Source organism: Pseudomonas sp. NIBRBAC000502773, assembly GCF_006517195.1.
GTDB lineage: Bacteria > Pseudomonadota > Gammaproteobacteria > Pseudomonadales > Pseudomonadaceae > Aquipseudomonas > Aquipseudomonas marginalis.
In genome coordinates this window covers 2,727,809-2,783,582 of sequence record NZ_CP041189.1, presented here as the reverse complement: position 1 = coordinate 2,783,582, position 55,774 = coordinate 2,727,809, and the positions used below count along the sequence as shown (strand labels likewise).

Below are 55,774 nucleotides of genomic sequence, written 5' to 3'. Positions count from 1 at the left end.
GTCACGACCGCGACCTGCTCGGCCTGGCGCGGCAACTCGCCGGCAACGACGGCGCGGTGCTGGCGGTGGTGTTTGGCGAACACAAGGAAAGCGCGTTTGCCACGGCCGGTGTCGATCGCCTGCTGGTGCTCGACGGCCACGAATTCGATGGTTATTCACCGGAGCAACGCGTGCAGGGTTTGCGCGCTGTGGATGACCAGTTCAACCCGCGCCATTGGTTGTTGCCCGACAGCCGCAGTGGTGGTGGCGAGTTGGGTCGGCGCTTTGCCGCCAGCCTCAAGGAGCGCCCGGCCACTCGCGTCTGGCAGATCAAGGGCGACGAGTGCATCGGCCGCGCCGGTGCGGGCCGGGAAGACTTGGCGCGGCCGCTGCCACGCCTGATTCTGGCCGCCGCCGAATGCGCCGATCCGGTCAGCGATACACGCCATGAAGTGCTGCCTGTGGAGTTATCCACAAGCCTGGCGCGCAGCCTGCCGCGTATCGAGGATCTCGGCGCGGTGGCGGTGGACCCGGCGGCGATTCCCATGGCCGAGGCCGAGTTTATTTTCTCCGGCGGCAACGGCGTGAAGGACTGGGCGCTGTTCCACCAGACCGCCGCGGCATTGGGGGCCACCGAAGGCGCCTCGCGGGTGGCGGTGGACGATGGATTCATGGCCCGTGATCGCCAGGTCGGCGCCAGCGGTACCTGGGTGACGGCGCGGGTGTATGTGGCCGTGGGGATTTCCGGGGCGATCCAGCACCTGCAAGGCATTGGCGCCTGCGACAAGGTGGTGGCGATCAACCTCGACCCGGGCTGCGACATGATCAAGCGTGCCGACCTGTCGGTGATCGGCGAAAGCGCCGCGATTCTGCAAGCCTTGATCGCTGCGGTCGAGGCCTACCGCAACGGCGCCAAGCGCGATGCGGCTTGAGGACATGACCATGACCACGAATGTAATCAGCCTGGTGTCCATCGGCACCCACCCCACCTCCGGCCGGCCACGCCGCGCCGAACAGGATGCGCGCGCGGTCGAACTGGGTCTGCAGATGGCTGGGGATAAGTTGCAGGTGCTGCACGCCGGCAACATCGCCGAACCGACCCTGCGCAGCTACCTGGGCATGGGCCTGCCACAGTTGCACGTGCTGGAACAACCGGAGGGCAGCGATGCGTTGCCGGTGCTCAGCGAGTACTTGCGCGACGCCGGTGCCCAGGTGGTGCTTGCCGGCAGCCAGGCCGAAACCGGTGAAGGCTCGGGCATGTTGCCGTTCCTGTTGGCCGAGCAATTGGGCTGGCCGCTGATTGTCGGGCTGGCCGAGGTGGAGTCTATCGACGGCGGCGTAGCCCATGTGCTGCAAGCCTTGCCACGCGGCCAACGGCGGCGCTTGAAGGTGCGCCTGCCATTCCTGGCCACGGTGGATAACGCCGCGCCGAAGCCCCGGCAGAGTGCCTACGGCCCGGCACAGCGCGGTGAATTGGCGGCCCACGAAGTGGAAGTCGAGCAGGACGCGTTATTCACAGGCGCCGTGCTGCAACCGGCCAAGCCCCGGCCCAAGCGCCTCAAGGTGATCAAGGCCAAGAGCGGCGCCGACCGCATGAAAGCCGCCACCGCCAAGGCCAGTGGTGGCGGTGGGCAGGTGCTCAAAGGTGTGAGCGCCGAGGAAGGTGCCCAGGCAATCCTCAAGTTGCTCATAGAAGAAGGCGTCGTGCGCTAACCCTCCCACATTGGATCTTCATTGGGGCGCAGGTTCGGGCGCAGGCTTGGGCACCAGGTCCGGCAGCGGTGGCGGCAGAGGTTGCCAGGTGGCATCCGGCTGTTGCATCGGCGGTGGTAGCGCCGGCGTGGGGTCGCCGCCAATCGGCTTGAGGATCATTTTATCGGTGGTGTCGCGCAGGATCATGCCCTGGGTCGAACTGCGCGCCTCGGTGCCGCTGTGGAAGGTACTGATCTGGGCAATCGGCAGGTCCAGGTTGCGCTCGATCCTCGGGGTCAGCAGCAGGATGATCTCGGTTTTCTGCTGGGTATTCTGGTTGGTGCCGAACAGCTTCTTGCCGATCCACGGGATCTGGCTCAACCACGGCAAACCCGAGCCCTCGTCGACGTCCGCCGTGCGGATCAGCCCCGAGACGATCTGGGTTTCATTGTTGCGCGCGGTCAGCAGGGTCTTGGTGGCCCGTGAGCCGAGTTCGAAGGTGGCCGGTACGTTTTCCGAGCCGGGAATACGCTTGGTGATATGGCTCATTTCCACGTTCAGCTCCAGGTTCACCTCATCGCTCAGGCTGATATTCGGCTTGACCGTGATCTGCAACCCCACGTCCTGGTAGGACACCGACGAGGTGGTGATCTGGTTGGCGGTGGTGGTGGTCACCACGGGGATCTTGTCGCCGATGTTCACCTGGGCTTCTTCGCGGTTGCGCACCCGCACCCTGGGGTTGGCCAGGGTCACGGTGTTGCCGCTGCGTTGCAGCATATTGATGCGCGCCGAGGTACTGCCCGAATCGAGCAGGATGTTGTCGCCATTGATCCCACGCAATGCGCTGAGCGGGATGCCTGCCAGCCCGGCAGGCACGCTGGCCAGGTTGCCCACGGACAGGCCGATGCTCTCCGGGTACTGGATGCCCAGGTTCAACTCGTCGGTCAGGCTGACCTCCAGCACCTGGATGTCGATGGTCACTTCCGATTGTGCGATATCAATGGCTTCCACCAGTTTTTCCACGGCGCTCAGGGTGTCCAGTCCATCGCGCACGATCACCGCGTTCAGGCGTTCGTCCACCAGCACCTCCTTGGGCTTGAGCACCTGTTTGATCTCGGCGGCGATGACCTTGGGGTCGCCATGGCTGAGGTAGAAGGTGCGCACGGCCAATTCGCGGTATTCCCGTTCCTTGTCCGGGCGGCGGGGGTAAACCAGGATGGTGTTGGCGTTGAGGACCTTCTTGTCCAGCCCCTGGGTGGTCAGCAGCAGGTTCAGCGCGTCTTCGGCGGTGGTTCGGCTCGCGGTCATGCTCGCCGAGGCACTGGGATTGACGTCCTTGTCGATGACGAAGTTGACCCCCGACAGGCGCGCAATGGTCTCGAAAATCGTGGTCAGGCTTTGGGCGCTGAACTCCAGGCTCAGGGGTTTGCGCATGGCCTCGGAGAGGTCGGCACTGAGGTAATCGGCGCTCACCAGTTCACGGGTCAGGGCATTGCGAAAGTCCAGGGCCTCTCGGTAGTTGGGCTTTTGCGCGATGATCCGGCGCACCAGGTTGAGGGCTTCCACCGGGTTGGAACGCTTCATTTCGTAGGCCTGGGCCAGTTGCGGGCGCAGTTGTTTCATCGCCTGGATGCTCTGGATTTCCTGGCGTGCGCCGAGGTTGCTGGGGTCGTATTTGAGGATGGTTTCCAGGGCGCGGATGGCAGCGGCATCGTCGCCACGCATGAGCGCGGTGCTGGCTTCGCGGCTGTATTGGGCCACCAGCAGTTCCAGCTTGCTGAAGTTGGCGGTGCGCAGTTGCACATCGTCGGGGGCCTGTCTGGCTTCGGCTTGCAGCACTTCGACCGAACGGATGATGTCGCCCTTCTGGCGCAACTCGTCGCTCTCCTTGATCGCCCGCTGGGTCTGACAGGCGCTGAGCAGGGCCACGGCGAGGCTCAAGGGTATCCACGTGCGTATGGCCATGATCGTGTCCTGCGCCGGTCAGTGAGTGTCCAGCCGCAAGGTGCTGACATGCTTGAGGGGCATGTAGGTCAGCACCACGGCGGTGTCGGTGAGTTTGTCCAGCCGGTAGTGCGCGTCGAGCATCCTGCCGGGCACGATGCGCCCGGGTACCGAGCAACGGTTGCACAGGGTGTACTGGCTGCCATTGCCGCTGAGCACGACGATTTTCGCTTGGTTCTCGTAGCGCCATTGCGCGCTCACGGTGAAAGGCAGGGGCGGTGGCTTGGGCGCTGAGGTGTCGACCGGTATGGGCGGCGGTGCAGGTGTCCAGGTCTGGGCGGGGAACAGGTCGATGGCTTCGGCCACCGCCGGTGCAGGTGCGGCAACCGGTGCCGAGGGCACCTGTACAGGGCGGGCGATCACTGGCACCGGCGAGGGTGCGGGGTTGTCCGCAGTGTCCTGCCAGAACAGCCAGCCGCAGCCGATCAAGGTCAGCAGCAACAGCACGCGCAGATACAGCGGCAGCGTCATTCCACCACCCCCAGCACACTCACCTTGAGGCTGATGTTCAACATGCCGCTGGTGATTTCCTTGCGCTCCAGGGCCAGGCGTTCGATGCGTACGGCCGGCTCATTGGCGACGTCGACCAGGGCATCGCGCAGCAAGGCATAGGGGCCGACGAGGGGAATGTCCACGTCCAGCCGTTGCAGCCCGGTGTCGCCGGGCGCGGAGTAGGCCAGGGTGGTCTGTTCGATGATAAAGCCGCGCCGGGTGAGGACGTCCAGCAGCTTTTCCAGGCGTGGGGCGAAGTCCTGTGCACTGGGCAGGCGTTCGACCACGGCCGGTTCGGTCACCTGCACATCCTGGGGCTGCTCGGCGATACCGGCCTCCAGTTCCTGGCGCCGCAGGCTGTCGGCAATGCCTGCCGGATGAATCACTGTGACTTCGATCAGCAACGTTGCCGCCATCAGCCCTAATGCCAGCAGCCCCCAAAAGCCCAGGCGCTGTTGCCATTGCATCAAGTGCCAGCGCACACGCGGGAGGTGGCGGGTCAGGGTGTCCATGGGCGACTACCCTGCACCAACCGCAAGTTTGACCTGCACCGGGTGTTGCGGGTCATTGGCCTTGCGTGCGCTTTGTTGCAGGTTCGCGTGCACCCCTGGCTGGGCCTTGAGCCGTTCGACAAAGCGAAAGGCATCCCTCAGCACCTTGGCTTCCAACTCCAAGTGAATCAGTCGGGCCTGGGTGTCGACCTCCACGCGCGTCAGCGCGACTTCCGCGGACCAGGCCCGGGCCACGGCGTCCATCAGCGCGAAGGGCGTGTCCTGCTGTCGGGAAAAGGCGGCCAGTTGTTGTTTCTGCTGGGGTGACAAGCGAATGGCGGCCTGGATCAATTGCTCCTGGCGGCGTGTCAATTCGATAAAGCGCTGCTCCAGTGCGTCGGTCTGTTGTTGCTGATGCTCCATGCGCTGCCAGTGTTGCCAGGTGATGAAGGCAAGCCCGGCGGCGACCAGCCACAACACACTCACCAGCGGCCGATAGACGGCGTTGGGGTGCAGGAAGTCGACGCCCGGCGCCTGCCGCTGTCGCCAGGCACCGGCGAGCTGTGATTTCAGCTGAGCGATCATGCCAGCGGCTCTCCGAGCCAGGGATGCAGTGGCCCCAGCCAATGTTCAGTAGGGTGATTGGCGACGACCCATGTGGCCGCCGCGTGCCGTTGCGCCAGCAGGTCGGCGGTGAACAGGTTGTCGCTCAAGTGGCTGCCGGGTGGGGTTTGCAGCACGCAGACTTGTTGAGCCACACCCCGTTGCCGGTAAAGGCAACTTAGACCTCGCGCCTCAGGTACCGCCAGCACGCAATCGTCAGGTAATTGCTGCCAGTACCGTTGGGCCACGGCCGTCAACAATGGCGTGCATGTCACCCGCGGCAGGTGCTGTTGCTTGAACAACTTCCGCAGGTCTTGCAGCAAATTCCGTGGCGTCGCGACCGCCAGGCGTTCATCTCCAAAGGTGCTGTTGGCGACTTGCACTTGCCACTGTCCGGGGTCGATGCCGGCCTGTTGGTTGAAGGTCACTTCGGCCAAGCCTTGCCAGTCGGCCTGGCTGTGCAAACCGGTTTGCCACGCCAGCATCAGGTAGTGCACATGGGGGAAGCCCAGCAGCACCGTGGCCCGGTCCAGAAACCCGACGCGGCCGCGCGGCGCCTGTTCCAGCAGTTCGGCACAGGCGGCCAATGGTTCGCCAGTCTGTTGCGCACGCCATACTGCTGCACCGCGCCAGCGCGGTCGTGCGGCCCATTCGGCGCCGTCGCTGTGCAGCCACACCACATGCTCAATAAAGGGAAATGACACGGTGGATCTCCTTGAGCGTAGTGTCGCCCTGGGCGGCGTGGGCCAGGGCGATGTCGCGGATAAACACGTGGCCGGCTTCACGGGCCAGTTCGCGCAGGGTGGAGGCCGAACTGCGGTTGAGCAGGCCCTCCTTGATGCTGTCGGTCAGTGTCAGCACTTCGGCCAGGGCGAGTCGGCCGCGATAGCCGGTGTGACGGCAGGCCTCGCAGCCTTTGCCCACGCGGTAGTGACCCTGTTGGAGTTGAGCCTCGGTGAGTTGGGCGAGGTGGGTGATGTCGGGGTCGGGATCGGCATCCGTACCGCAATCCGGGCAGATACGCCGCACCAGGCGCTGGGCGACCACGCCGTTAAGGGCTTCGACAAAGCTGGCCGGGTCCACGTCCATGTAGGTAAAGCGCTCCAGCACACTGAACGCGCTGTTGGCGTGTACCGACGACAGCACCAGGTGCCCGGTCAACGCCGCTTGCACCGCAATGCCCGCCGTTTCACCGTCGCGTATTTCCCCCACCAGGATGGTGTCCGGGTCGTGGCGCAGGATCGAGCGCAGGCCACGGGCGAAGGTCAGGCCCTTCTTGTCGTTCACCGGGATTTGCAGGACCCCGGGCAGTTCGTATTCCACCGGGTCTTCGATGGTGATGATCTTTTTCTCGCCGGTATTGGTCTCCGACAGGGCGGCATACAGCGTGGTGGATTTGCCGCTGCCGGTGGGGCCGGTCACCAGCAACATGCCATAGGGTTCGCCGGCCAATACACGGATGCGCGCGATGGTCTCGGCGTTCAACCCCAGGGTTTCCAGGCTAAGGGACTCGCCGCGCTGGGACTTGTCGAGAATCCGCAGCACCGCATCTTCACCGTGGATGCTGGGCATGATCGACACGCGAAAGTCCACTTCGCGACCCTGGATTTTCATCTTGAAACGCCCGTCCTGGGGTACCCGCCGCTCGCCGATATCCAGCTCCGACAACACCTTGATCCGCGACAGTGCCTGCTCGGCCATGTCCATGCCGCTGGCCTGGCCCATCTGCTGCAACACGCCGTCGATGCGGTACTTGATCACCAGGCCCTGGGGGGTGGTTTCCACATGGACATCGCTGGCACGGCTTTGCAGGGCATCGAACAGCATGGAGTTGACCAGGCGCACCACCGGGTTGTCGTCGCGGGCGATGCTGCTCAGGGAAATTTCCTGGGCGGCCTGGCCGACGCGGGCATTCTCGTCGTCCTCACCGAACGGTTGCATCACCCGTTGGCTGGCTTCGGCCAGGCTCAACTGGGCCTTGACCGCGCCGGGCAGGCTCATGGCCAGGGGCAGTTGACGCAAGGTTTTCGAGGATTGCAGCCAGTGCCGGCTGGCCAGGGTGAAAGGGTCTCCCAGTACCAGGCACGGCTGGCCGTGGTTATCCACCGGCAGCACGTTATGGATCAGCGCCTGGGGCAGTGCCAGCAGGTCGAAGCGCCAGTGTTCACTGAGGTTTTCCGGGGCGATGGCAAGCAGGCCCAGGGGCTGGGCGATCGTGCTTAATTGGTCGGGCGCCTTCTCCAGCACCTCCAGCAGGTAATTGGACAAGCTCAGCCCGCGTTGCTCTGCAAGGGCCTGCCATTGCCGTGTCTGTTCGCTCATCGCACTACCCCTGGATGGCGCCTGCCAGTTCGAAAATCGGCATGTACAACATGAATACGATCAGGCCGATCAGCCCGCCCACTACCAGCATCAACAAGGGCTCGAAGACCTTGCTGAACAGCTCGATGGCACGCTCCAGCGCTTCATCGTGGAACTGCGCGATGCGCTCGCACATCGCCGCCAGCTCGCCGCTTTGTTCACCCACGCGTAGCAGGCGTTCGGCGACGGCGGTGGTCAATCGATGGCGGGCGAGGGCAGTGGACAGTGGCTGGCCGGCCTGGATGTCGGTCATGGCCTGGCGCAGGTCCGCCTGGCTTTCCACGGGCAGCAACGCACCGGACAGCTCCACCGCAGTGACCACCGGCATGCCGCCCATCAGCAACATGCCGGCGGTGCGATAAAAGCGCGCGAGGATAAACAGCGTGCGCTGGGCGCCCAGGCTGGGGATCTTCCAGAACAGCTGGGCGACGCGGCGCTTGAACCCGGCGCTGCGCAACAACAGCACCAGCGCGGCAATCGCCAGCACCAGGCCAAGCAGCAACTCCATTCCACGCGCGTCCACCAGTGCCCCCCACCACACCATAAAGCGTGCGGTGGCCGGCAGGTCGGCCACGGCGTCGAACACCGAGGCAAAGCGCGGGATCACGAAGAACAGCAGGAACAGCAGGATCAATGCGCCCACGCTGAGTACCACCAAGGGGTACATCAGGGCGCCGCTGACACGCTTCTTCACGGTTGCCAGGTGGGCTTCAAAATGATGGTAGCGGCGCAGGGCCACGGCCAATTGGCCGCTGTGTTCCGAGGACGCCACCGTGGCAATCAACAGCGGCGGGAAGGTCTGCGGTTTGAGCTGCATTGCCCGGGACAGCGAGTTGCCCTCATACATCGAGGCGAGCAGCTCGCTCATGACCTGCCGGTTGATGCCGGCGGGCGCCTTGTCGCGCAGGGTCTCCACGGCTTCCACCAGCACCAGGCCGGCATCGAGCAGGACTACCAGCTCCTGGATAAACAGGCCCAGGGCGAACGTACTGCGACGGCTGGGCAATTTGAGTGGGCGGCGGGCTTTCAGCGAGATGACCTGGGCGCCGTCGGCCTGCAGTTGCTGGCGCGCCTGGGCGACGTCAACGGCTTGCAGGCGCAGGGTCTGCACATGGCCGTCACGGATGATGCGCACGTCAAAGTCGGTCATGGCATTTGCCCCGCCCGTTGTTGGCGCTGTTGCAACAACACTGCGTAGTAACGCCACACCGCCACGGCGTAGCGTGAGCGCCTTGCCTCACGGTCCGGCTGGGCCCCGGCGTTATAGGCGCCCACAGCCTGCCAGCCATAACCCTGCTCGCGGATAAACCCGGCAAGAATCCACGCACCCACCATGACGCTGGTGCAGGGCTGGGTGATCAAGTGCTGCTCGGTGATGCCGAACCGGGCCAGTGCGGGCAAGTGGCGGCTGTTGATTTGCATCAGGCCGATATCCTGACTGCCATCGCTGTTGAGGTTGCGTGCGCTGGGGTTGAGGCCGGATTCGACCTTGGCGATGGCGTACAGCAACAGCGGGTCGACGTGGTAGCGGCTGGCTGCCAGTTGCCAGCAGTTGGCCTGTGCCGTCCCCGTGAGGTACAGCAGTATCAAGACCCGCCGCAGCGTGTGCATGTCACAGGCCGTACACAATGTCGGCGTAGGTATTCACCCCGCCGGCCTTGCCGTCACGGCCCAGGCAGATGATCTCCGCATCGTTGGGCGGTGTACCGGGGTTCTTGTAGAGATACGGGTTGCCCCAAGGGTCTGGCGGCAGCGTCTTCACATAGGGGCCCTGCCAATGGCTGGCGGTGGCGGGCCGGGTGGTGAGGGCGTCGAGGCCGAGGGTTTCGTCGGGGTAGTTGCCGTTGTCCAGGCGGTACTGGTTCAAGGCATCGGCAAGGGCTTTCATCTGGCCCTGGGCGGTTTGTACCTTGGCCAGTTCCAGGCGGTTGAACATCTTCGGGCCGACGTAGCCGGCGAGCAGGGCGATGATCAGCAGGACGACCAGCAGTTCCAGCAAGGTGAAGGCACGCTGGGGGCTGTGGATAAATGAGTGAATACGCATGGAAATACCCTGTTGGGAGTGCCAAGGTACGGCGGTTGTGTATAACTCTCCCGGCCCGCTGTGAAGAGGGCACCGCCGGTAGGACTGCGTTAGAACCTTTTCAATTCAAGTACATCTTCAACTGTAGCGTTGCTCGATATAAGGCGCCGTGAGGCGCCCTATAACGTTTGGCTCTTATGCTTATCCAATAACTGAATATGCGTTCGAGCGGGTCATCGAACTTCGTCCCAGGCCTGGTCCCACGCTGTGCCCGTGCCGGGGGCATACGCCCAGGCGGCGCCTGCACACCATGGGGTGAAGGGCAGAGGTTTGCATTTATAGTTTTTGCCGTTGTTGGTCACGATGTCGCCGGCCTTGTACGCAGTGCCTTCTTTGTAGGCCGGGTACTCCCCGCCACCATCGTCTGGTTCAACGGTAAATTCAAACTCCTTCTGGTAACTTTTATTATTTACAGGGTCGATCACGTTCAGGCGTGCTATTGAGCGTGTTGGCTCCCCTATGGCGTCTAAGGCATTCCCTCTGACGGTCAGTTCGTTATAAGGCTCTTTCATCCCAGGAACTGCCCAATGATAGATAAATTGTCTACTGTTTCCTGACGATACCGAACCAATGAATGTGAATGCTTGCTTCGACTTCAATAACGTTGGGCCTGTGATTTGGATGACGGGTGGGGGATCCCCAGGGTCGGTTCCGCCGCCTATCACCGACATCTGGACGGCATGGTCCTTATCGGCAACATAAAATTGGTTCACTGCCATGTTATTTGGATCAAAGACCACGCTGTTTCCCGTCAATACACCGACTTGAACAATCTGCCCGTGTTTGGCCAGGAGGTTCTTCAGTTCCAGCCCCCACTGTGTCGGTGCTTCGTTGGTAGCGGTGATTTTTACTGACTCATCCACGATTTCGACGAAGCCTCTGCTGCTCCCGAATACGCGCACTCTGACGGTCTCACCCGGTTTGGGGGCTATATCGGAAGCGATGAATGGACCCTTTGGTGTCCAAGGGGCTGGAATAACGGTGCCGCCAAATGTGATGTCAGCACAATTGCCGAATCCTTCGTTACCGGTATCTTCTCTCTGCCAGTAGGTATAAAGGATCGCTTCGCCGGTCTGCCCGTTGGGCACGGGGACATCGAACTGGAAGAAACCGATGGGGGTCGGTACAAATGCGGGTTTTGGCGCGACACTTGCTGTCCAGTCAGTACGATAGCTGCTGAGTTCTTCTGTATGTATTAATTGGAGGTCGCCCCATCTCAATTGTGCTGTAGCACGGTAACCGGGTCGGGTAAGAAACACCCTGACGTAGCTGGGTACGTGAGGCTGTGAGCCCACGATACGTACCGTCATTTTTCCATTGACGACATGCACCGGGGTTTTCTGCCAATCCGGAAGAGCCAAGTCGAAGCCTCTTTTTTTTGGGTCGCCTGCTGAGCAAAGCGTTCCATCCGCGATATGTGCTTTGAGTTTTTCCAAGTCTCTATGACCGGCTACGTTATTGGCAAACTCATGCCAGTGTGAGAGGGGGTACAGACGATCAGCCGGATTAGACCAAATCATCGCTGCTGTTTTACACGCACCAGGTGTTATACCTGAACCGTCGGGCGGCCATGAGTAATTACCAGCCGATATGCATATGCCTTGTCGAGTATTGGGGTAGTCCAGCATTCCATGTGTCCATCCTACTGCCGGAATCAATAATAGTGCCGTCAGCATCCACCTGATGAGGTATGCCATATATCGCTGTAAGTTATCCATGTTTTAGTCCGCCTTCAGTTCAGCTAAATAAGTTCCGAACGGCTGGAACGATCAGTGTGCTTATTCAATCGGCATCATTTGCTTAGTTGATCTCCCTTGGGAGCGATGCGAGTTGCAGGGTTGTTCTGCCCAAGGCCATACAGAAACACCCACCCTTGATAACTGCCTTGCCCTGTAAAACTTTGGTTAACGACAGAAAAGTTGCTTTGCTTGAACGGCGTACCCTTGGCCTGGCTGAACACACCCATGATGGTTTCGCCCGGCCCTGGCACGACGCCCCAATCGGTGGTGCCGGTCAGCGGGTCGCTGTAGATCCGGCGCAGGTAGCGCTTGGTGGTGGGTTGGCGACGGTCGAGGACCAGGTCTTCGAGTGACATGGGAAAGGTATTGCCGGCCGCGTAGTACAACCCGATCGCCCGGCGGATTTCATTGCCCCGCGCCAGCAGTTCCAGCTCGCGTTCGCGCTGCAGCACGCTGGACCACAGGGTGCCGACTTCCATCAGCATCACGGCCACCACCGCCACTGTCACCAACATGCCCATGAACACCGAGCCCTGCTGGGTGTGCTTACCAGTCGGCATAAGCGTTCCCGTTCGTGTCGGTCCCCGTGGCACCGCTGCGTACATCGCCCAGGCCTTGTTCGTCCGAAGGTTGCAGTTGCCAGGTGTCACGCCTGCCGGTCAGCGGGTCCATGGGGATCTCGCGCAGGTAGCGACGGTCCACCAGGGCTTGCAAGGACTCGGGATTGGCGCCGTGGTCCTCGCGGTATTGGTCCAGGGCCTGGCGAATGGAAGACAGGTTGTGGCGCAGCACGGTTTCCTGGGCCTTGGTGTGCTGGCGGAAGTACTGCGGGGTGACCAGGGTCATGAGGGTGGCGATGATCGCCATGACCACCAGCAACTCAATCAGGGTAAAACCCCGATCACCATTGGCTGTATGACGTTCCATTCAAGCTCTCCCGGGTGCTTCGGGATGAAACGTCGAATACATCTTCTCCCTCTTGTGGATTGTCCGCAGTGCTTTTGTAGCTGCGTAGTTGCCAGGTTTCTGCGGGCGCACGTTCAGGGCACTCGCACACGGGATCGCGGGGAATGCGTCGCAGGAAATAGAGTTTGTTGCCCTGAAGGTTGGTCTTGTCCGTTACCCCCTCGACCAATACGTGCAGGGAGGGGGGATAACCGCTGTCAGTGATGCTCTTTTCAATGCGGCCATCGTCACTGGCGTCTTTGTAGGCATCAATCGCACGCCGGATTTCCCGCAGCGAGCGTTGCAGGTCCAGTTCTCGATCACGTTTACCCATCAATGCTGTCAGCGGATAAGCCACTGTCGCAAGCGTGGCCAGCAGGGCCAGCGTCAGTAGTAATTCAATCAGCGTAAAACCTTTGGCGCAGTGATGGCTGGGCTTGCCCTGCCACATCACCGTTCTTCCTCCCGATCAGGCTGCCAAGGACTTCCGCGTTAACCCAGGCCATGGAATTGACTGCAAGGATGAGTGTAGATGCTGGGTGTTTTTTGTACAGGTTGTGGGTTTACCCACAAACGCTGTGAGCGTAGCTGTGGATAAGATGTTCGTGGGTCTCCACAACCCCCGTAAATCAACGCCTGCAAGCCGTTGTACGAAAAATAACCAAGCTAAGTCACGGTTTTTAGGTGCTTTTTTGTGTGGATAAGGTTGAAGCGGTGTTCGGACTTGCCCCCAAAGTCTGTTGGCGCTTCTGTGGATAAGATGTTTGCTATCCGCTACAGGCCTTATGAATAGAGGCTTTCCGTCATCTGGTTGTTTATTGATCAAATTGCCGCTAAACCCCAGGAATATAGCTGAAACCCTTGGTATATGAAGGTTTGAAGCGGTTTTCCACAGCGCTGCCGAAGTTGCCCCCAAAGTCTGTTGGCGGTTCTGTGGATAAGGTGTTTGCGTACCGCTACAGGTCACGTTCTACGTAGCTTGTAGGGTTTTGATCAATAAATGATCAATGTGTCGCTGGAACCGTCAACTTGAATAAGTCACGGATTTTCTTCAATTAATTTTGCTTGGATAGCGCAGTTGCCCACAATTGCTGTGGGTGGCTTTGTGGATAAGTTGTTGGGTAAAGGCTGGAGGGCAGGCTGGCAGTGGTCTGCGAGACAGTCGATCAAATATTAAGCAGTGTGAGGTTCAAGTGTGGGAGGGGGCAAGCCCCCTCCCACAGTTTTGCGCTGTGGGTATCGGTTATTCGTGTGCAGCCACGCCTTTTAGGTAAGGCGCCGGCGCTGCGCCGAGGTTGTTCAACATGCGCTCGCTGTACCAGTCCACGAAGTTCACCACGCCGAACTCATAGGTCTTGGAGTACGGGCCAGGCTGGTAGGCGGTGGAGTTGATCCCGCGCTGGTTCTCTTCGGCCAGGCGACGGTCCTGGTCGTTGGTGGCGTCCCACACCTGGCGCATGCGCTCCACGTCGTAGTCCACGCCTTCCACGGCGTCCTTGTGCACCAGCCACTTGGTGGTCACCATGGTTTCCTGGGCGCTGATCGGCCACACCGTAAACACGATGATGTGGTCGCCCATGCAGTGGTTCCAGGAGTGCGGCAGGTGCAGGATGCGCATCGAGCCGAGGTCGGGGTTCTTGATACGGCCCATCAGCTTGGCGCAGCCCTGCTTGCCGTCCAGGGTCATCGACACGGTGCCCTTGAGCAGCGGCATGCGCACGATACGGTTGCGCAGGCCGAAGCTGGCGTGGGCGTAAGGGATCTTCTCGGCATCCCAAGCGGCGGCGGAGGCTGCCACGTGGTCTTTAAAGGCCTGATCGGCGCGCGGGTCGGTGACGTCGTCCCATTCCAGCAGGGTTTTCAACAGCTCGGGGTGCGACGCGTTGCAGTGGTAGCACTCGCGGTTGTTTTCCAGCACCAGCTTCCAGTTGGCTTTTTCCATCAAGGTGGTTTGCACCGCCACCTTGGTGTTTTCCATGTCGTAGGGTTCCATGTAGTGGTTCAGCGTCGACAGGAAGTCATCGATGGCCGGCGGGTTCTCGGCCAGGCTGATGAAGATGTAGCCGCCGGCGGTCTTCACGTTCACCGGCTTGAGGCCGTATTGCTTCATGTCGAAATCGGCGCCCATCTCGGTGCCGGCGAACAGCAGGCGACCGTCCAGCTCGTAGGTCCACTGGTGGTAGTGGCACACCAGCTTGGCAACCTTGCCCTTGTCGCTGGTGCACAGGCGCGAGCCACGGTGGCGGCACACGTTATGGAACGCATGCACCACGCCTTCAGCGCCACGGATCACGATGATCGGGTTCTTGCCCACTTGCAGGGTCAGGTAGTTGCCCTTGCTGGGGATCTCGCAGGTCATGCCGGCGATCAACCACTCTTTCTGGAAGATCTCCTGCATGTCGATATCAAACAACCGCTCATCAGAGTAGAACGGCTGCGGCAGCGAAAAGGTGCGCTCGCGCTCTTGCAGCATTTGCGCGGTGGCCTTGCGTGCGGGTTCCAGCGGATCGCCCAAGCTTAAGGTTGCGGTGACGTCCATCGTGTGTGTCCTCATGGCCATTCTGTGTGGCCGACGAATAGTGGCTGATCAGGTTTGCAGCAAGGCGTAAAGAAAACGTCGTTGTTGGGAGCGAGTGTGGGGCTGCTGATGCGCCGAACCTTATCCATGAGCGACATGGCCCACTCTGTTCCCGACGCGCAACCCCCGTGGTATGGGGGCTGGTCGCGATAAGTATGTGAATGTCGCAGATAGGTAAATGGGCGGTTCCCGCGTTACGCAGAATCGCCACCATAAGGCCGACGTCGGCGGTGGAGAACAACATGTCCAATAATTTCCTGAATCCGGTAACCACCCAGACCTGGGCCAATGGTCGGCACATCGTCCGTTGCGTCAAAGTCATCCAGGAAACCTGGGATGTGCGCACCTTCTGCTTTATGGCTGACCAGCCGATCCTGTTCTTTTTCAAGCCGGGGCAGTTCGTCACCCTGGAGCTGGAAATCGACGGCCAGCCGATCATGCGCTCGTATACCATTTCCAGTTCGCCGTCGGTGCCCTACAGCTTTTCGGTGACCATCAAGCGTGTGCCGGGCGGCAAGGTGTCCAACTGGCTGCACGACACCCTGCATGAAGGCCAGGAATTGGCGGTGCACGGGCCGGTCGGGCTGTTCAATGCCATCGACTTCCCCAGCCCGAAAGTGCTGTACCTCAGTGGCGGCGTGGGGATCACGCCGGTGATGTCCATGGCCCGCTGGTTCTACGACACCAACGCCAACGTCGACATGACGTTTATCCACAGTGCCCGCTCGCCCAAGGACATCATCTACCACCGCGAGCTGGAGCATATGGCGTCGCGGATCGACAACTTCAGCCTGCACCTGATCTGTGAGAAGCACGGCCTGGGCGAGCCTTGGGCGGGTTATCGCGGTTACCTGAACCACAAGATGCTCGAACTGATGGTGCCCGATTTCCTTGAGCGCGAAGTGTTCTGCTGCGGCCCGACGCCCTACATGAATGCGGTGAAACGCCTGTTGGAAGTCGCCGGTTTCGACATGGCGCGCTACCACGAGGAATCCTTCGGCGCCACGCCGCCGGAAGCCCGCGCCGACGCGGTGGAGCAGGCCGAGCAAGCGGCGGATGCCCCGGAAATCGATCTGGCGGATCTGCATCAGGTGGAGTTCATCGCCTCGGGCAAGAGCATTCGCGTCGCCCCTGGCGAGACCGTCCACGCGGCGGCGGCCAAGCTTGGGCTGTTGATTCCAAAGGCCTGCGGCATGGGGATTTGCGGGACGTGCAAGGTGATGAAGCTGGGCGGTGAGGTGGAGATGGACCACAACGGCGGGATCACCGAGGAAGACGAAGCCGAGGGTTACATCCTGTCGTGCTGCAGCGTGCCGAAGGGGGATGTGCGCATCGAGTTCTGATCCACTCAGCTCGTTCCCACGCGAGCGTGGGAACGATCAAGGGGACGTCGGAGGTCATGAATCTCCGACGTGGGGGTTAGCGGTTACTGGGCGTAGATGTGGACCACAAAGTGCTGGCCTGATGCTGTCAGTTCATAGACTTTGTCGTAGATCCGCAGCGTCCGCGATGGCTCTCGGATAGTGTCGCCGACTTTTGCGTACTTCCTGAACTCATCCCAATCAATCACGGTGGTGTTGACGGTGCCGTCGCCTTGCAGGGTGTTGCCGTTGCTTTGATATTCCATGGGTTTGGCTCTCTTCTGGATTTCCGTTTCCAGCCGAATGGTCGGCAGGCAGTTAGCCCGAAAGGGCGTCTCTGCAGCGACGTTTTCCTTTCGGGTTCCAAGAGGCTAGCCAATGAAAAGCCAGTGCGCAGCTGTCAGAAATATCAATTGACAGACTCGGCATTGCGCCAGCATCTGCTGCGGTCAGGCGCCCATCACTGTCCGAATATCCGCCGCCAATTCTCGTACGCGCTCTTCGTCGGTATCCCACGCGCACATGAACCGCGCCCCGCCTTTGCCGATGAAGGTATAGAAGCGCCAGCCCTTGGCCGTCAGCGCGGCAATCGCCGGTTCCGACAGTTGCAGGAACACGCCGTTGGCCTGCACCGGGAACATCAGCTCCACACCGGGAATATCCGCCACCAGGCTACTGAGCAATTGCGCGCAGTGGTTGGCGTGGCGCGCATGTTTGAGCCAGGCGTCGTTTTCCAGCAGTCCCACCCAAGGGGCGGAGAGGAAGCGCATTTTCGAGGCCAGTTGGCCGGCCTGTTTGCAGCGGTAGTCGAAGTCTTCCGCCAGTTTGTGGTTGAAGAACAGGATGGCTTCACCCACGGCCATGCCGTTCTTGGTGCCGCCAAAGCACAACACGTCCACTCCGGCTTTCCAGGTCAGGTCGGCGGGTGAGCAGCCGAGGAACGCACAGGCGTTGGAAAAGCGTGCGCCGTCCATGTGCAGGTTCAGCCCCAGTTCCTTGCAGGTAGCACTGATGGCGCGGATTTCTTCCGGGGTGTAGACGCTGCCGACTTCGGTGGCTTGGGTCAGGGTCACTACGCGGGGTTTGGGGTAGTGGATGTCCTGGCGCTTGAGGGCGATCTCGCGGATCGATTCCGGGGTCAGCTTGCCGTTTTCGGTGCGGGCGGTGAGCAGCTTGGAGCCGTTGGAGAAAAACTCCGGCGCGCCGCATTCGTCGGTTTCGACGTGGGCGGTTTCCGAGCAAATCACGCTATGGTAGCTCTGGCACAAGGAGGACAGTGCGAGGGAGTTGGCGGCCGTACCGTTGAAGGCGAAGAACACTTCGCAGTCGGTTTCGAACAGGTTGCGGAAACCGTCGGCGGCGCGGTGGGTCCATTCATCATCACCGTAGGCACGTTGATGACCCTGGTTGGCTTGTTCCATGGCGGCCCAGGCTTCGGGGCAAATGCCCGAATAGTTGTCACTGGCGAATTGTTGGCTCTTGTCGGTCATGGCCCATTCCTGTGTTCGATGTTGGTGCGCACTGTAACCAAGATTGTTGACGCTGCGCACGCACTGTAAATGCAAAGTCACTGGGGAATTATGCACGGTTCTGAAACGATGCCTGTCGGACGCGTCCGTGATGGCGCTTTGGATTTGCTCAAGTGGCTGGCGCTGCTGAGCATGGTGCTGGACCACCTGCGTTATGTCGGTCTGAGCCTCGATGGCCTGTATGTGCCGGGGCGCCTGGCGTTTCCGTGGTTTTGCCTGGCGATTGCGGCGAACCTGCACCGGGCCCGCAACGCACCGGTGACCGGCCAGTGGCGCTACCTGGGCTGGCTGCTGCTGTTCAGCGTGATCAGCGAAGTGCCGTATCGGCTGTTTATCGAGGATGCCGATACGTTGAACGTGCTGCCCACCCTGGCGTTGGGGCTGCTGGTTGCCCGAGGATGGCAGCAGAAGGCGTTTTTTGATCGAGGATTGGCGTTGATCGCCGTCACGATAGCGGCGGTATTTTCGTCGCACTTAATGTTCGGTTTCTTTGGTGTGTTGCTGCCACTGGCGATGTTGCTGGTGTTTCGCCGGCCTTGGTATTTCAGTGTGTTGCCAGGATGTGTCTGCGTGGCCGCTAACCAATGGCAGATCCTGCTCAATAGCGGTACGCCGGTGGCGCTGTTGGGGTTGGCGACCTGCCTGATTGCGCCATTGGCGGGCCTGGTCTTATTGCGACATGCCCATAGCACCTCGCCGCCAGCAATGCGCCGCTGGGCCTACGCCCTGTATCCCATGCACTTCCTCCTGCTGCTGCTCCTGCGCCACATCATCGCCTGACCCACCGCTATCGGGAGCAAGCCCCCTCCCACATTTGTTTCGTGTTGTTCCGGCAATGTCGTAAACGCACCTTTGCGTGGCGTGCGCAGGCATTTGGCCTGTCTGCGCCAGCCCTACCATCGCATCAAAGGGCCCTGCACGGGCCTCAACAATACGAAAGGCTGGGAGAGACGCGATGTTCAGCAAACAAGACCAGATCCAGGGATATGACGACGCACTGCTGGCGGCCATGAACGCCGAGGAGCAGCGCCAGGAAGATCATATCGAGCTGATCGCGTCGGAGAACTACACCAGCAAGCGTGTGATGGAAGCCCAGGGCAGCGGCCTCACCAATAAATACGCCGAAGGCTACCCGGGCAAGCGCTACTACGGTGGCTGCGAGCATGTGGACAAGGTTGAAGCCCTGGCCATCGAACGTGCCAAGCAGCTGTTCGGCGCCGATTACGCCAACGTACAGCCACACTCCGGTTCGTCCGCCAACAGCGCCGTGTACCTGGCGCTGATCAATGCGGGCGACACCATCCTGGGCATGAGCCTGGCCCACGGCGGTCACTTGACCCACGGCGCCAAGGTGTCGTCCTCGGGCAAGCTGTACAACGCGGTGCAGTACGGCATCAATACCGACACGGGCCTGATCGACTACGACGAAGTCGAGCGTCTGGCCGTGGAGCACAAGCCGAAGATGGTCGTGGCCGGTTTCTCCGCCTACTCCAAGACCCTGGATTTCCCACGCTTCCGTCAGATCGCTGACAAAGTAGGCGCGCTGCTGTTCGTCGACATGGCCCACGTCGCCGGCCTGGTCGCCGCCGGCCTGTACCCGAACCCGCTGCCGTACGCCGATGTGGTCACCACCACCACCCACAAAACCCTGCGCGGTCCCCGTGGCGGTCTGATCCTGGCCAAGGCCAACGAAGAAATTGAAAAGAAACTCAACGCCGCCGTCTTCCCCGGCGCCCAGGGTGGTCCGCTGATGCATGTGATCGCCGGCAAGGCGGTGTGCTTCAAGGAAGCGCTGGAGCCTGGCTTCAAGGCGTACCAGCAGCAAGTGATCGACAATGCCCAGGCCATGGCCAGCGTGTTTATCAAACGCGGCTACGATGTAGTGTCCGGCGGCACCGATAACCATCTGTTCCTGGTCAGCCTGATCCGTCAGGGCCTCACCGGCAAAGAGGCGGATGCCGCCCTCGGTCGCGCCCACATCACCGTCAACAAGAACGCCGTGCCGAATGACCCGCAGTCGCCGTTCGTGACCTCGGGCCTGCGCATCGGCACCCCGGCGGTGACCACGCGTGGTTTCAAGGTGCCGCAGTGCATCGAGCTGGCCGGTTGGATCTGCGACATCCTCGACAACCTCGGCGACGCCGACGTCGAGGCCAACGTGGCCAAGCACGTGTCTGCCCTGTGCGCTGATTTCCCGGTTTATCGCTGAGCGCGGTTTTGGAGTAATGACTATGCAACGCTACTCGGGCTTCGGCCTCTTCAAGCACTCCCTCAGCCACCACGAAAACTGGCAGAAGATGTGGCGCACGCCGACCCCCAAGAAGGTCTACGACGTGGTTATCGTCGGCGGCGGCGGGCATGGTCTGGCGACCGCCTACTACCTGGCGAAAGAGCACGGCATCACCAACGTGGCCGTGGTCGAGAAAGGCTGGCTGGGCGGCGGTAACACCGCGCGCAACACCACCATCGTGCGTTCCAACTACCTGTGGGACGAGTCGGCGCACCTTTACGAACACGCGATGAAACTGTGGGAAGGCCTGTCCCAGGACCTGAACTACAACGTGATGTTCTCCCAGCGTGGCGTCTACAACCTGTGCCACACCCTGCAGGACATCCGTGACTCCGAGCGTCGCGTCAGCGCCAACCGCCTGAATGGCGTGGATGGCGAGCTGTTGAATGCCAAGCAAGTAGCCGACGAAATTCCGTACCTGGATTGCTCGAAAAACACCCGCTACCCGGTGCTCGGCGCCACCGTGCAACGGCGCGGCGGCGTGGCCCGTCACGATGCCGTGGCCTGGGGCTTTGCCCGCGCCGCCGACGCACTCGGCGTGGACCTGATCCAGCAGACCGAAGTGATCGGTTTCCGCAAGGAAAACGGCGTGTGCATCGGTGTGGAAACCAACAAGGGCTTTATCGGCGCCAAGCGCGTCGGCGTGGTGACCGCCGGTAACTCCGGGCACATGGCCTCGCTGGCGGGCTTCCGCCTGCCGATCGAATCCCACCCGCTGCAAGCGTTGGTGTCGGAGCCGATCAAGCCGATTATCGACAGCGTGATCATGTCCAACGCCGTGCACGGTTACATCAGCCAGTCCGACAAGGGCGACCTGGTGATCGGCGCCGGTATCGACGGCTACAACGGCTACGGCCAGCGCGGTTCGTACCCGGTGATCGAACACACCATCCAGGCCATCGTCGAGATGTTCCCGGTGCTGTCGCGGGTGCGCATGAACCGTCAGTGGGGCGGCATCGTCGACACCACGCCGGATGCGTGCCCGATCATCTCCAAGACCCCGGTGCCGAACATGTTCTTCAACTGCGGTTGGGGTACCGGTGGCTTCAAGGCCACCCCAGGCTCAGGCAACGTGTTTGCTGCCAGCCTGGCCAAGGGTGAAATGCACCCGTTGGCGGCGCCTTTTTCCATCGACCGTTTCCACAACGGTGCGTTGATCGACGAACACGGCGCTGCGGCCGTCGCCCACTAACAGGAGAAATTCCCTATGTTGCATATCTTCTGTCCTCACTGTGGCGAACTGCGCTCCGAAGAGGAATTCCACGCGTCCGGCCAAGCGCACATCCCGCGCCCGCTGGACCCGAATGCCTGCACCGATGAAGAGTGGGGCGACTACATGTTCTTCCGCGACAACCCCCGTGGCCTGCACCACGAACTGTGGATTCACGCTGCCGGTTGCCGCCAATACTTCAACGCGACCCGCGACACCGTGACCTACGAAATTCTTGAAACCTACAAGATCGGTGAGAAGCCTCAGTTCACCGCCAAGGCCTCTGGAGAGAAGGTATGAGCCAGATCAATCGCCTGTCCAACGGTGGCCGGATCGACCGTAACAAAGTCCTGACCTTCAGCTTCAACGGCCAGAGCTACAAAGGCTTCGAGGGCGACACCCTGGCCGCTGCTTTGCTGGCCAACGGCGTCGACATTATCGGCCGCAGCTTCAAGTACTCGCGCCCACGGGGCATCTTTGCCGCCGGTGCCGAAGAGCCGAACGCCGTGCTGCAGATCGGCGCTACCGAAGCCACGCAAATTCCTAACGTGCGCGCCACGCAACAGGCGCTGTACCAGGGCCTGGTCGCCACCAGCACCAACGGCTGGCCGAGCGTCAACAACGACATGATGGGCATCCTCGGCAAGGTCGGCGGCAAGCTGATGCCACCGGGGTTCTACTACAAAACCTTCATGTACCCGCAATCGTTCTGGATGACCTACGAGAAGTACATCCGCAAGGCCGCCGGCCTGGGGCGCTCGCCGACCGAGAACGATCCGGACACCTACGACAACTTCAACCGTCATTGCGACGTGCTGGTGGTCGGCGCCGGCCCTGCCGGCCTGGCAGCCGCATTGGCCGCCGCCCGCAGCGGCGCGCGCGTGATCATCGCCGATGAGCAGGAAGAGTTCGGTGGTTCGCTGCTCGATTCCCGCGAAAGCCTCGACGGCAAGCCGGCCACCGAATGGGTTGCCAGCGTTATCGCCGAATTGAAAGCCCTGCCGGACGTGGTGCTGCTGCCCCGCGCCACGGTCAACGGCTACCACGACCATAACTTCCTGACCATCCACGAGCGCCTTACCGACCACCTCGGTGACCGTGCGCCGATTGGCGTGGTGCGCCAGCGCATCCACCGTGTACGTGCCAAGCGCGTGGTCCTGGCCACCGGTGCGTGCGAGCGTCCGCTGGTGTACGGCAACAACGACGTGCCGGGCAACATGCTGGCCGGTGCGGTCTCCACCTACGTGCGCCGCTACGGCGTGGCACCGGGCAAGAAACTGGTGCTGTCGACCAACAACGACCACGCCTACCGCGTTGCATTGGACTGGCTGGACGCGGGCCTGCAAGTGGTGGCAGTGGCCGATGTGCGCCACAACCCACGCGGTGCACTGGTTGAAGAAGCCCGCGCCAAAGGAATTCGGATCCTCACCGGCAGCGCCGTGATCGAGGCCCGTGGCACCAAGCGCGTGACCGCTGCGCGTATCGCCGCGATCGACGTCAAGGCGCATAAAGTCACCAGCCCCGGCGAATGGCTGGACTGCGACCTGGTGGCCAGCTCCGGCGGCTACAGCCCGGTGGTTCACCTGGCCTCGCACCTGGGCGGCAAGCCGACCTGGCGCGAAGACATCCTCGGCTTTGTACCGGGTGAAGCCCCGCAGAAACGCGTGTGCGTCGGTGGCATCAACGGCGTCTACGGCCTTGGCGATTCCCTGGCCGATGGTTTTGAAGGCGGCGTGCGCGCCGCCAGCGACGCCGGTTTTGCCCCGGTGGAAGGTACGCTGCCAAAAGCCTTGAGCCGTCTGGAAGAGCCGACCCTGGCGCTGTTCCAGGTGCCTCACGAGAAAGCCACTGCACGGGCGCCGAAGCAATTTGTCGACCTGCAAAACGACGTCACCGCCGCTGCCATCGAACTGGCCACCCGCGAGGGTTTCGAGTCGGTGGAACACGTCAAGCGCTACACCGCGCTGGGCTTCGGCACCGACCAGGGCAAACTCGGTAACGTCAACGGCCTGGCGATTGCCGCGCACTCGCTGAACGTGACCATCCCGCAGATGGGCACCACCATGTTCCGCCCCAACTACACGCCGGTGACCTTCGGCGCGGTAGCGGGCCGGCACTGTGGGCACATCTTCGAGCCGGTGCGCTACACCGCCCTGCAAGCCTGGCACGTGAAAAACGGCGCCGAGTTTGAAGACGTCGGCCAATGGAAACGCCCGTGGTACTTCCCGCGCAACGGTGAAGACCTGCACGCCGCGGTGAAACGCGAATGCCTTGCCGTGCGCGACAGCGTCGGCCTGCTGGATGCGTCCACCCTCGGCAAGATCGATATCCAGGGCCCGGATGCCCGTGAGTTCCTCAACCGCATCTACACCAACGCCTGGACCAAGCTCGACGTGGGCAAGGCGCGCTACGGCCTGATGTGCAAGGAAGACGGCATGGTCTTCGACGACGGCGTTACCGCCTGCCTTGCCGACAACCACTTCCTGATGACCACCACCACCGGCGGCGCCGCCCGTGTGCTGCAGTGGCTGGAAATCTACCAACAGACCGAATGGCCGGACCTCAAGGTGTACTTCACCTCGGTCACCGACCATTGGGCGACCATGACCCTGTCCGGCCCCAACAGCCGCAAGCTGCTGGCGGAAGTCACCGACATCGACCTGGACAAGGACGGCTTCCCGTTCATGACCTGGAAAGAAGGTTTGGTGGGCGGTGTTCCGGCGCGGGTGTTCCGTATCTCGTTTACCGGTGAGCTGTCGTACGAAGTCAACGTGCAGGCCGACTACGCCATGGGCGTGCTGGAACAGATTGTCGCGGCCGGCAAGAAGTACAACCTGACCCCATACGGCACTGAGACCATGCACGTACTGCGGGCCGAGAAGGGCTTCATCATCGTCGGCCAGGACACTGACGGCTCGATGACCCCGGACGACTTGAATATGGGCTGGTGTGTCGGTCGCACCAAGCCGTTCTCGTGGATCGGCTGGCGCGGCATGAACCGGGAAGACTGTGTGCGTGAAGAGCGCAAGCAACTGGTGGGCTTGAAGCCGATCGACCCGAACGTGTGGCTGCCGGAAGGCGCGCAACTGGTGTTCGATCCGAAGCAGACGATCCCGATGAAGATGGTCGGTCACGTCACCTCCAGCTACGCGCACAACTCCCTGGGCTATTCGTTTGCCATGGGCGTGGTCAAGGGCGGCTTGAAGCGCATCGGTGAGCGGGTGTTCTCGCCCCAGGCGGATGGCAGCGTGATCGAGGCGGAGATTGTGTCTTCGGTGTTCTTCGACCCTAAGGGTGATCGGCAGAACATCTGATAGACCCAGTCGCCTGCATCGGGGGCTTGCCCCCGATGAGGCCAGAACAGTCACCCCAGAATTCAAGACAGGTGCTTTATGACAGCAGCCAATGTTTACCAACAACGCCCCACCTCCGGTGCCAAGGCCGAGTCGTCGCTGCACCATGCCGACCTCGCCAGCCTGGTCGGCAAGGGCCGCAAGAACGCCGGCGTGACCGTACGCGAAAAGAAATTGCTTGGTCATCTCACGATCCGTGGCGACGGCCATGACGCGGCCTTCGCCGCTGGCGTGCACAAGGCCCTGGGCATCGAACTGCCCGGCGCCCTGCAGGTCATCGTCAAAGGCGAAACCAGCCTGCAATGGCTCGGCCCGGATGAGTGGTTGCTGATCGTGCCAGGCGGTGAGGAATTCGCCGCCGAACAAAACCTGCGCGCCGCCCTGGGTGACCTGCATATCCAGGTCGTCAACGTCAGCGGCGGCCAGCAGATCCTCGAACTCAGCGGCCCGAATGTGCGCGATGTGCTGATGAAGTCCACCAGCTACGACGTGCACCCCAACAACTTCCCGGTGGGCAAGGCGGTGGGCACGGTGTTCGCCAAGTCGCAACTGGTGATCCGCCACACCGCCGAAGACACCTGGGAACTGGTGATTCGTCGCAGCTTCTCGGATTACTGGTGGTTGTGGTTGCAGGATGCCTCGGCCGAATTTGGCCTGAGCGTTCAAGCCTGAGGAATGACCCATGAGCCGCGCACCCGATACATGGATTTTGACCGCCGACTGCCCCAGCGTGCTCGGCACGGTGGACGCGGTTACCCGCTATCTGTTCGAGCAGGGCTGCTACGTCACCGAGCACCATTCGTTCGATGACCGCCTCTCGGGCCGGTTTTTTATTCGCGTGGAATTCCGTCAGCCGGATGGCTTCGACGAGCAGGCGTTTCGCGATGGCCTGGCCTCGCGGGGTGAAGCCTTTGGCATGATCTTCGAGCTGACAGCGCCGAACTACCGGCCAAAAGTGGTGATCATGGTCTCCAAGGCCGATCACTGCCTCAACGACCTGCTGTACCGCCAGCGTATCGGGCAACTGTCGATGGACGTGGTCGCGGTGGTGTCTAACCATCCCGATCTCAAACCTTTGGCCGACTGGCATCAAATTCCCTACTACCATTTCCCCCTCGACCCTAACGACAAACCGTCCCAGGAGCGTCAGGTGTGGCAAGTGGTGGAAGAGACCGGCGCCGAACTGGTGATCCTTGCGCGCTACATGCAAGTGCTGTCGCCGGAGCTGTGCCGCAAGCTGGACGGCAAGGCCATCAATATCCACCACTCGTTGCTGCCGGGGTTCAAGGGCGCCAAGCCGTATCACCAGGCCTACAACAAGGGCGTGAAACTGGTGGGGGCCACGGCGCATTACATCAACAACGACCTGGACGAAGGCCCGATCATCGCCCAGGGCGTGGAAGTGGTGGATCACAGTCACTATCCCGAGGATTTGATTGCCAAGGGGCGGGACATCGAAGGGCTGACATTGGCTCGGGCGGTGGGGTATCACATTGAGCGGCGGGTGTTCTTGAATGCCAATAGGACTGTGGTGCTCTGACTGCCGCCATCGGGAGTAAGCCCCCGATGAGGCCCTGACAAACAACACAAGCAACAGCATCTGTACCCGAGCACTCAACGCGCTGCCCACCCAAAAGGGCAACGCAGTTCCATAAAAACAACAGCGAGGTGAAAGCATGTCTGGTAATCGTGGCGTCGTGTATCTCGGCAACGGCAAGGTCGAAGTACAGAAAATCGACTATCCCAAAATGCAGGACCCCCGTGGCAGGAAGATTGAGCACGGCGTCATCCTGCGCGTGGTCTCCACCAACATCTGCGGCTCCGACCAACACATGGTGCGCGGCCGCACCACTGCCCAGACCGGCCTGGTGCTCGGTCACGAGATCACCGGTGAAGTGATCGAGAAGGGCAGCGACGTCGAAAACCTGAAGATCGGCGACCTGGTTTCCGTACCCTTCAACGTCGCCTGCGGGCGCTGCCGCTCGTGCAAAGAGCAACACACCGGCGTGTGCCTGACCGTCAACCCGGCGCGTGCCGGTGGTGCCTACGGCTACGTCGACATGGGCGATTGGACCGGCGGCCAGGCCGAGTACGTGCTGGTGCCGTACGCCGACTTCAACCTGCTGAAACTGCCGGACCGTGACAAGGCCATGGAGAAAATCCGTGACCTGACCTGCCTCTCCGACATTCTCCCCACCGGCTACCACGGCGCCGTCACTGCCGGCGTTGGCCCTGGCAGCACCGTGTACATCGCCGGTGCCGGTCCGGTCGGCCTGGCGGCTGCCGCGTCTGCACGCCTGCTGGGTGCCGCGGTGGTGATCATCGGCGACGTCAACTCCATCCGCCTGGCCCACGCCAAGGCCCAGGGTTTTGAAATCGTTGACCTGTCCACCGATACGCCGTTGCATGAACAGATCGCCGCGCTGCTCGGCGAGCCGGAAGTGGACTGCGCCGTCGACTGCGTGGGCTTTGAAGCACGCGGTCATGGCCACGACGGCGTCAAGGCCGAAGCCCCGGCCACGGTGCTCAACTCACTGATGGGCGTGGTGCGCGTGGCGGGCAAGATCGGTATCCCAGGCCTGTACGTCACCGAAGATCCGGGTGCCGTGGATGCCGCCGCAAAAATGGGCAGCCTGAGCATTCGCTTCGGCCTGGGCTGGGCCAAATCCCACAGCTTCCACACTGGGCAAACGCCGGTGATGAAGTACAACCGCCAACTGATGCAGGCGATCATGTGGGACCGTATCAACATTGCCGAGATCGTCGGTGTGCAGGTGATCAGCCTGGATGACGCACCACGTGGGTATGGCGAGTTCGATGCGGGCGTGCCGAAGAAGTTTGTGATTGATCCGCATAAGTTGTTCAGCGCGGCGTAGGTGATAGATAAGGGCGACCCAGAAGGTCGCCCTTGTTCTATCGGTCTTATATAAGAAACCAGCTAATGGTCATTCCGACAGCTGAGAGGTACGCGGTCACTGTAGGGATGACCATCCAGTACTTTAGGTTTCGAGGTATTTTTTCTACATCCTCAGCAAGCACCATCCCGCGCCACTGAATCACTTTTGGGATAAGAATGACCATGCCCATGGCGTATACGCGCTGGGGCCTTCCTTCAAAGGGGGCATTACGAAAAGTGTGCCTGCATCCGACTATAAAACTGCTGTATTGCATATAGCGCTCAGCGGCATCGAGTTTTTTGAACATGACAGAAAAAACGATCGGGAAGCTGAGTAGCATGAGCGCAAGTGAGCATATGCCAATAATTTCAAAGTCCATTTAATCCCTCGTAGACTTATAGAGAAAATTGCCTGCGTTTTCCCCCAAGTCGCTTCCAAACTTGCCAAGAGCGAGTCCACCCGCAGCACCTCCGACGATGGCGCATGCCAAAGCTCCCGCCCCAGCTGTGGGTATACCAAATGCAATCATGCAGACGCCGGTGCCGATATGAGCTCCAAGTATCCCGCCCGCTGACGCGCCGCCAACACTACCCACCAGCTTAGAGCCTTCAACATACTTAGTCCGCGTACATTCTTGCTCACGTCCTGTGGAACACGCCTCAGTTATTTCCAATGCCGTTGACCCAACATCCAACGCAATACCGATGTAAGTCCCTTTCTTCAATATTTCTGCGGCCTTGGCTACTCGCTTGACCGTCTCTTCGTACCCACGAATCTCCCCATGATGCCAATAACTCTTACTGGAAATCCCCAGCATCTTTTTAATCGAGCCTTCGTTTTTCAGGCCCGTCCCCAACCGTGCCAAGCCGGAAAGTTGACCATCCAGCCTTGCAAACAATGCCCTGCGCTTAACCAGAAACTCATTCCTCGCACCCATGCTACCGATTCTCAGGTACTGCTTATGCAACTCGTCGATTTCCTTGAGCGTCTGTTCGATCTGCGTCAGGTGCTTGCTCCAGGCACTGCTCACGCTGCCGATCCCCAGGGAGGCATGTGACATGATGGCCTGCAATTGATCGTAGTTTTTGATCAAAAAATGATCGGTGGCGGAGTGGGCCAACAGCGCATGTTTGATGTTGGCGGCCGATTGCATCAAGCGAGCTTCTTCCGCCGTGCACGACGCTGTTCGGCTGTCTCCGATAATGACCAATTGCCCAGGCAGTACGACGGTGTTGCGAATGTGCTGGTTGAGGATGTCGAACTTGGTTTGGGTCGTTGGATTGAGAGAAAGGCCCAGTTTAAGCAGTGGATAAGGCTGTGGCCGTTCATTGATAAATGCATAGGCTCCCTGCATCGCGTACACCTCCAAGACTGTGGCGCACGACTATATGAAGGCGCCACAGGGGGGTAAGAAGCGGGCTGGGATGTTGGGAGTGTTTCGGAAATGGACTACATGAGTCCAGGCGAAGGCCTACTCCCGCAAGCGCCTGCTGATCACATCCAGCAAGTCGCACCCATTGCGCAACGGGATGGCGCAGAGCAGGGCGAAGTCCTGGAGAACGATGTCGTCGGTGTCCAGGCCTTCGCGAAAGGCCAGGTTTCCATGACTTGGGTTTCGGGGCTGCTTCGCAACCCAGCGCGGGCGGTGTGACGATTCGAAAAGCCCGCTCACCATAGGGAGATTTGTCAGGATCTGAAAGTTGCGTAGATACCCATGGCTATCGGGCAAGCCCCCTCCCACAGGGTTTGTGGGGGCTGGGCATCAGCGGTTGGCCAGGCCCGGAACAACCGACGGGATACCCAGTCCAACGCCTGCGTTCACCCCGACATCCAGAGGTTGCTCCAATGAAGATTTCACGCGGTTTCGCCCTTTCCTGCCTGATGAGCCTGGCCGCCACCCCGGTGTTTGCCGCAGGGTTCAGCCTTGGCGATGCGGCCAATGCCATCGCGGGCATGCAAGGGGGCAACAACAAGGCCGCAGCTGCCGCACCGTCGTCTGAAACCGCTGGCCTCCTCAGCGCCCTGACCTCACAACTGAACATCACCCCCGAGCAGGCCGTCGGCGGTACCGGTGCCATGCTGGGCCTGGCCAAGAACAAACTGAGCGGCAACGACTATTCGCAACTGGGCAACAGCGTGCCGGGCCTCGACCAACTCTCGGGTAACAATGCATTGGGCAGCCTCGGGGCCTTGAGCGGGATGCTCGGCCAGGCCGGCGGCAGCAAGACCAGCGGCCTGGATGGCTTGCTGGGTAATGTGAAGAACACCAATGACCTGAACACCGCGTTCAGCGCACTGGGCATGGACAGTGGGATGGTCAGCCAGTTTGCCCCGGTGATCCTGCAATACCTGGGCGGGCAGGGTGCCAACAGCTCGCTGCTGGGTAAGCTGGCCCAGGCCTGGGGCACCGGTAGCTAAATACGCTCCGCGCGCAGTTGTTCGATGCGCGCATCCTTCTGCGTCCAGAGCTGGTTGACCCAGTTCTGGACGGTCTGGCGAAACGCCGGATCATTCTCGTAATCCCCCTGCCACAACGCCGGGTCCAGCTCACGGGTCTGGATGTCGATGATCACCTTGGGCACCGCGCCGCTGATCAACTCCCAGAACCCCGGAATCTTTTGCTGCGGATACACCACGGTCACATCGAGCACGGCGTCCAGCTGTTCGCCCATTGCCGCCAGCACAAACGCCACGCCGCCCGCCTTGGGCTTGAGCAGACGTGTGAACGGCGAAGCCTGCTGCTTGCGCTTGGCCTCGCTGAACCGCGTGCCTTCGAGGTAATTGACCACGGTCACCGGCTGGCGCTTGAACAGCTCGCACGCCTCCTTGGTGATCTTTAAATCCTGCCCTGCCAGCTCCGGGTGTTTGGCCAGGAACGCCTTGGTGTAGCGCTTCATGAACGGGTAATCCAGGGCCCACCAGGCCAGGCCCAGGAAGGGCACCCAGATCAGTTCTTTTTTCAGGAAGAATTTGAAGAACGGTGTGCGGCGGTTGAGGGCCTGGATCAGCGCCGGGATGTCCACCCAGGATTGGTGGTTGCTGATCACCAGGTAGCTGGTGTCGCCGCGCAGCTCATCACCGCCACGAATGTCCCATTGGGTGGGGATGCACAAGGCGAAAATAAGCTTGTCGATCTCGGCCCAGGTCTCGGCGATCCACATCACCGCCCATGAGGCGTAGTCCCGATAACGACCGGGTGCCACCAGTTTGAGCAGGGCAAACACCAGCAGCGGCCCGATCAGGACCAGGGTGTTGAGCAACAGCAGCAGTGAAACCAAACAGCCGGTGAGCAGGCGGCGCATAAGTAACTCTTGGAATCGTGTGGGCGGGCCATCATAAGCAAGCTGAGTCTAGAGGCCAAATCGCAAATGGCTGTACGAATGTTTCACAATGTGCCGGTTATGGTGGGCGTGACTAACTAAGTGCCGTCTTTGCGGTCTAGAATCCGCCTACTTCTTTCCGAGGAAATCACTTCGTGAAACTGCTTCTTGCCTCCCTCGCGTTGGTTGCCCTGCCTGTCATGGCCGCCGAGCCGACCCTTTACGGTCGCTATGAATACATCCAGTTGCCGGAGATCGGCGAAACCTTCAAGGCCAAGATGGACACCGGCGCGCTGACGGCCTCGCTGTCGGCCCGTGACATCGAGACCTTCACCCGTGACGGTGACGACTGGGTGCGCTTCCGCCTCGGCGGCAAGGACGCCACCAATAAGGTCTACGAGCACAAGGTCTCGCGCATCAGCAAGATCAAGAGCCGCGCCGATGAAGACGACGACAAGGACGAAGCCACCGTGGCCAAACGCCCGGTGATCGACCTGGAAATGTGCCTGGGCAACGTCAAGCGTACCGTCGAGGTCAACCTCACCGACCGCAGCAGCTTCAATTACCCGTTGCTGATCGGCGCCAAGGCCTTGCGTGAATTTGGCGCAGCAGTAAACCCGGCCCGTCGCTACACTGCCGACAAACCGGACTGCTGATTTGAACCCATGCCCCACATCCTGATTGTCGAAGACGAAGCGGCGATAGCCGACACGCTGATATTCGCCCTGCAAGGCGAGGGCTTTACCACCACCTGGCTGAGCCTCGGCCAGGAGGCATTGGCCCATCAGCGCCAGACCCCCGCCGACCTGATCATCCTCGACATCGGCCTGCCGGACATCAGCGGTTTTGAAACCTGCAAGCAATTGCGCCGTTTCAGCGAAGTGCCGGTGATGTTCCTCAGCGCCCGGGATGGTGAGATCGACCGCGTGGTCGGGCTGGAGATCGGCGCCGACGATTACGTGGTCAAGCCGTTCAGCCCACGGGAAGTGGCGGCGCGGGTGCGGGCGATCCTCAAGCGCGTCGGCCCCGGTGTGGCGCCGGCGCTGTTCCAGGTCGATCTGGAGCGCATGCAAATCAGCTATCGCGGCCAACCCCTGAGCCTGACCCGGCATGAATTCCGCCTGCTGCAAAGCCTGCTGGAGCAACCCGAGCGGGTGTTCAGCCGCGAGCAGTTGCTGGACGCGGTGGGCGTGGCGGCCGATGCCGGTTACGAGCGCAATATCGACAGCCACATCAAGAGCCTGCGCAGCAAGTTACGCAGCGTGGCCGCCGATGCCGAGCCGATCCAGACCCATCGCGGCCTGGGCTACAGCTACAGCCCGGGCAACAGCTGATGCGGCTGGGGCTGCGGATTTTCCTGGTGTATGCGCTGTTTATCGGCCTCACCGGTTACTTCGTGCTCAGCACGGTGATGAAGGAAATCCGTCCCGGCGTGCGCCAGTCCACCGAAGAAACCCTGGTGGACACCGCCAACCTGCTGGCCGAAATCCTGCGCGAAGACGTGAAGAACGGCACCCTCGGCCAGAGCCACTGGCCCGAATTGCTCAAGGCCTATGGCAACCGCCAGCCCGGCGCGACCATCTGGGGCCTGGCGAAAAACCAGGTCAACCACCGTATCTACGTGACCGACGCCAAGGGCACCGTATTGCTCGACTCCACGGGCGAAGCCGTGGGCCAGGACTACTCGAAGTGGAACGACGTCTACCTGACCCTGCGTGGCGAATACGGCGCGCGCTCCACCCGCAGCGCAGCGGATGACCCCACCTCATCGGTGATGCACGTCGGCGCGCCGATCCGCGATAACGGGCAGATCATCGGCGTGGTCACCGTGGCCAAGCCCAACAGCTCGTTGCAGCCGTATGTCGACCGCACTGAGCGCCGCCTGCTGTGGTACGGCGCGGGCCTGGTTATCCTCGGCCTGTTGCTCGGCGCGCTGTTGTCGTGGTGGCTGAGCGTTGCACTGCGTCGCCTGACCGCTTACGCCGAAGCCGTCAGTGAAGGCCGAAGGGCGGAGCTGCCGCATTATCGCGGCGGCGAGCTGAAGCAGCTGTCCACCGCCGTCGAGCACATGCGCACGCAACTGGAGGGCAAGGCCTACGTCGAACATTACGTGCACACCCTGACCCATGAATTGAAAAGCCCGCTGGCCGCGATTCGCGGCGCGGCCGAGCTGTTGCAGGGAGATATGAGCCGCGAACAGCAGCAGCGCTTCGTCGGCAATATCGACAGCGAAAGCGCGCGCCTGCAGCAGTTGATCGAACGCCTGCTGAACCTGGCGCAGGTGGAGCAGCGCCAGGGGTTGGAGGCGCAGGCGAGTATCCCGCTGGCGGCCTTGGTCGACGACGTACTCAATGCCCAATGTGCGCGAATCGAAGGCGCCGGGCTGCACGTCGAGCAAGGGATTGCGGCGGATGTGAGGGTGTTTGGCGAGCCCTTCCTGTTGCGTCAGGCACTGGGCAACTTGCTCGACAACGCGCTGGACTTCACACCGCCCGGTGGCGTGTTGAGATTCAGCGCACAGACGCTGCACAACGACGTGCAGGTGAGCCTGTTCAACCAGGCCGCACCGATCCCCGACTACGCCCTGCCGCGCCTCAGCGAGCGTTTCTATTCCTTGCCGCGTCCCGGCAGCGGGCGCAAGAGCACCGGCCTGGGCCTCAACTTTGTCGAGGAAGTCATGAAGCTGCACGGCGGCACCTTGCAGATCGGTAATGTGCCGGGCGGTGTGCACGTGGTGCTGCATCTCCACACAGTCTCCACATTGCCCACATAAATCCCCCACACAGGCTGCCCAGACTCTCCCCATCAAAACAGGGAGAGACCCATGAACCGCAGCCTGCTTTTCAAACTTGGCGCGATTGCGCTGCTGATCCTGCTGTTGCTGATTCCATTGCTGATGATCAACGGCATCATCAGTGACCGCCAGCAACTGCGCGACGGCGTCCTGATGGACATCGCGCGCAGTTCCAGCTACGCCCAGCGCCTCACCGGGCCGGTGATGGTGGTGCCGTATCGCAAGACCGTGCGCGAGTGGAAGCTCAATGAAAAGCTCAACAAGCGCTACGAGGTCACCCGTGAAGAGCGGGGTCGCCTGTATTTCCTGCCGGACCGTTTTGAGCTGGACGGCAAGGTGCAGACCGAACTGCGCGCACGGGGGATTTACCAGGCGCGGCTGTTCCATGCCGATAACCGAATCAGTGGGCGTTTCGAGCTGCCTGCGCAGTTGGGCATCACCGAAGACTTTGCCGATTACCGCTTCGAACCGGCGTTTCTGGCGGTGGGGATCAGCGATATTCGCGGCATCGAAAATGCGTTGAAGCTGGAGCTGGGCAGCCAGCGCCTGGAGTTCGAACCGGGCTCCCAAGTGGACTGGCTGGGGGAGGGCGTGCATGTGGCATTGCCAGAGCAGGACAGCAAAAAACCGGCTGTAGTGGACTTCGCCTTTGATCTGCGCCTGCAAGGCACCGAGCAACTGCAAGTGGTGCCGGTGGGCAAGACCAGTCAGGTGTCCCTGGCCTCCAACTGGCCGCACCCGAGTTTTATCGGCAACTTCCTGCCGGCCCAGCGCGAAGTGACTGACAACGGCTTCACGGCCAACTGGCAGACCTCATTCTTTTCCACCAACCTCGAACAGGCCCTGCAAACCTGCCTGGACGGCCAGGGCTGCAACGACTTCAACAACCGCAGCTTCGGCGTGAACTTCATCGACCCGGTGGACCAGTACCTCAAGAGCGACCGCGCGATCAAATACGCGCTGCTGTTCATCGCCCTGACCTTTGCCGGTTTCTTCCTGTTCGAAGTGCTCAAGAGCCTGGCGGTGCACCCCGTCCAGTACGCATTGGTGGGTGTTGCCTTGGCGTTCTTCTACCTGCTGTTGTTGTCGTTGTCCGAGCACTTGGGCTTTGCCTTGGCTTACCTGATTTCGGCGAGTGCCTGCGTGCTGTTGATCGGGTTCTACGTGTGCCACGTGCTGCGCAGCGTTGCCCATGGCCTGGGGTTTTCGGCGGGGTTGGCGGCGCTGTATGGCTTGCTGTACGGGCTGTTGAGTGCCGAGGACTACGCACTGCTGATGGGCTCGCTGCTGCTGTTCGGGCTGCTGGGGACGGTGATGGTGCTGACGCGTAAGCTGGATTGGTACGGCGTGGGCAAGCGCAAGGCGGCCGAGCCGCTGCAGTTCGACCTGGAGGCGGTGCAATGATCGGGTTGCGTGAGGATCAGCAAGTGGGGGCGCAGTTAGCCGCAAGGATCGTTACATTCCTCAATACCACCACTGTCCAATGTGGGAGTGGGCTCGCCCGCGATAGCGGTGGTTCAGAAACAGCTGTGCTGAATGACATACCGCGATCGCGGGCAAGCCCGCTCCCACATTGGGTCGGTGTGAACGTCACACGGGCGGCTGGGTCTCCAGCATCGAAGGCCGCTGGCTGACCTCGGCGTACCAGGCGGCCAGCTTGGGGTTGTCCGAGCGCCAATGCATGTCCGGATGGCGGAAGTCGAGGTAACCCAGGGCGCAGGCTACGCTGATCGAGGCGATATCGAAGTGGCTGGCCAGCTCGGCGATGGCGTCCTGTTCCAGCTCGGCGAGGGCGCGGTGGATCTTGTTGCGCTGTTCGTCGAGCCACGGCGCCCAGTGTTTTTCCACCGGGCGCAGGGCGGTCTCGTAACGCACCAGCACGGCGGCATCCATGATGCCGTCGGCCATCGAGGCCAGGGTCAGGCGCCGCCAGCGGGCCGAGCCATCGCGGGGGATCAGCGGGTTGCCGACGTGCTGGTGGTCGAAGTAATCGAGGATCACCCGGCTGTCGTGCAGCACGCTGCCGTCGGCCAGGCGCAGGGCCGGGATCTTGCCCACGGGGTTGCCTTGCACCAGCTGCGCATCCGGGTTGACCGGGGTCGGCATGCAACCGTGCAGGGCGACGCGGTCCTGCTGGCCGGTCTCGGCCAGCAGCACGCGGACTTTACGCACGAACGGTGACGCGGGGTTGTGGAACAAGGTCATGCTGGGAGCGGACATGGGCGAACCTCACAATGGACTGTGGCTAGCCTAGAGGGTTGCGCGGTGGCTGGCGAGGGGGAGTGCGGGTGTTTTTGAGGGCCTCATCGGGGGCAAGCCCCCTCCCACATGTGTCCCGCGTTCGTCATAACCACGCGGTCAACTGTGGGAGGGAGCTTGCCCCCGATAGCGCCCTCAGCCACGCCGCTTGAACAACGCCCAAATGCCAATGGCGGCCGGTATGCCCAACCCCACCCAACTCAACGAATCCCACAGCCCATCCCCCAGCAACGCCGCAAACAACCCGGCTGCGCTGAGCAGGCCAATCCCCAGGGGAATGCCAAATACCTTCCAGAAACTCGATTGCCTTGGCTTCATGCCTTGCCCGCCTTGCGCCGCACGATCCACAAGTAAATCCCGCTCACCAGCACGATGATGGTCAGCACATCCAGCGCTGCCCATAGGATCTTCATCGGCATGCCGCCGTAGTCGCCGAAGTGCAGTGGCTGCGACATGCCCATGGCGTCCATGTACCACGGCCGTTCGGCGATGGCGGTGACGGCCAGGGTGCTGGCGTCGATCAGGACCGGCGTGAGCAGATGCGAGGTCAGGTGTGTGCTGCCCTTCATGAACACCGCGTAATGGTGCTCGCTGGAAAAGCGTGTGCCGGGGAAGGCGATAAAGTCCGGCTGCATGCCGGGCGCGGCCTTGGCGGCGATGCTCAGCAGCTCGCTCGCGGGGGCGCGTTGGGTCAGGGGCGGGGCGTTTTTGTAGGGTTCGATCATCGCGCTGAGGCTGTCGGTGCGCCAGGCGGCGATGATCAAATCGGCACAGGCGCTGATCACGCCGGTCACGCCCACCACCAGCGCCCAGGTCAGGGTGACCACGCCGATCAGGTTATGCAGGTCGAGCCAGCGCAGGCGCGTGGACTTGTCCTGGCGCACGGTGGCGAACTTCAAGCGGCGCATGAACGGCAGGTACAGCACCGTGCCCGAGACAATCGCGAGCACAAACAGAATGCCCATGAACGCCAGCAGCAGCTTGCCCGGCAGGCCGGCGAACATATCCACATGCAGGCGCAGCAGGAACAGGGTGAACCCGCCATTGGCCGACGGCATCTCGACCGCCTCACCGGTACGCGCGTCAAGCATGAAGGTGTGGGATGAGTTGGGCTCGGTCCCCGCTGTGGCGGCCATGATCGCGATCACACCGTTCTTGTCGTCTTCATCCCACGCCAGGTATTGCATGGCCTCGCCCGGGCGATGGGCCTGGGCCTTGCTCACCAGTTGCTCGAGGTTGAGTTGTGGCGTATCGGCAGGCATCTGCGCCAGCTCGGGCTCGTTGCCCAACAGGTGGTCGATCTCGTGGTGAAACACCAGCGGCAGGCCGGTGAGGGCGAGCAGCAGCAGGAACACCGTGCAGATCAGGCTGGTCCAGGTGTGGATGAAGGACCAGCGGCGGATGGTTTTGCTTTTCATGTTCTAGCCTTCAGACACGCCAAAGCCGCCCACAAGGGCGGCCCGATGGTTAACTCAGCCGATTACCACTGGTAGGTGGCGCTGGCGACGACGCTGCGCTGGTCGCCGAAGTAGCAGTAGTTGCCATCACAGGTCGACAGGTAGTCCTTGTTGAACAGGTTGGTGGCGTTCAACTTGACCGATGCACCCTTAAGGCTGTTGTCCAGGCGGCCCAGGTCGTAATGCACCGCACCGTCAAACACGGTATAGGCGTTGGCCTTTCCCAGCCAGGTGTTGGCCTGGTCGCCATAGGTGTTGCCGGTGTAACGGGCGCCAAAGCCGATGCCGAAACCGTCAAGCACACCGGTGTGCCAGGTGTAGTCGGTCCACAACGAGGCTTGCTGGTTGGGCATAAGTGTCAGGCGGTTGCCTTTGTAGATGCCTTTCTGCACTTCGGATTTTGCCAAGGTATAGGCGGCGATGACCTTGAGGTTCTCGGTCACATCGGACACGGCTTCCAACTCCAGGCCCTTGACTTTCACTTCGCCGGTCTGGCTGTTGATTTGCTGGCCCCCAGCGCCGAGGGTGGTCACCTGCACATTCTTCTGGGTCAGGTCGTAGACCGCTGCACTGAGCAACGTATTGGAGCCGGGCGGCTGATACTTGACCCCCATTTCCCACTGCTTGCCTTCGGTGGGCTTGAACGTCTTGAGCGCGTTTGTATCGGCGTTGCTCGCCGGTTGGAACGACTCGGCGTAGGACAAGTAGGGTACGAAGCCCGAGTCGAATACATAGCTCAGCGCCGCGTTGCCGCTGAAGTGTTTGATGCGGTCAGTGTTGGTCGCATCGCTGTCGTTGAAGTAGGTGGTGCCCTGATGCACCCAATCTTCACGCCCGCCCAGGGTCAGGCGCCACTTATCCAGGGCCATCTGGTCCTGCACGTAGAGACCGGTCTGCACGGTTTTCTGGTTGTAGTCGTAAAAAGGTCGGACATCGGTCGGGCGCAGGGTTGGCTGGGTATTGATCGGGTTGAAAATATTGGTGCCCGAGGCCGTCCCGAATATCGCGCGATAGGAGGTATCGGTGCGCTGGTGGTCCAGGCCGAGCAGCAGGGTGTGGATGACATCGCCAGTGGCAAAGTCTGCCTGGAAGTTGTTATCCACCGCGAACTGGCCGATGTCCTCGTCGACGTTGGTGGTCGAGCGGCTGATATTGCCCGCTGCATCCGCGGGGGAGAACGCGTAGGAACCCACGGTCAGTTGCTGGAACGACAGATCCGACTTGGTATAGCGCAGGTTTTGCTTGAACTGCCAGGTGTCGTTGAAACGATGCTCGAAGGCATAGCCCAGCGCGTAGTAGGTGCGGTCGTAGAACTCGTAGTCCGGGTCGCCCAGGTTCTTGTGGTGGGAGACCTCGCCCAGTGGCGATTTGATCTTGGTGCCCTGGATCGGCATGAACTGGCTGGTGGTCCCGGTATCGTCACGGGTGAACTGCGAGAGCAGGGTCAGCTTGGTGTCGGTATCGATGTTCCAGGTCAGGCTCGGCGCAATGTTGTAGCGCTTGTTGTCGATGTGATCGACCTGGGTGCCGGCATCGCGTACCACGCCGCTGAGGCCATAGAGGAATTGGCCTTCATCATCGATCTTGCCGGTGCTGGCGAAGTTGATCTGGCGGTAGTTGTCGCTGCCGTATTGCACTTGGATGGCGTTGCTCGACTCTGCGCTGGGGCGTCGGCTGACCATGTCCAGCAGGCCGCCCGGTGGGGTCTGGCCGTACACCGACGAGGCCGGGCCACGCAGCAGCGCGAGGCGGTCGAGGTTCCAGGTTTCCGCTTTGGGGTTGGCGTACACACCGCGCGGCAGTGGCAGACCATCGAGGAACTGGGTGGGCTCGAAGCCGCGCACGCGCATCCAGTCGTAGCGGGTGTCGCTGCCATAGCTGGCGGACACGATGCCGGGCATGTATTTGACCGCGTCGTCCAGGTTCTGCACGTTGCGATCCTGCATTTGCTCGCGGGTGGCCACGGAGATCGAACGCGGGGCCTCCACCAGGGCGGTGTCGGTCTTGGTGCCGGCGGCGGTGCGTGTGGCCAGGTAGCCTTGTACCGGGCCCCAGGCACTTTCCTGGTTGCCATCTTGCCCTGTGATGTTAGTCACCGGCAGCGCCATCACCCCCTCCGGAACCGCCACCAGCGTATACGTCCCGGCGCTGCTCTGCTCCAGCTGCAAGCCGGTGCCACGCAAGGCTTCACGCAGTGCGCCCGGTGCATCGAACTGGCCCTGGACCGGGGCCGAGGTCTTGCCCGAGGCCAACGCTGGGTTGAGGGTCAGTGCCAGGCCGGCCTGGCTGGCGATCTGGTTCAGGGTGCTGGCCAATGAAGCGGCCGGCAGGTTGTAGGCGCGCACGCTGGAGGCTTGTTCGGCGGCAATCAGCGCAGTGCTCGCCAGCGGGGCGCTGAGGGCAATGGCCACGGCTAACAGGCTGGGGCGCAACAAGGTGTCTAGCGTGCGGGACATAAGGCGGCTCCTGAATGGAAGTAATTCGCAATTGCCTATGTGCCGAGCGAGATTTCAAAAGTGATAGGGCCGGTGGAAAAATATTTTTTATTTGGCCTCAGGTGTCTTGGCGACAACCCTCACCCACCACGGCGTGTGCTGTTCGATCTGCACTGGCAGGGTGGGCAGCAGCGCGTTGAGCGCCAAAGTGGTGTCGTGCAGCGGGAAGCTGCCGGTGATGTGCAGGTCGGCCACCTTTTCATCCACCCCCAGATGGCCGGTGCGGTAGCGGCTGAGTTCCTGCACCACATCCCCCAGGCGGGCGTTGTCGACCACCAGCATGCCGCGGGTCCAGGCATCGCTGGCGGGGGTGACGGCCAGTGCGGGGCCGAGGCCGTCGCTGCGCATCAGCACTTGCTGGCCTGCCTTGAACACCTGTTCCTGCTGCAGCGCTTCAGGCTGGGCGCCCACCGCCGATTGCAGCACGCTCAGGCGCGTCGCGTCGTCTTCGCGCTTGACGATAAACCGCGTGCCCAGCGCGCGCAGGCTGCCGTCGCGGGTTTGCACATAAAACGGGCGCGCATCGTTGTGGCCGGTTTCGACGAGGATTTCGCCTTCCTGCAACACGATCAGCCGGCGCTTCTCATCGAAGCGCACGTCGATGGCGCTGTGGGTGTTGAGGTTGATCAACGTACCGTCCGCCAGTTTCAGCGTGCGCTGCTCCCCGGTGGCGGTGCGCTGGTCGGCCAGCCAATAGTGGATCGGCACGTAGCGTTCGCCGGCAAACAACGCCAGGCCGCACACCAGCGCAATGCTCGCCAGGCCGCTGCCGAGCTTGCGCACGCGCTGGCGAATGCCTTCGCGCGACTGCAACAACGCCGCCCGCGCCGGGCCCGAGGCCACGCTGAAACGCTGGTCGAGCATGCCCAGTTGACGCCAGGCACGGGCGTGCTCCTCATCGCTGGCCAGCCATTTGCTGAATTCTTCGCGCTCTACCGCGCTGCCATCACCCGAATCGAGGGACAACTGCCAGGCAATGGCCGCATCCAGGACACGGGCCGACACGGGCTTGGAGCTGATCACGTTCACAGCGGTTCGCCATACAGGGCGATGTAGCACTGGCGAATGCCCTGGGCCAGGTACTGGCGCACACGCGGCACCGACACCCCCAGGCGCTGGGCGATTTCAGCGTGGCCCAGGCCGTCGAGGCGGTTATACAGGAAGGCGGCGCGGGCCTTGCTCGACAGTTTGCCGAGCAGGCGGTCGATGGCCTTGAGGTCTTCGAGGATCAGTTGCTGTTCTTCCGGCGATGGGTGTTCGCTTTCCGGGATCAGCATCAGTTCGCTGAGGTAGGCCTGTTCGAGGGCCGCGCGGCGGAAGTAGTCGAACAGCAAGCCCTTGGCGATGGCCACCAGAAACGCCCGTGGCTCGCGGGGCTCGCGCAACTCGTCACGGCCGAGCAGGCGCATGAAGGTGTCCTGGCTCAGGTCTTCGGCACGGCTCGGGCAGGCCACATTGCGCCGCAGCCAGGCCAACAGCCAGCCACGATGGTCGCGATACAACGCACCAACAAGCTCACTGTGTGGGTTCTGGACCGACGACAAGGCATCACCGAATAAACAAGAGGTTTAAACTAACGAGAATTATTCGCGATTGTGTCAGAGGCGCGGGGCGGGTGCAATTGGCGTCCGTCGGGAGATGACATTAAAACGATGGCGCGTGTTTACGCCGTTTCCATTGGCTCAAACGCTCTTGCAGTGCCTGAGGCGTGTCGATCTGCTGCTGACGCGCGCGGCTGAACAGGATCAGCATCAGCTCCGCCGTGGCCAGGGCATCGGCGCTGGCGTGATGACGTTCGCCTACGTGCAGGTTGAAGTGGTTGGTCCAGTCGTCCAGGCCGGCCTCGCGGATATGCGCCTCGGGGCACAACAGCGGGGCGATGTCGGCTACATCGAGAAACGTATGGGCCAGACGGTAACCCAGGCTGTCCTTGAGGGCGCGGCCCAGCATGTGTTGATCGAATGGCGCGTGGAAGGCGAGCAGCGGGCTGTCGCCGACGAACTCCATGAAGTCCAGCAGGGCCTCGGCCGGGTCGCTGCCCGCCGCGATGGCGCTGGGGCCGAGGCCGTGGATCAGCACACTGGGGCTGAGTTTGGTGCCGGCGCGGTGCAGGGTGCGCTCGAAAAGTTGGGAAAAATCCACTGCGCCGTCCTCGATTACCACCGCGCCGATGGACAGCACCTGGTCACGGTTGAGATTCAGGCCGCTGGTCTCCAGGTCCACCACTACCCAGCGTTGGCTGCGCAACGTGCTGTCGCCCAACACTACGGGCCTGGGGAGTTGTTCCAGGCGCCGTTGTTGCGCGGTATCGAGTCTGGGCTTGGCCGTGCGCAGCCAGTCAAACAAGCTCACAGCTGATACCGCAAGGTCAGGCTGCTTTGCAGGCGCTGGGCCTGGCGCAGGGATTCACGCAGGATGCGGCGGTCCAGGTGGTTGAGGCTGTCGGGGTCGACGCGGTTGGAATACGGCAGGTTCTCGCGGGTCTGCAACTGATGCTGCTGCATGCGGGTTTGCTGGATAAAGTGATAGGCCTCTTCATAGGCGGCGCCGTCCAGGGGCTCGATCACTTCCTTGACCACCAGCTGGCGCAGGCGCTCCAGGGTGTTATTGGCGTGGATGCCGTTGGCCAGGGCCAGCAGGCGTGCGCCGTCGACAAAGGGGGTCAGGCCCTGCACCTTGAGGTCGAGGGTGGCCTTTTCCGCGCCTTTGCGGGTCAGCACAAAATCGCGGAAACGCCCTACGGGCGGGCGCTGGCGCAAGGCATTTTCGGCCAGCATGCGTTGGAACAGCCGGTTATCCCCGACCTGGTCGAGAATGCCCTGGCGCAGTTGCTCGCAGCCGCGTTCATCGCCCCACACCACGCGCAGGTCGAAATAGATACTCGAGCCCAGCAGGTTCTCCGGCGTCGCCTCGCGAATAAACGCCGCAAACCGCCGCGCCCATTCCGCCCGCGACAGGCACAACTCGGGGTTGCCGGCCATGATGTTGCCCTTGCACAGGCTGAACCCGCACAGCGCCAGGCTCTGGTTGATCTGCTGTGCCAGGGGCAGCAACCGCTCGCGAATCTCGGCGGCGTCCACCGCGTCCCTGGCTTCGAACAGGATGCCGTTGTCCTGGTCGGTGTACAGCGTCTGCTCGCGCCGGCCTTCGCTGCCGAAACACAGCCAACTGAACGGTACGCCGGGATCGCCTTTTTCGGCCAGGGTCAACTCGATCACCCGGCACACGGTGTGATCGTTGAGCAGGGTAATGATGTGGGTGATCTGGGTAGACGACGCGCCATGGGCGAGCATGCGCTCCACCAGTTGGCCGATCTCGCCGCGCAGCGCCACCAGGTTTTCCACCCGGGGCGCGTTACGGATGGTGCGGGCCAGGTGCACCAGGTCGACCCTTTGCAGGGAAAACAGATCGCGCTCGGACACCACGCCGCACAGGCGCTGGTCCTTGACCAGGCAGACGTGGGCGATATGCCGCTCGGTCATGGCGATGGCCGCGTCGAAGGCGCTGTGGTCCGGCGTTAAAAAGAACGGCGCCTGGGTCATATGGCCTTCAATGCCCTGGCTGAAGTCGCCGGTGCCGTCGGCCACCACCTGGCGCAGGTCGCGCAGGGTGAAAATGCCCAGGGGCGCCTTGTGTTCATCGACGATCACAATGCTGCCCACCTGCTGCTCATGCATCAGCGTTACCGCTTCGCGCAACGGTGTCTGCGGGCTGCAGGTGACCGGATGGCGCATGGCCAATTCGCCCAGGCGGGTATTCAAGGAATATTGGGTGCCGAGGGTTTCCACGGCTTTTTGCTGCACTTGTTGGTTGACCTGGTCGAGCAGGCTGCTGACACCGCGCAGGGCGAAGTCGCGGAACGGGCTGGACAGCGCGAACAGCTTGATAAAGGCCGGCTTGTTCAGTTGCAGGCAGAAGGTGTCTTCAGCGGCCTTGTGTTCGGTGCGGGTGGCGCGCTCACCTAGCAGCGCCGCGAGGGGGAAACACTCGCCGGTGGTGATTTCGAAGGTGGCTTGCGTGGCGTCCGGCCGTTCACCCACGACGCGGCCCTGCTTGACGATGTAGAAGTGTTCCACCGGCCCGCCCGACGGCTTGAGGATGCTCTCGCCGAGGCCGAAGAAGCGCAGTTGGCACTGTTCCACCAGAAACGCCAGGTGCGCGTTTTCCATCTGGTTGAACGGTGGGAAGCGTTGCAGGAACTGCAGGGTGCCGTGGATGTTCTGCAATACAGCAGTTTTTCCCGCCTGGGCGAAGGCATCAGCTTTACTCATAACCATGACCGCAATTTTTTTGTCGTTATCGTCCTGCATGGTCGACTCCTGAGCGGCGGGTGCCCATTGGACGTAAGTCTAGGTCGATGAAAACGCCGCAGAACTAGGGAAAAACCTTACACGACTATCGTCCAAACCCCGTAGAACACCCACTAGGCAAACTTTCCGACGAAGTGCACATTGAACGCCCTTCCGCAGATGTCTGACGAGTGTGCTGGAAGATTGTCGAAAACCGCTGAGAAACGTATGTCCGACCACGATATTTTGAGTGATGCCGAGCGCGAGGCGCTCAGCGCCGTGATGCTGGAGCCTGATCTACCGCCACAACGCGTATTGATTGTTGACGACGACAAGGACGCGCGTGAACTGTTGGCGGAGATCCTGGGCTTGGACGGTATTCGCTGCATGACGGCTGACAGTGGCGAGGCCGCGTGGGATTTATTGAAGTCCAGCAGTTCCATCGGTTTGTTGATCACCGATCTGCGCATGAAACCCAGCAATGGTCTGGAGTTGATCAAGCAAGTGCGCGAATCCACCCGCGCGGCGCTGCCAATCATCATCATGTCGGGGGATGCCGAAGCGCCGGATGTAATTGATGCGATGCATTTGAGCGTGGTGGATTTTTTGCTCAAGCCGATCGATAGCGTCAAGTTGGCGAAGTTGGTCAAGCGGGAGTTGGGGATGGCGCAGTAGACGGCTGACACCGTTGGTCGGGACTGTCAGATTTCACAGTATCGCCGCTTAGTGCACAAAGTGCTCAATCGTTTAGAGGGGGCTGGCTTGGAATCGGGCCCTCTACTAATCAAGCGAACAGGAGTTCACTATGAGTACTGAAAAGCAAGTCGGTGGAAAAATTGAGGCACGTCGCCGTGGCACGGGTTCGTCAGATATCCAGTTTAGGATAAGTGGGCATACTCAAGATTTTAGCGCGAATCACTTATCGGGCTCTCGATTCTATGTTTTTATGACCTCCATTGATGCAGAACTGCGTATTGAATACGGCAAACGCTTGTCGGAGGGACCGAATGTGCTAGCGCATGGAACTTTTGGTGTGGAGTTTCTTAGCCCATCCGGTAATTTTTATGACTCCGTAACAGGCGGTTCAATTACGGTGACTGTTTCAGGTGGCACCTTCGATGGCGAACTGAATAATGTAGATGTGGCGGGGCTTAACGGAACTGTCCGGCTCAGCGGTACTTACGATATTACAATCTAGGGTTGACCCTTTTGCGATTGAAAATAAAAAGCCCTGTTCTATTGATCAGGGCTTTTTATTTTCACAGGTTACTTAAAGACTGTGTTTGGCCGTTAACTCCCGATGCCGACGGTGCAACCCCCTGCTCGGTACAGCCATTCCCTGCTCGAGCCGACCGATAGCGTCAAGTTGGCGAAGCGGAAGCTCGGGATGGCGCAATAGACGAGTATCCGCTCCATTGGTCGGTATACGCTTAGAACTGTCAAATCTGACAGTAGAAAGGGCTGGACTCCAGATGTTTACTTGGCTCGGAAGCGCTGAGAGGTCATTCAGTGTGGCGTCAAGTCGATAACAGGAGTTCACCATGAGTAGCAAAGATAGCAAGGAATGGAAAAAGGTAAAGGGCGCAGCCACGGTCGAGGTTTACCGAGGGGAAAACTTTGCGTTTAAATTCGAAGGCCCGACCGTGTATACAACGCCTATCGGCGTGGGTATAGAAAATGGGCCTGAGTTCTCGGAGCGTTTGTATCTACGTCACCCGATTCTTCTATCCGACGGTCGATATGAGTTTCCTAGTCCGCAGAATGGCCCATTCCTGGGAGCCACTTATATCGATGCAGATGGGCACGAGCACGGTTTGGACCAGGGGCACTTCACTCTAGTTATCAGCGAAGGGAGGACCAAAAAAGACGGCGACTTTAATGTTTCTTCTGAGACGGATGACATTAGCGTCAAAGGTATATTTCGGTTTGCACAATAATAAGCAGCGCATTGAAAAAGCCCTGATCTTTCGACCAGGGCTTTTTAATTCCAGTTAATTACAAGCCATTCCTGGCCTTGAACTCCCTGCGCCGACGGTGCAACACCGGCTCGGTATAGCCATTCGGCTGCTTAGTCCCTTCAATCACCAGTTCCACCGCTGCCTGGAACGCGATATTGCTGTCGAAATCCGGCGCCAGCGGACGGTACAGCGCATCCCCGGCATTCTGACGGTCCACCACCGGTGCCATGCGCTTGAGGCTTTCCATCACTTGAGCTTCGTTGACGATGCCGTGGCGCAGCCAGTTGGCAATGTGCTGGCTGGAGATGCGCAAGGTGGCGCGGTCTTCCATCAGGCCGACGTCGTTGATGTCCGGCACTTTCGAGCAGCCCACGCCCTGGTCGATCCAGCGCACCACATAACCGAGGATGCCCTGGGCGTTGTTGTCCAACTCGTTGCGGATTTCTTCCTCGGACCAATCGGTATTGCTGGCCAGGGGGATGGTGAGGATGTCATCCACCGACGCGCGTTCGCGCTTGGCCAGTTCGGCCTGGCGTGCGAACACGTCGACCTTGTGGTAGTGCAGCGCGTGCAGTGCGGCGGCCGTTGGCGATGGCACCCAGGCGGTGTTGGCGCCGGCCAGTGGGTGGGCGATTTTCTGTTCAAGCATCGCCGCCATCAGGTCGGGCATCGCCCACATGCCTTTACCGATCTGTGCACGGCCTTGCAGGCCGGTGCTCAAACCGATATCGACGTTCCAGTTCTCGTAGGCGCCGATCCATTTTTCCGCCTTCATCGCCGCCTTGCGCACCATCGCGCCGGCTTCCATGGAGGTGTGGATCTCGTCGCCCGTGCGGTCGAGGAAGCCGGTGTTGATAAACACCACGCGCTCGCTGGCGGCCTTGATGCAGGCCTTGAGGTTGACCGTGGTGCGGCGCTCCTCGTCCATGATCCCAACCTTGAGGGTGTTGCGCGGCAGGTTCAGCACGTCTTCGATGCGGCCGAACAGCTCGTTGGTGAACGCGGCTTCTTCCGGGCCGTGCATCTTCGGCTTGACGATGTAGACCGAACCGGTGCGGCTGTTCTTGCGTGTGTTGTTGCCGTTGAGGCTGTGGATCGCCGCCAGGCTGGTGAGCAGGCCGTCAAGGATGCCTTCCGGTACCTCGTTACCGTGTTTGTCGAGGATCGCGTCGATGGTCATCAAGTGGCCAACGTTGCGCACGAACAGCAGCGAACGGCCGTGCAGCGTCACGTCCTGGCCGTCTACGCCGGTGTAGACGCGGTCGGCATTCATGGTGCGGGTGAAGGTCTTGCCGCCCTTGGCCACTTCCTCGGCGAGGTCGCCCTTCATCAGGCCGAGCCAGTTGCGGTAGATCACCACCTTGTCATCGGCATCGACGGCGGCGACGGAGTCTTCGCAGTCCATGATGGTGGTGAGTGCGGCTTCCATCAGCACGTCTTTGACACCGGCGGCATCGGTCTGGCCAACCGGGGTGCTGGCGTCGATCTGGATTTCGAAGTGCAGGCCGTTGTGCTTCAACAGGATCGCGATCGGCTCGGCCGCAGGGCCCTGGAAACCGATCAACTGGGCGTCGTCACGCAGGCCGCTGTTGCTGCCGCCCTTGAGGCTGACGATCAGCTTGCCGTCGACGATCTTGTAGCCGGTGGAGTCGACATGGCTGCCGGCGCTCAGCGGCGCGGCTTCGTCGAGGAAGGCACGGGCGAAGGCGATCACCTTGTCGCCACGCACTTTGTTGTAGCCCTTGCCCTTTTCGGCGCCGTCGGCTTCGCTGATGGCGTCGGTGCCATACAGCGCGTCGTACAGCGAGCCCCAACGCGCATTGGACGCGTTGAGGGCGAAGCGGGCGTTCATCACCGGCACCACCAGCTGCGGGCCGGCCATGCGGGCGATCTCGTCATCGACGTTTTGGGTCGAGGCCTGGAAGTCTGCGGCTTCTGGCAGCAGGTATCCGATGTCTTGCAGGAAGGCTTTGTAGGCCACCGGGTCGTGGGCCTGGCCGGCGTGAGTCTGATGCCAGGTATCGATCCGCGCCTGGAAATCGTCGCGTTTGGCGAGCAGGGCTTTGTTCTTCGGTGCCAGGTCATGGATGACCTTGTCGGCACCGGCCCAGAACTGGTCGGCAGTGATGCCGGTACCGGGAATGGCTTCGTTGTTCACGAAGTCGAACAGGACTTTGGCGACCTGCAGGCCACCGACTTGAACGTGTTCAGTCATTGCTTGCCTCACTCTGCGGAGCTAATGCGCTGTTTCGGATTTTCATTATGTAGTGCACGGGAGGGCATACTACATGATGACTTGCGGTTGTGAAAATTAGACTAAATACGTCGTTTAGCGACCCACTTTGGTCGTACGGTCACAGCGGAGAACCGGATGTTCTCAAAAAACTATTGGATTGTTCCAGATAAATATAAAAATGGTACACGATTTGTTTTCGCGGGCCTCCGGGTCCACCTTGTAGATTGAATTCAGAGGGCTTCGCCATGGACCATCTTGTACTCACTATTATCGCCGCCGACAAACCCGGCCTGGTGGAACGCATCGCGCAGAACATCGCGGCCCACGGCGGTAATTGGCTGGAAAGCCGAATGGCGCATATGGCCGGGCAGTTTGCCGGGATCCTGCGGGTCAGCGTGCCTGCCGAGAGTCGTCAGGCCTTGGTGGGGGCTTTGGAGGATTTATCCACACACGGTATTCGCGTGCTGGTGGGCGAGGGCAGCAGTGGCCAGGCATCGGCGTCCAAGTCGATCGTGATGACGCTGCTGGGCAACGACCGCTCGGGCATCGTGCGCGAGATCACGGCGCTGTTGAGCAAGCAGGGCGTCAACCTGGAGCGCTTGAGCACCGATGTACGCCCGGCACCGATGAGCGGTGATCCGCTGTTCAGCGCCGAGGCGCTGTTGCAGGTGCCGTCGAGCTTGTCCTTGGAGGCGCTGCAGGAATCCCTGGAAACCCTGGCGGATGATCTGATGGTGGAACTGCACAGCGAGGAATAACCATCCCCAAGGTTATGCATGGAAATCTTGCATGGGCCTGTGGATAACCTGTAGAGACCCGACGCCAGGCCACGCCCACCGGGCTTCTACGCCAGCTGAGCAAAAAACGAGCAGTTTCAAGGGCTTGTGCACAAATGGCGGGGACCAGGTTGTGGATAACCTTGGGGTGGATCTCTGCAAGCCAGGCCGGCTGGGGCTTGCAGAGGTTTGTACGTTATTTGATCAGCGTTTGCGCACGCTCAACCAGGCATCGACGCTGTATACCACCAACCCGGCCCAGATAAAGGCAAACGCGATCAGCGTGCTCGACGCCAGGTGCTCACCGAACAGCAGCACCGCTTCCAGCAACACCAGGGTCGGTGCCACATACTGCAAAAAGCCCAAGGCGGTGTAGGGCAAATGCCGTGCGGCGGCGTTGAAGCACACCAGCGGGATCAACGTCACCGGGCCGGCCGCCACCAGCCACCAGGCTTCGGATGTGCTCCAGAACGCCAGTTGCGCACTGTGGGCCGACGGGTTGAACAACAACCAGGCCACCGCAATCGGCACCAGCATCCAGGTCTCCACCACCAGCCCCGGCAGCGCCTTGACCGGCGCCTGCTTGCGGATCAGGCCGTAGAAACCGAAGGTCAGCGCCAGTACCAACGATACCCACGGCAAGCTGCCCACCTGCCACACCTGTTGCGCCACACCCACTGCGGCAAGCCCCACGGCCACCCATTGCAGGCGGCGCAGGCGCTCGCCGAGGAGCAGCATGCCCAGCAGCACATTCACCAGCGGGTTGATGTAGTAACCCAGGCTGGCTTCAAGCATGCGCCCGCTGTTCACCGACCACACATAGGTCAGCCAGTTACCGGCGATCAACGAACCGCTGAGTGCCAGGATTGCCAGGCGCCTGGGGTTGTCGCGCAGTTCGCGGAACCAGCCCGGGTGCTTCCACACCATCAGCAGCAAACCACCGAACAGCGCTGACCACAGCACCCGGTGCACGATGATTTCGGCGGCGGGCACACTGGCGATGGCTTTGAAGTAGAGCGGGAACAGACCCCAGATGACATAGGCGCTCAGGCCCAGGATGTACCCCTTGCGGGGGTTGGCGGCTTGCATGCGTAATCCTTGCTTAGGCAGCTAACAAAGCGCGATTGTAAGGATATTTGTCAACCAATGGGATTACCCTTCTGTAGGAGAGAGCTTGCTCGCGAAGATCGTTAACGATAACGCGGGCATCCTGACTGCACGCGGCGCCCTCAGGTTTTTCGCGAGCAAGCTCGCTCCTACAGGAGCGAGCGGCGATTTCAGAAGAGTTTGAGGGGTTCTTCGTTGAGCGCTGAGAGTTGCTCGCGCAGCGCCAGCACCTGGTCGCCCCAATACCGCTCGCTGCCGAACCACGGAAAGCTGTGGGGGAATGCCGGGTCATCCCAGCGCCGTGCCAGCCACGCGCTGTAGTGCATCAGGCGCAACGCGCGCAGCGGCTCGATCAGCGCCAGTTCGCGGGGGTCGAAGTCGTGGAATTCCTGGTAGCCGTCCATCAGTTCCGACAGCTGGCCCAGGCATTCCTGGCGATCACCGGCGAGCATCATCCACAAGTCCTGCACCGCCGGGCCCATACGGCAATCGTCGAGGTCGACGATGTGGAACATCTCATCGCGGCACATCATGTTGCCGGGGTGGCAATCGCCGTGCATGCGGATGTTCTTGTGCGGCGTGGCTTTGTACACCTCTTCCACACGCTTGAGCAGGTCGCGCGCCACGGACTCGTAGGCCGGCAGCAGGCTCTTGGGAATGAAATTGCCTTCGAGCAACGTATTGAGCGAGTCGTGACCGAAGTTCTTCACACCCAAGGCTTCGCGGTGTTCGAACGGGCGGGTGGAACCCACGGCGTGCAAGCGGCCGAGCAGTTGCCCAAGGCGATAAAGCTGGTCAAGGTTGCCCGGCTCCGGTGCGCGGCCGCCACGGCGGGGGAACAGGGTGAAGCGGAAACCGGCGTGTTCGAACAGGCTTTCGCCGTTATGAATCATCGGCGCGACCACTGGCACGTCGCACTCGGCCAACTCGAAGGTGAAACGGTGCTCTTCGAGGATCGCTTCGTTGGTCCAGCGCTGGGGGCGGTAGAACTTGGCGATCAGCGGTTCGGAGTCTTCGATGCCCACCTGATACACGCGGTTTTCGTAGCTGTTGAGCGCCAGAACGCGGGCATCGCTGAGAAAACCGATGCTTTCGACAGCGTCGAGTACCAGGTCGGGTGTGAGGGTTTCAAACGGATGGGCCATGCGAACTCCTGCGCGCAGCAGGGCGCCGCGTCCGGCCGGGTATGGTACCGCACCAGGCTGGAGATAGGGGCGCCTGTGCCATTGGCATCGGGGGGCAACCTCTCACAGGTGACCGCGTTTATCCTGTAGGAATGCGGTCCAGTGTGGGAGGGGCTTGCCCCCGATAGCGATCAATCAGGCACCGACGATCCCGCCATCATCCCGCCGAATCGCCATCACCGACGAACGCGGCTTGCCATTCGGCAGATGCTCCGGCCAGGTCGAACCCCCGGTTTCACCCGGATGCTGAATCCCCACAAACAGGGTTTTCTGATCCGGCGAGAAGCTGATGCCCGTCACCTCACAGGCCACCGGTCCGACCATGAAACGGCGGATTTCACCGGTGCTCGGGTCGGCGCAGAGCATCTGGTTATTGCCCATGCCCGCGAAGTCGCCAGCGTTGCTGTAGTCGCCATCGGTGAGGATCCACAGGCGCCCGGCCTTGTCGAACCCCAGGCCGTCGGGGCTGTTGAACATGTTCTGCGGGTTGATGTTGGACGAGCCACCTTTTGGCGTGCCGGCATGCACACCTGGGTTGCCGGCCACCACAAACAGGTCCCAGCTGAAGTCCGCGGCGCCATGGTCATCGGCGTTGGCCTTCCAGCGCAGGATCTGGCCGTAGACGTTTTTCTCGCGCGGGTTGGGCCCGCCCACCGGTTGGCCGTCTTCGCCGCGCTTGGCGTTGTTGGTCAGGGTGCAATAGACCTGGCCGTCGGTGGGGCTGACCACGATCCATTCCGGGCGGTCCATGCGCGTGGCTTTGACCACACTGGCGGCCAGGCGCGCGTGGATCAGCACTTCGGCCTGGCTGGCGAAGCCGGTGCTGGCGTCGATGCCGTTTTTGCCATGGGTCAGCTCGACCCATTGCCCTTTGCCCTTCGGATGATCGGCGTTGCCATCGCCCGCATCGAAGATGGCCACGTACAAGGTGCCGTGGTCGAGCAGGTCTTTGTTGGCCTTGGGGTTCTTGTGGTTGATCTTGTCGCGGCTGACGAACTTGTAGATGAACTCGCCGCGTTCGTCGTCGCCCATGTACACCACGGCGCGGCCGTCACGGGTTTCTGCCAGGGCGGCGTTCTCGTGCTTGAAACGGCCCAGGGCGGTGCGTTTGGCCGGGGTGGATTGCGGGTCGAACGGGTCGATTTCCACGACCCAGCCGTGGCGGTTGAGTTCATTGGGGTTCTTGGCCAGGTCGAAGCGCGGGTCGTGCAGGTGCCAGTTGATCTCTTTGCTGGCGGCCACCACGCCGTAGCGTTTCTGCCCGGCATCGAAGGTTTGCTGGGGGTTGCTGCTGCCGAAGCAGTCGGTGAAGTTCTCTTCACAGGTCAGGTAAGTGCCCCATGGGGTCTTGCCGTTGGCGCAGTTCTGGAAGGTGCCGAGGACTTTTTTGCCGGACTTGTCGGCGCTGGTTTTCAACCATTCATGGCCGGCGGCGGGGCCGCTCAGGCGGATCGGCGAGTTGCCGTGGATGCGGCGGTTGTAGCGCGAGTCCTGGACGAACTGCCAGGTATCGCCCTTGCGCCGTACTTCGATCACCGACACGCCTTCACTGGCCTGGGCCTTGTGCACATCTTCGGCCGATTGCGGCGCGCCGCCGTGGGCGAAGAGGTAGCGGTAGTTGGTGTATTCGTTGTTGATCGCCATCAGTGCGCGGTTGTCGTCGCCGGGGAAGGCGAACAGGCTCATGCCGTCGTTGTTGTCGCCGAACTGTTGTTCCTGGGCCTTGGCGGTGCCGTTGCCGGACGGGTCGAAGGCCGGCGCGCTCTTGTGCAGCGGCTGGCCCCAGCTGATCAGCACCGAAGCGCTGTAGCCCGGTGGCAGGGTGATGGTGTCGCTGGTGGCTGCGGCGATGCTGGTAAAGCCCAGCAGCGGGCTGGCGGAGGCGGCGTTGACGGCCAGGGCGCTGCGGCTCAGCAGGTTGCCACCGAGGAACATCGCCGCACCGCACAGGGCGCCGGCACCGATAAAGCGGCGGCGGGTGAGGCCGACCATCTGTTCGAGGTCGGTGGCTTGGTTTTCTTCTAATAGGTTCATGTCAGGCTCCCTGCGGTTTTTGCAGACACCATAAGGAGCGGGCGTGACGAAATTGTTGCAGTTTGAAGAGCTACTCGGCTCAGACCGGCGTGCCGAGCAGCACATTGCTGGCGGCAAATTGCACTTGGAGCGTCCTGCCAGCGGCGGCGCCCAGGGCCTCGAGCGCGGCGGGCTGCGCCAAGGCGCATAAAACCTGGCCATTGGGCAGGGCGATGCGCACTTCGCTGGGGCCGTCCTCGGCGGCGAGAATCGCGTCAACGGTTCCGCTCATGCAATTGTGTCCAGGTGTTGCGGGTTCGTCGGGCGTCAGTAGTTCCAGCCAGCCGGCCTTGATCAGCGCGACAACTTCAACGCCGACCTCCAGCTCCAGCCGTTGCGTACTGTCATGGGTGATTTGTGCCGCCAGGGTCAGCCCTCCGGCGAGTTGCAGGTGGACCAGGTCGTTGCGGCCAAGCTGTTCAATCGCAATGACCTGGCCATGCAACTGGTTACGGGCGCTGGTGCGCAGCATCAAGCGGCCGAGCAGGTTGAAGTCGCTGGCGGCCTCGTCCGAGCCGAGCACTTCGGCCTGCAACACTTGCAGGCGCTGGTAGAGGCGCAACACCCGTTCCCCCTCGGCCGTGAGTTTGGCGCCGCCGCCGCCCTTGCCGCCGACACTGCGTTCGACCAAGGGTTTTTGCGCCAGGTTGTTCAGTTCGTCGATGGCGTCCCAGGCGGCCTTGTAGCTCAAGCCCGCACTTTTGGCGGCGCGGGTGATGGAGCCCTGCTCGGCGATATGCCCCAGCAGGGCGATACGCTGGGGGCGGCGGACAATATGTTGGCTGAGCAGAGTCGGTAGGGACATGGGCATTCGCTGTGGTGGGATGAGCGGACGTTGCAGCCGCGAGGCATGAGAGTCAAGTGCCAGGCTTTGGCGTGCGGGCCAGGCAGTACACGTCTACCTGTCGCGCGCCGGCGTTGATCAACAACCGCGCCAGGCTGTGGGCGGTGGCGCCGGTGGTGAGCACGTCGTCCACCAGCGCCAGATGGCGGCCGCGCACCTCGGCACCGGGGGCCAGGGCGAAGGCATTGAGCAGGTTGCGTTTGCGCGTCTTGGCGTCGAGGGCTTGCTGCGCGACGGTTTCATAAGGGCGTAGCAATAGGTGTTCATCGTGGGGAAGGTCGAGGTCGGCGCTGAGCCAGCGCGCCAGCATCAGCGCCTGGTTATAGCCCCGTTCACGCAGGCGCCTGCGGGCCATGGGCACTGGCAGCAGCATGTCCGGGCGGGTGAGTGAGTGGTTGTCGAAGCGATGTTGCAAGTAGTGCCCCAGCAAGCGCCCCAGCATATGCCCGAGGGGCCAGCGTGCCTGGTGCTTGAAGCGACTGATCAGGGTGTCTACCGGAAAGCTGTAGGTCCATGGGGCGATCACGTGTTTAAAGGCGGGCGGTTGTCTCAGGCACTGGCCGCAGACTAGGCCGTCCATCGCCAAAGGCAAGGCGCAGATTTCGCAATGCTCCATCAGCCAGGGCAGCTCGGTTTCGCAGACGTTGCACACACAGTCAGCGGTTTCAGTCGTCTCGTCGCAGATTAAACATTTCTGTATGTTTTTTGACCAGATGTAAACTTCGTGTTTGTAGCTTGGTTGACAGTGCATGAATCTTCCTTAAATATGCCGAGCATCCGTGTCGTGTCTGTGGGTATTGCCCTTCCCGCAGCGCTTGCCAAAGCATAATCAAGGAATCGCCCATGAGCGCCAGCACCACCGCCACCTTGCGTCACGATTGGTCCTTAGCCGAAGTCAAAGCGTTGTTCGTGCAGCCGTTCAATGACCTGTTGTTCCAGGCGCAGACCGTGCACCGCGCGCATTTCGATGCCAACCGTGTACAGGTGTCGACACTGCTGTCGATCAAGACCGGTGCCTGCCCGGAAGATTGCAAATATTGTCCACAGTCGGGCCACTACAACACGGGCCTGGAAAAAGAAAAGCTGATGGAGGTGCAGAAGGTCCTCGAAGAGGCCGCTCGCGCCAAGGCCATTGGTTCGACCCGTTTCTGCATGGGCGCCGCCTGGAAGCACCCGTCGGCCAAAGACATGCCCTATGTGCTGCAGATGGTCAAAGGCGTGAAGGCCATGGGCCTGGAAACCTGCATGACCCTCGGCCGTCTCGACCAGGACCAGACCCAAGCCCTGGCCCAGGCCGGCCTGGATTACTACAACCACAACCTGGATACGTCGCCGGAGTTCTACGGCAGTATCATCACCACCCGCACCTACAGCG

The 55,774-nt window shown here is 61.4% G+C and carries 55 protein-coding genes and 1 pseudogene (2 of these 56 cut by a window edge); 22 read left to right on the top strand and 34 right to left on the bottom strand.

All coding sequences use genetic code 11. The annotated features are described in order from the left end of the window. Positions 1-911, top strand: the 3' portion of a protein-coding gene (locus tag NIBR502773_RS12940; protein WP_141156187.1) for an electron transfer flavoprotein subunit alpha/FixB family protein. The gene continues 310 nt to the left of window position 1, outside the view; the window shows 911 of its 1,221 coding nt (coding positions 311-1,221); its start codon lies beyond the left edge, outside the window; its stop codon occupies positions 909-911. 10 nt (positions 912-921) lie between these two features. Next, positions 922-1,692 carry an electron transfer flavoprotein subunit beta gene (locus NIBR502773_RS12935; protein WP_141156186.1) on the top strand — a complete coding sequence of 257 codons (771 nt, stop codon included), beginning with the start codon at positions 922-924 and terminating at the stop codon, positions 1,690-1,692. Between the two features lie 18 nt (positions 1,693-1,710). Here the strand turns inward: NIBR502773_RS12935 and NIBR502773_RS12930 are convergent, their stop codons facing one another. From NIBR502773_RS12930 to gbcA, 14 genes are all read right to left on the bottom strand, one after another. After that, complete coding sequence (locus NIBR502773_RS12930) at positions 1,711-3,636, bottom strand: secretin N-terminal domain-containing protein (protein WP_141156185.1); 1,926 nt, start codon at positions 3,634-3,636, stop codon at positions 1,711-1,713. Between the two features lie 18 nt (positions 3,637-3,654). Further along, positions 3,655-4,146, bottom strand: coding sequence for a hypothetical protein (locus NIBR502773_RS12925; RefSeq protein ID WP_141156184.1), 492 nt, complete (start codon positions 4,144-4,146; stop codon positions 3,655-3,657). Next, entirely contained in the window at positions 4,143-4,679 is a 537-nt protein-coding gene (locus NIBR502773_RS12920) for a hypothetical protein (RefSeq protein ID WP_141156183.1), read from the bottom strand. The genes NIBR502773_RS12925 and NIBR502773_RS12920 overlap by 4 nt, the downstream gene beginning before the upstream one ends. A 6-nt stretch (positions 4,680-4,685) precedes the next feature. Then, entirely contained in the window at positions 4,686-5,243 is a 558-nt protein-coding gene (locus NIBR502773_RS12915) for a hypothetical protein (RefSeq protein ID WP_168209000.1), read from the bottom strand. Further along, positions 5,240-5,965, bottom strand: coding sequence for a hypothetical protein (locus NIBR502773_RS12910; RefSeq protein ID WP_257228261.1), 726 nt, complete (start codon positions 5,963-5,965; stop codon positions 5,240-5,242). Before NIBR502773_RS12910 ends, NIBR502773_RS12915 begins: the two co-directional genes overlap by 4 nt. Beyond that, positions 5,946-7,583, bottom strand: a complete 1,638-nt coding sequence (locus NIBR502773_RS12905; protein WP_141156182.1) for a GspE/PulE family protein — start codon at positions 7,581-7,583, stop codon at positions 5,946-5,948. Before NIBR502773_RS12905 ends, NIBR502773_RS12910 begins: the two co-directional genes overlap by 20 nt. A gap of 4 nt (positions 7,584-7,587) precedes the next feature. After that, on the bottom strand, positions 7,588-8,772 hold the full coding sequence (locus NIBR502773_RS12900; RefSeq protein WP_141156181.1) for a type II secretion system F family protein: 1,185 nt from the start codon (positions 8,770-8,772) through the stop codon (positions 7,588-7,590). Continuing rightward, positions 8,769-9,233, bottom strand: coding sequence for a transglycosylase SLT domain-containing protein (locus NIBR502773_RS12895; protein ID WP_141156180.1), 465 nt, complete (start codon positions 9,231-9,233; stop codon positions 8,769-8,771). Before NIBR502773_RS12895 ends, NIBR502773_RS12900 begins: the two co-directional genes overlap by 4 nt. Position 9,234: 1 nt before the next feature. Beyond that, positions 9,235-9,666, bottom strand: coding sequence for a type II secretion system major pseudopilin GspG (gene gspG, locus NIBR502773_RS12890; RefSeq protein ID WP_141156179.1), 432 nt, complete (start codon positions 9,664-9,666; stop codon positions 9,235-9,237). 212 nt (positions 9,667-9,878) lie between these two features. Next, positions 9,879-11,423 carry a lytic polysaccharide monooxygenase gene (locus NIBR502773_RS12885; RefSeq protein WP_141156178.1) on the bottom strand — a complete coding sequence of 515 codons (1,545 nt, stop codon included), beginning with the start codon at positions 11,421-11,423 and terminating at the stop codon, positions 9,879-9,881. 74 nt (positions 11,424-11,497) lie between these two features. Next, positions 11,498-12,004, bottom strand: a complete 507-nt coding sequence (locus tag NIBR502773_RS12880) for a type II secretion system protein (protein ID WP_177414146.1) — start codon at positions 12,002-12,004, stop codon at positions 11,498-11,500. Further along, entirely contained in the window at positions 11,991-12,371 is a 381-nt protein-coding gene (locus NIBR502773_RS12875) for a type II secretion system protein (protein WP_027605986.1), read from the bottom strand. Before NIBR502773_RS12875 ends, NIBR502773_RS12880 begins: the two co-directional genes overlap by 14 nt. Then, a complete protein-coding gene (locus tag NIBR502773_RS12870; RefSeq protein ID WP_027605985.1) occupies positions 12,346-12,840 on the bottom strand; it encodes a prepilin-type N-terminal cleavage/methylation domain-containing protein in 495 nt (164 codons plus the stop codon). Before NIBR502773_RS12870 ends, NIBR502773_RS12875 begins: the two co-directional genes overlap by 26 nt. Before the next feature lie 792 nt (positions 12,841-13,632). After that, positions 13,633-14,928 carry a glycine-betaine demethylase subunit GbcA gene (gbcA, locus tag NIBR502773_RS12865; RefSeq protein WP_027605984.1) on the bottom strand — a complete coding sequence of 432 codons (1,296 nt, stop codon included), beginning with the start codon at positions 14,926-14,928 and terminating at the stop codon, positions 13,633-13,635. Between the two features lie 281 nt (positions 14,929-15,209). Here gbcA and gbcB point away from each other — a divergent pair, with 281 nt between their 5' ends. Beyond that, complete coding sequence (gene gbcB, locus NIBR502773_RS12855; RefSeq protein WP_027605983.1) at positions 15,210-16,310, top strand: glycine-betaine demethylase subunit GbcB; 1,101 nt, start codon at positions 15,210-15,212, stop codon at positions 16,308-16,310. An 83-nt stretch (positions 16,311-16,393) separates the two neighbouring features. Here the strand turns inward: gbcB and NIBR502773_RS12850 are convergent, their stop codons facing one another. Beyond that, positions 16,394-16,594, bottom strand: coding sequence for a hypothetical protein (locus tag NIBR502773_RS12850; protein ID WP_115485636.1), 201 nt, complete (start codon positions 16,592-16,594; stop codon positions 16,394-16,396). A gap of 183 nt (positions 16,595-16,777) precedes the next feature. Next, entirely contained in the window at positions 16,778-17,818 is a 1,041-nt protein-coding gene (locus NIBR502773_RS12845) for a low specificity L-threonine aldolase (RefSeq protein WP_065938192.1), read from the bottom strand. A gap of 90 nt (positions 17,819-17,908) precedes the next feature. On the opposite strand from NIBR502773_RS12845, the gene NIBR502773_RS12840 reads away from it, so the two are divergent. From NIBR502773_RS12840 to fdhA, 8 genes are all read left to right on the top strand, one after another. Beyond that, positions 17,909-18,637: a TraX family protein gene (locus tag NIBR502773_RS12840; RefSeq protein ID WP_141156177.1), complete on the top strand. Its 729-nt coding sequence runs from the start codon at positions 17,909-17,911 to the stop codon at positions 18,635-18,637. 175 nt (positions 18,638-18,812) lie between these two features. After that, a complete protein-coding gene (gene glyA / locus NIBR502773_RS12835) occupies positions 18,813-20,066 on the top strand; it encodes a serine hydroxymethyltransferase (protein WP_034101149.1) in 1,254 nt (417 codons plus the stop codon). Positions 20,067-20,088: 22 nt separating this feature from the next. Continuing rightward, entirely contained in the window at positions 20,089-21,339 is a 1,251-nt protein-coding gene (locus NIBR502773_RS12830; protein WP_010207084.1) for a sarcosine oxidase subunit beta, read from the top strand. A gap of 15 nt (positions 21,340-21,354) precedes the next feature. After that, positions 21,355-21,657: a sarcosine oxidase subunit delta gene (locus NIBR502773_RS12825; protein WP_027605979.1), complete on the top strand. Its 303-nt coding sequence runs from the start codon at positions 21,355-21,357 to the stop codon at positions 21,655-21,657. Further along, positions 21,654-24,671: a sarcosine oxidase subunit alpha gene (locus tag NIBR502773_RS12820; protein ID WP_141156176.1), complete on the top strand. Its 3,018-nt coding sequence runs from the start codon at positions 21,654-21,656 to the stop codon at positions 24,669-24,671. Before NIBR502773_RS12825 ends, NIBR502773_RS12820 begins: the two co-directional genes overlap by 4 nt. A gap of 78 nt (positions 24,672-24,749) precedes the next feature. Then, the gene (locus NIBR502773_RS12815; protein ID WP_027605977.1) at positions 24,750-25,382 is read left to right on the top strand and encodes a sarcosine oxidase subunit gamma; all 633 of its coding nucleotides are present in this window, start codon (positions 24,750-24,752) and stop codon (positions 25,380-25,382) included. Between the two features lie 10 nt (positions 25,383-25,392). Then, on the top strand, positions 25,393-26,250 hold the full coding sequence (gene purU, locus NIBR502773_RS12810; protein ID WP_065925438.1) for a formyltetrahydrofolate deformylase: 858 nt from the start codon (positions 25,393-25,395) through the stop codon (positions 26,248-26,250). A 136-nt stretch (positions 26,251-26,386) separates the two neighbouring features. Beyond that, positions 26,387-27,586: a formaldehyde dehydrogenase, glutathione-independent gene (gene fdhA / locus NIBR502773_RS12805; protein ID WP_005792122.1), complete on the top strand. Its 1,200-nt coding sequence runs from the start codon at positions 26,387-26,389 to the stop codon at positions 27,584-27,586. A gap of 46 nt (positions 27,587-27,632) precedes the next feature. On the opposite strand, the gene NIBR502773_RS12800 is transcribed toward fdhA, so the two are convergent. From NIBR502773_RS12800 to NIBR502773_RS31305, 3 genes are all read right to left on the bottom strand, one after another. After that, complete coding sequence (locus tag NIBR502773_RS12800) at positions 27,633-27,986, bottom strand: hypothetical protein (protein ID WP_141156175.1); 354 nt, start codon at positions 27,984-27,986, stop codon at positions 27,633-27,635. Next, on the bottom strand, positions 27,987-28,961 hold the full coding sequence (locus tag NIBR502773_RS12795; RefSeq protein WP_141156174.1) for a hypothetical protein: 975 nt from the start codon (positions 28,959-28,961) through the stop codon (positions 27,987-27,989). It lies immediately after the preceding gene. Between the two features lie 117 nt (positions 28,962-29,078). Beyond that, the gene (locus NIBR502773_RS31305; RefSeq protein ID WP_373682392.1) at positions 29,079-29,282 is read right to left on the bottom strand and encodes a hypothetical protein; all 204 of its coding nucleotides are present in this window, start codon (positions 29,280-29,282) and stop codon (positions 29,079-29,081) included. Between the two features lie 170 nt (positions 29,283-29,452). On the opposite strand from NIBR502773_RS31305, the gene NIBR502773_RS12785 reads away from it, so the two are divergent. Continuing rightward, positions 29,453-30,025, top strand: a complete 573-nt coding sequence (locus NIBR502773_RS12785; protein WP_115485644.1) for a DUF2780 domain-containing protein — start codon at positions 29,453-29,455, stop codon at positions 30,023-30,025. Here the strand turns inward: NIBR502773_RS12785 and NIBR502773_RS12780 are convergent. Further along, positions 30,022-30,909, bottom strand: coding sequence for an acyltransferase (locus tag NIBR502773_RS12780; RefSeq protein WP_115485645.1), 888 nt, complete (start codon positions 30,907-30,909; stop codon positions 30,022-30,024). The two genes, NIBR502773_RS12785 and NIBR502773_RS12780, sit on opposite strands and share 4 nt — an antisense overlap. Before the next feature lie 173 nt (positions 30,910-31,082). Between NIBR502773_RS12780 and NIBR502773_RS12775 the strand changes: the two genes are divergently transcribed. The 4 genes from NIBR502773_RS12775 to creD are packed head-to-tail and all read left to right on the top strand — an operon-like array spanning position 31,083 to position 35,125. Next, entirely contained in the window at positions 31,083-31,583 is a 501-nt protein-coding gene (locus NIBR502773_RS12775; RefSeq protein WP_027605972.1) for an ATP-dependent zinc protease, read from the top strand. 9 nt (positions 31,584-31,592) lie between these two features. Beyond that, complete coding sequence (creB, locus tag NIBR502773_RS12770; protein WP_141156172.1) at positions 31,593-32,261, top strand: two-component system response regulator CreB; 669 nt, start codon at positions 31,593-31,595, stop codon at positions 32,259-32,261. Continuing rightward, positions 32,261-33,700, top strand: a complete 1,440-nt coding sequence (gene creC / locus NIBR502773_RS12765; protein WP_141156171.1) for a two-component system sensor histidine kinase CreC — start codon at positions 32,261-32,263, stop codon at positions 33,698-33,700. Before creB ends, creC begins: the two co-directional genes overlap by 1 nt. Positions 33,701-33,751: 51 nt before the next feature. Continuing rightward, entirely contained in the window at positions 33,752-35,125 is a 1,374-nt protein-coding gene (gene creD / locus NIBR502773_RS12760; protein ID WP_065925432.1) for a cell envelope integrity protein CreD, read from the top strand. A 186-nt stretch (positions 35,126-35,311) separates the two neighbouring features. On the opposite strand, the gene NIBR502773_RS12755 is transcribed toward creD, so the two are convergent. From NIBR502773_RS12755 to NIBR502773_RS12720, 8 genes are all read right to left on the bottom strand, one after another. Continuing rightward, entirely contained in the window at positions 35,312-35,941 is a 630-nt protein-coding gene (locus NIBR502773_RS12755; protein ID WP_115485647.1) for a glutathione S-transferase family protein, read from the bottom strand. 174 nt (positions 35,942-36,115) lie between these two features. Beyond that, entirely contained in the window at positions 36,116-36,298 is a 183-nt protein-coding gene (locus NIBR502773_RS12750) for a hypothetical protein (RefSeq protein WP_092355556.1), read from the bottom strand. Continuing rightward, positions 36,295-37,398 carry a PepSY domain-containing protein gene (locus NIBR502773_RS12745; protein WP_141156170.1) on the bottom strand — a complete coding sequence of 368 codons (1,104 nt, stop codon included), beginning with the start codon at positions 37,396-37,398 and terminating at the stop codon, positions 36,295-36,297. The genes NIBR502773_RS12750 and NIBR502773_RS12745 overlap by 4 nt, the downstream gene beginning before the upstream one ends. A gap of 62 nt (positions 37,399-37,460) precedes the next feature. Next, entirely contained in the window at positions 37,461-39,893 is a 2,433-nt protein-coding gene (locus NIBR502773_RS12740) for a TonB-dependent siderophore receptor (protein WP_027605965.1), read from the bottom strand. A gap of 87 nt (positions 39,894-39,980) precedes the next feature. Continuing rightward, positions 39,981-40,961 carry a FecR domain-containing protein gene (locus NIBR502773_RS12735; RefSeq protein ID WP_141156169.1) on the bottom strand — a complete coding sequence of 327 codons (981 nt, stop codon included), beginning with the start codon at positions 40,959-40,961 and terminating at the stop codon, positions 39,981-39,983. After that, positions 40,958-41,476 carry an RNA polymerase sigma factor gene (locus NIBR502773_RS12730; protein ID WP_027605963.1) on the bottom strand — a complete coding sequence of 173 codons (519 nt, stop codon included), beginning with the start codon at positions 41,474-41,476 and terminating at the stop codon, positions 40,958-40,960. Before NIBR502773_RS12730 ends, NIBR502773_RS12735 begins: the two co-directional genes overlap by 4 nt. 100 nt (positions 41,477-41,576) lie before the next feature. Beyond that, positions 41,577-42,284, bottom strand: a complete 708-nt coding sequence (locus tag NIBR502773_RS12725) for a PolC-type DNA polymerase III (protein ID WP_141156168.1) — start codon at positions 42,282-42,284, stop codon at positions 41,577-41,579. Continuing rightward, a complete protein-coding gene (locus tag NIBR502773_RS12720; protein WP_177414145.1) occupies positions 42,281-44,203 on the bottom strand; it encodes a putative nucleotidyltransferase substrate binding domain-containing protein in 1,923 nt (640 codons plus the stop codon). Before NIBR502773_RS12720 ends, NIBR502773_RS12725 begins: the two co-directional genes overlap by 4 nt. Positions 44,204-44,449: 246 nt before the next feature. Here NIBR502773_RS12720 and NIBR502773_RS12715 point away from each other — a divergent pair, with 246 nt between their 5' ends. The 3 genes from NIBR502773_RS12715 to NIBR502773_RS12705 all read left to right on the top strand — a co-directional run bounded on the left by NIBR502773_RS12715 (position 44,450) and on the right by NIBR502773_RS12705 (position 46,158). After that, entirely contained in the window at positions 44,450-44,896 is a 447-nt protein-coding gene (locus NIBR502773_RS12715) for a response regulator (protein WP_027605960.1), read from the top strand. 130 nt (positions 44,897-45,026) lie between these two features. After that, positions 45,027-45,419, top strand: coding sequence for a hypothetical protein (locus NIBR502773_RS12710; protein WP_141156166.1), 393 nt, complete (start codon positions 45,027-45,029; stop codon positions 45,417-45,419). A 343-nt stretch (positions 45,420-45,762) separates the two neighbouring features. Continuing rightward, complete coding sequence (locus NIBR502773_RS12705; RefSeq protein WP_141156165.1) at positions 45,763-46,158, top strand: hypothetical protein; 396 nt, start codon at positions 45,763-45,765, stop codon at positions 46,156-46,158. A gap of 58 nt (positions 46,159-46,216) precedes the next feature. Here the strand turns inward: NIBR502773_RS12705 and NIBR502773_RS12700 are convergent, their stop codons facing one another. Next, positions 46,217-48,394 carry a malate synthase G gene (locus NIBR502773_RS12700; protein WP_141156164.1) on the bottom strand — a complete coding sequence of 726 codons (2,178 nt, stop codon included), beginning with the start codon at positions 48,392-48,394 and terminating at the stop codon, positions 46,217-46,219. Positions 48,395-48,660: 266 nt separating this feature from the next. On the opposite strand from NIBR502773_RS12700, the gene NIBR502773_RS12695 reads away from it, so the two are divergent. Then, positions 48,661-49,173, top strand: coding sequence for a glycine cleavage system protein R (locus NIBR502773_RS12695; protein ID WP_027605957.1), 513 nt, complete (start codon positions 48,661-48,663; stop codon positions 49,171-49,173). Positions 49,174-49,395: 222 nt separating this feature from the next. Here the strand turns inward: NIBR502773_RS12695 and rarD are convergent, their stop codons facing one another. Then, the gene (rarD, locus tag NIBR502773_RS12690) at positions 49,396-50,280 is read right to left on the bottom strand and encodes an EamA family transporter RarD (RefSeq protein ID WP_027605956.1); all 885 of its coding nucleotides are present in this window, start codon (positions 50,278-50,280) and stop codon (positions 49,396-49,398) included. A gap of 85 nt (positions 50,281-50,365) precedes the next feature. Here rarD and NIBR502773_RS30930 point away from each other — a divergent pair. Beyond that, a pseudogene (locus tag NIBR502773_RS30930) lies at positions 50,366-50,452 on the top strand (outer membrane lipoprotein carrier protein LolA); the annotation flags it as partial. 16 nt (positions 50,453-50,468) lie between these two features. Here the strand turns inward: NIBR502773_RS30930 and NIBR502773_RS12685 are convergent. From NIBR502773_RS12685 to NIBR502773_RS12670, 4 genes are all read right to left on the bottom strand, one after another. Then, positions 50,469-51,443 (bottom strand): serine/threonine protein kinase, encoded by a 975-nt coding sequence (locus NIBR502773_RS12685; RefSeq protein ID WP_015886213.1) that lies wholly within the window; start codon positions 51,441-51,443, stop codon positions 50,469-50,471. Positions 51,444-51,617: 174 nt separating this feature from the next. Next, on the bottom strand, positions 51,618-53,516 hold the full coding sequence (locus tag NIBR502773_RS12680) for a PhoX family phosphatase (RefSeq protein WP_141156163.1): 1,899 nt from the start codon (positions 53,514-53,516) through the stop codon (positions 51,618-51,620). A gap of 79 nt (positions 53,517-53,595) precedes the next feature. After that, the gene (locus NIBR502773_RS12675; RefSeq protein ID WP_141156162.1) at positions 53,596-54,360 is read right to left on the bottom strand and encodes a TOBE domain-containing protein; all 765 of its coding nucleotides are present in this window, start codon (positions 54,358-54,360) and stop codon (positions 53,596-53,598) included. A 52-nt stretch (positions 54,361-54,412) separates the two neighbouring features. Beyond that, the gene (locus NIBR502773_RS12670; protein ID WP_141156161.1) at positions 54,413-55,150 is read right to left on the bottom strand and encodes a ComF family protein; all 738 of its coding nucleotides are present in this window, start codon (positions 55,148-55,150) and stop codon (positions 54,413-54,415) included. 92 nt (positions 55,151-55,242) lie between these two features. Here NIBR502773_RS12670 and bioB point away from each other — a divergent pair, with 92 nt between their 5' ends. Beyond that, positions 55,243-55,774, top strand: the 5' portion of a protein-coding gene (gene bioB / locus NIBR502773_RS12665; protein WP_027605951.1) for a biotin synthase BioB. It continues 524 nt past the right edge of the window; 532 of the gene's 1,056 nt are visible here — the first part of the coding sequence; its start codon is at positions 55,243-55,245; the stop codon falls past the right edge of the window.

Bases quoted from the DNA above. Each gene is read 5' to 3' on its own strand.
- creD (WP_065925432.1), top strand. From the start codon at position 33,752: ATGAACCGCAGCCTGCTTTTCAAACTTGGCGCGATTGCGCTGCTGATC.
- NIBR502773_RS12920 (WP_141156183.1), bottom strand. From the start codon at position 4,679: ATGGACACCCTGACCCGCCACCTCCCGCGTGTGCGCTGGCACTTGATG.
- gspG (WP_141156179.1), bottom strand. From the start codon at position 9,666: ATGCGTATTCACTCATTTATCCACAGCCCCCAGCGTGCCTTCACCTTG.
- NIBR502773_RS12755 (WP_115485647.1), bottom strand. From the start codon at position 35,941: ATGTCCGCTCCCAGCATGACCTTGTTCCACAACCCCGCGTCACCGTTC.
- NIBR502773_RS12670 (WP_141156161.1), bottom strand. From the start codon at position 55,150: ATGCACTGTCAACCAAGCTACAAACACGAAGTTTACATCTGGTCAAAA.
- NIBR502773_RS12705 (WP_141156165.1), top strand. From the start codon at position 45,763: ATGAGTAGCAAAGATAGCAAGGAATGGAAAAAGGTAAAGGGCGCAGCC.
- NIBR502773_RS12930 (WP_141156185.1), bottom strand. From the start codon at position 3,636: ATGGCCATACGCACGTGGATACCCTTGAGCCTCGCCGTGGCCCTGCTC.
- NIBR502773_RS12795 (WP_141156174.1), bottom strand. From the start codon at position 28,961: ATGCAGGGAGCCTATGCATTTATCAATGAACGGCCACAGCCTTATCCA.
- NIBR502773_RS12745 (WP_141156170.1), bottom strand. From the start codon at position 37,398: ATGAAAAGCAAAACCATCCGCCGCTGGTCCTTCATCCACACCTGGACC.
- NIBR502773_RS12905 (WP_141156182.1), bottom strand. From the start codon at position 7,583: ATGAGCGAACAGACACGGCAATGGCAGGCCCTTGCAGAGCAACGCGGG.
- NIBR502773_RS12870 (WP_027605985.1), bottom strand. From the start codon at position 12,840: ATGTGGCAGGGCAAGCCCAGCCATCACTGCGCCAAAGGTTTTACGCTG.
- NIBR502773_RS12695 (WP_027605957.1), top strand. From the start codon at position 48,661: ATGGACCATCTTGTACTCACTATTATCGCCGCCGACAAACCCGGCCTG.
- glyA (WP_034101149.1), top strand. From the start codon at position 18,813: ATGTTCAGCAAACAAGACCAGATCCAGGGATATGACGACGCACTGCTG.
- NIBR502773_RS12935 (WP_141156186.1), top strand. From the start codon at position 922: ATGACCACGAATGTAATCAGCCTGGTGTCCATCGGCACCCACCCCACC.
- rarD (WP_027605956.1), bottom strand. From the start codon at position 50,280: ATGCAAGCCGCCAACCCCCGCAAGGGGTACATCCTGGGCCTGAGCGCC.
- NIBR502773_RS12815 (WP_027605977.1), top strand. From the start codon at position 24,750: ATGACAGCAGCCAATGTTTACCAACAACGCCCCACCTCCGGTGCCAAG.
- NIBR502773_RS12715 (WP_027605960.1), top strand. From the start codon at position 44,450: ATGTCCGACCACGATATTTTGAGTGATGCCGAGCGCGAGGCGCTCAGC.
- creB (WP_141156172.1), top strand. From the start codon at position 31,593: ATGCCCCACATCCTGATTGTCGAAGACGAAGCGGCGATAGCCGACACG.
- NIBR502773_RS12850 (WP_115485636.1), bottom strand. From the start codon at position 16,594: ATGGAATATCAAAGCAACGGCAACACCCTGCAAGGCGACGGCACCGTC.
- NIBR502773_RS12710 (WP_141156166.1), top strand. From the start codon at position 45,027: ATGAGTACTGAAAAGCAAGTCGGTGGAAAAATTGAGGCACGTCGCCGT.
- NIBR502773_RS12800 (WP_141156175.1), bottom strand. From the start codon at position 27,986: ATGGACTTTGAAATTATTGGCATATGCTCACTTGCGCTCATGCTACTC.
- NIBR502773_RS12675 (WP_141156162.1), bottom strand. From the start codon at position 54,360: ATGTCCCTACCGACTCTGCTCAGCCAACATATTGTCCGCCGCCCCCAG.
- gbcB (WP_027605983.1), top strand. From the start codon at position 15,210: ATGTCCAATAATTTCCTGAATCCGGTAACCACCCAGACCTGGGCCAAT.
- NIBR502773_RS12825 (WP_027605979.1), top strand. From the start codon at position 21,355: ATGTTGCATATCTTCTGTCCTCACTGTGGCGAACTGCGCTCCGAAGAG.
- fdhA (WP_005792122.1), top strand. From the start codon at position 26,387: ATGTCTGGTAATCGTGGCGTCGTGTATCTCGGCAACGGCAAGGTCGAA.
- NIBR502773_RS12750 (WP_092355556.1), bottom strand. From the start codon at position 36,298: ATGAAGCCAAGGCAATCGAGTTTCTGGAAGGTATTTGGCATTCCCCTG.
- NIBR502773_RS12785 (WP_115485644.1), top strand. From the start codon at position 29,453: ATGAAGATTTCACGCGGTTTCGCCCTTTCCTGCCTGATGAGCCTGGCC.
- NIBR502773_RS12830 (WP_010207084.1), top strand. From the start codon at position 20,089: ATGCAACGCTACTCGGGCTTCGGCCTCTTCAAGCACTCCCTCAGCCAC.
- NIBR502773_RS12925 (WP_141156184.1), bottom strand. From the start codon at position 4,146: ATGACGCTGCCGCTGTATCTGCGCGTGCTGTTGCTGCTGACCTTGATC.
- NIBR502773_RS12780 (WP_115485645.1), bottom strand. From the start codon at position 30,909: ATGCGCCGCCTGCTCACCGGCTGTTTGGTTTCACTGCTGCTGTTGCTC.
- creC (WP_141156171.1), top strand. From the start codon at position 32,261: ATGCGGCTGGGGCTGCGGATTTTCCTGGTGTATGCGCTGTTTATCGGC.
- NIBR502773_RS12685 (WP_015886213.1), bottom strand. From the start codon at position 51,443: ATGGCCCATCCGTTTGAAACCCTCACACCCGACCTGGTACTCGACGCT.
- NIBR502773_RS12915 (WP_168209000.1), bottom strand. From the start codon at position 5,243: ATGATCGCTCAGCTGAAATCACAGCTCGCCGGTGCCTGGCGACAGCGG.
- NIBR502773_RS12875 (WP_027605986.1), bottom strand. From the start codon at position 12,371: ATGGAACGTCATACAGCCAATGGTGATCGGGGTTTTACCCTGATTGAG.
- NIBR502773_RS12895 (WP_141156180.1), bottom strand. From the start codon at position 9,233: ATGCACACGCTGCGGCGGGTCTTGATACTGCTGTACCTCACGGGGACG.
- NIBR502773_RS12880 (WP_177414146.1), bottom strand. From the start codon at position 12,004: ATGCCGACTGGTAAGCACACCCAGCAGGGCTCGGTGTTCATGGGCATG.
- NIBR502773_RS12885 (WP_141156178.1), bottom strand. From the start codon at position 11,423: ATGGATAACTTACAGCGATATATGGCATACCTCATCAGGTGGATGCTG.
- NIBR502773_RS12740 (WP_027605965.1), bottom strand. From the start codon at position 39,893: ATGTCCCGCACGCTAGACACCTTGTTGCGCCCCAGCCTGTTAGCCGTG.
- NIBR502773_RS31305 (WP_373682392.1), bottom strand. From the start codon at position 29,282: ATGGTGAGCGGGCTTTTCGAATCGTCACACCGCCCGCGCTGGGTTGCG.
- gbcA (WP_027605984.1), bottom strand. From the start codon at position 14,928: ATGGACGTCACCGCAACCTTAAGCTTGGGCGATCCGCTGGAACCCGCA.
- NIBR502773_RS12900 (WP_141156181.1), bottom strand. From the start codon at position 8,772: ATGACCGACTTTGACGTGCGCATCATCCGTGACGGCCATGTGCAGACC.
- purU (WP_065925438.1), top strand. From the start codon at position 25,393: ATGAGCCGCGCACCCGATACATGGATTTTGACCGCCGACTGCCCCAGC.
- NIBR502773_RS12840 (WP_141156177.1), top strand. From the start codon at position 17,909: ATGCACGGTTCTGAAACGATGCCTGTCGGACGCGTCCGTGATGGCGCT.
- NIBR502773_RS12680 (WP_141156163.1), bottom strand. From the start codon at position 53,516: ATGAACCTATTAGAAGAAAACCAAGCCACCGACCTCGAACAGATGGTC.
- NIBR502773_RS12700 (WP_141156164.1), bottom strand. From the start codon at position 48,394: ATGACTGAACACGTTCAAGTCGGTGGCCTGCAGGTCGCCAAAGTCCTG.
- NIBR502773_RS12845 (WP_065938192.1), bottom strand. From the start codon at position 17,818: ATGACCGACAAGAGCCAACAATTCGCCAGTGACAACTATTCGGGCATT.
- NIBR502773_RS12720 (WP_177414145.1), bottom strand. From the start codon at position 44,203: ATGAGTAAAGCTGATGCCTTCGCCCAGGCGGGAAAAACTGCTGTATTG.
- NIBR502773_RS12820 (WP_141156176.1), top strand. From the start codon at position 21,654: ATGAGCCAGATCAATCGCCTGTCCAACGGTGGCCGGATCGACCGTAAC.